Origin of the sequence: Geodermatophilus sp. YIM 151500 (assembly GCF_025716945.1) — a bacterium.
Taxonomy (GTDB): domain Bacteria; phylum Actinomycetota; class Actinomycetes; order Mycobacteriales; family Geodermatophilaceae; genus YIM-151500.
In genome coordinates, this window is the sequence record NZ_JAOVZT010000001.1 from 702,678 (window position 1) to 759,557 (window position 56,880).

General features: G+C 75.0%; 53 protein-coding genes and 1 pseudogene (1 of these 54 cut by a window edge). 27 read left to right on the forward strand and 27 right to left on the reverse strand.

The genetic code is table 11. From position 1 onward, the window contains the following. Positions 1–266: 266 nt before the first annotated feature. Positions 267–1,433, reverse strand: a complete 1,167-nt coding sequence (locus OF117_RS03190) for an ROK family protein (protein WP_263551338.1) — start codon at positions 1,431–1,433, stop codon at positions 267–269. Positions 1,434–1,686: 253 nt separating this feature from the next. Here OF117_RS03190 and OF117_RS03195 point away from each other — a divergent pair, with 253 nt between their 5' ends. From OF117_RS03195 to OF117_RS03205, 3 genes are all read left to right on the forward strand, one after another. Next, positions 1,687–3,102, forward strand: coding sequence for a xylulokinase (locus tag OF117_RS03195; protein WP_263551339.1), 1,416 nt, complete (start codon positions 1,687–1,689; stop codon positions 3,100–3,102). Positions 3,103–3,255: 153 nt separating this feature from the next. Beyond that, entirely contained in the window at positions 3,256–4,683 is a 1,428-nt protein-coding gene (locus OF117_RS03200) for an NAD(P)/FAD-dependent oxidoreductase (protein ID WP_263551340.1), read from the forward strand. 62 nt (positions 4,684–4,745) lie between these two features. Next, positions 4,746–5,597: a fibronectin type III domain-containing protein gene (locus tag OF117_RS03205; RefSeq protein WP_263551341.1), complete on the forward strand. Its 852-nt coding sequence runs from the start codon at positions 4,746–4,748 to the stop codon at positions 5,595–5,597. 99 nt (positions 5,598–5,696) lie between these two features. On the opposite strand, the gene OF117_RS03210 is transcribed toward OF117_RS03205, so the two are convergent. Both OF117_RS03210 and OF117_RS03215 read right to left on the reverse strand, forming a co-directional pair. Further along, a complete protein-coding gene (locus OF117_RS03210) occupies positions 5,697–6,887 on the reverse strand; it encodes a glutamate--cysteine ligase (RefSeq protein ID WP_263551342.1) in 1,191 nt (396 codons plus the stop codon). Positions 6,888–7,205: 318 nt separating this feature from the next. After that, on the reverse strand, positions 7,206–9,194 hold the full coding sequence (locus OF117_RS03215; RefSeq protein ID WP_263551439.1) for an alpha-amylase family protein: 1,989 nt from the start codon (positions 9,192–9,194) through the stop codon (positions 7,206–7,208). A 118-nt stretch (positions 9,195–9,312) separates the two neighbouring features. Between OF117_RS03215 and OF117_RS03220 the strand changes: the two genes are divergently transcribed. The 3 genes from OF117_RS03220 to OF117_RS03230 all read left to right on the forward strand — a co-directional run bounded on the left by OF117_RS03220 (position 9,313) and on the right by OF117_RS03230 (position 12,890). Beyond that, complete coding sequence (locus tag OF117_RS03220; protein WP_263551343.1) at positions 9,313–10,284, forward strand: S1C family serine protease; 972 nt, start codon at positions 9,313–9,315, stop codon at positions 10,282–10,284. Positions 10,285–10,420: 136 nt separating this feature from the next. Further along, entirely contained in the window at positions 10,421–11,413 is a 993-nt protein-coding gene (locus tag OF117_RS03225) for an adenosine deaminase (RefSeq protein WP_263551344.1), read from the forward strand. Between the two features lie 40 nt (positions 11,414–11,453). Then, complete coding sequence (locus OF117_RS03230) at positions 11,454–12,890, forward strand: NAD(P)/FAD-dependent oxidoreductase (RefSeq protein ID WP_411969409.1); 1,437 nt, start codon at positions 11,454–11,456, stop codon at positions 12,888–12,890. Positions 12,891–12,962: 72 nt separating this feature from the next. Here OF117_RS03230 and OF117_RS03235 read toward each other — a convergent pair whose 3' ends face one another. Continuing rightward, positions 12,963–13,763, reverse strand: coding sequence for an SDR family oxidoreductase (locus OF117_RS03235; RefSeq protein WP_263551346.1), 801 nt, complete (start codon positions 13,761–13,763; stop codon positions 12,963–12,965). Between the two features lie 93 nt (positions 13,764–13,856). Here OF117_RS03235 and OF117_RS03240 point away from each other — a divergent pair, with 93 nt between their 5' ends. Next, entirely contained in the window at positions 13,857–14,420 is a 564-nt protein-coding gene (locus tag OF117_RS03240) for a DinB family protein (RefSeq protein ID WP_263551347.1), read from the forward strand. Between the two features lie 13 nt (positions 14,421–14,433). Here the strand turns inward: OF117_RS03240 and OF117_RS03245 are convergent, their stop codons facing one another. From OF117_RS03245 to OF117_RS03255, 3 genes are all read right to left on the reverse strand, one after another. Next, positions 14,434–14,616, reverse strand: coding sequence for a hypothetical protein (locus tag OF117_RS03245; protein ID WP_263551348.1), 183 nt, complete (start codon positions 14,614–14,616; stop codon positions 14,434–14,436). Between the two features lie 133 nt (positions 14,617–14,749). After that, positions 14,750–15,703 carry a hypothetical protein gene (locus OF117_RS03250; protein ID WP_263551349.1) on the reverse strand — a complete coding sequence of 318 codons (954 nt, stop codon included), beginning with the start codon at positions 15,701–15,703 and terminating at the stop codon, positions 14,750–14,752. A 99-nt stretch (positions 15,704–15,802) separates the two neighbouring features. After that, a complete protein-coding gene (locus OF117_RS03255; RefSeq protein ID WP_263551350.1) occupies positions 15,803–16,273 on the reverse strand; it encodes an ArsI/CadI family heavy metal resistance metalloenzyme in 471 nt (156 codons plus the stop codon). A gap of 111 nt (positions 16,274–16,384) precedes the next feature. On the opposite strand from OF117_RS03255, the gene OF117_RS03260 reads away from it, so the two are divergent. The 4 genes from OF117_RS03260 to OF117_RS03275 all read left to right on the forward strand — a co-directional run bounded on the left by OF117_RS03260 (position 16,385) and on the right by OF117_RS03275 (position 18,476). Beyond that, complete coding sequence (locus OF117_RS03260; protein WP_263551351.1) at positions 16,385–16,741, forward strand: ArsR/SmtB family transcription factor; 357 nt, start codon at positions 16,385–16,387, stop codon at positions 16,739–16,741. Between the two features lie 69 nt (positions 16,742–16,810). Beyond that, positions 16,811–17,131, forward strand: a complete 321-nt coding sequence (locus tag OF117_RS03265; RefSeq protein ID WP_263551352.1) for an ArsR/SmtB family transcription factor — start codon at positions 16,811–16,813, stop codon at positions 17,129–17,131. Beyond that, the gene (locus OF117_RS03270) at positions 17,122–18,072 is read left to right on the forward strand and encodes an MIP/aquaporin family protein (RefSeq protein WP_263551353.1); all 951 of its coding nucleotides are present in this window, start codon (positions 17,122–17,124) and stop codon (positions 18,070–18,072) included. Before OF117_RS03265 ends, OF117_RS03270 begins: the two co-directional genes overlap by 10 nt. Then, on the forward strand, positions 18,069–18,476 hold the full coding sequence (locus tag OF117_RS03275) for an arsenate reductase ArsC (protein ID WP_263551354.1): 408 nt from the start codon (positions 18,069–18,071) through the stop codon (positions 18,474–18,476). The genes OF117_RS03270 and OF117_RS03275 overlap by 4 nt, the downstream gene beginning before the upstream one ends. A 25-nt stretch (positions 18,477–18,501) precedes the next feature. On the opposite strand, the gene OF117_RS03280 is transcribed toward OF117_RS03275, so the two are convergent. Further along, positions 18,502–18,711, reverse strand: a complete 210-nt coding sequence (locus OF117_RS03280; protein ID WP_263551355.1) for a DUF4177 domain-containing protein — start codon at positions 18,709–18,711, stop codon at positions 18,502–18,504. Positions 18,712–18,854: 143 nt separating this feature from the next. Here OF117_RS03280 and OF117_RS03285 point away from each other — a divergent pair, with 143 nt between their 5' ends. Next, positions 18,855–19,040: a PspC domain-containing protein gene (locus OF117_RS03285; protein WP_263551356.1), complete on the forward strand. Its 186-nt coding sequence runs from the start codon at positions 18,855–18,857 to the stop codon at positions 19,038–19,040. Between the two features lie 35 nt (positions 19,041–19,075). Here the strand turns inward: OF117_RS03285 and mgrA are convergent, their stop codons facing one another. The 3 genes from mgrA to OF117_RS03300 form a co-directional block, all read right to left on the reverse strand. After that, positions 19,076–20,110 (reverse strand): L-glyceraldehyde 3-phosphate reductase, encoded by a 1,035-nt coding sequence (mgrA, locus tag OF117_RS03290; RefSeq protein WP_263551357.1) that lies wholly within the window; start codon positions 20,108–20,110, stop codon positions 19,076–19,078. Between the two features lie 50 nt (positions 20,111–20,160). Further along, a complete protein-coding gene (locus tag OF117_RS03295; protein WP_263551358.1) occupies positions 20,161–21,564 on the reverse strand; it encodes a short-chain fatty acid transporter in 1,404 nt (467 codons plus the stop codon). Between the two features lie 162 nt (positions 21,565–21,726). Continuing rightward, positions 21,727–22,125 carry a DUF1801 domain-containing protein gene (locus OF117_RS03300; RefSeq protein WP_263551359.1) on the reverse strand — a complete coding sequence of 133 codons (399 nt, stop codon included), beginning with the start codon at positions 22,123–22,125 and terminating at the stop codon, positions 21,727–21,729. A gap of 102 nt (positions 22,126–22,227) precedes the next feature. Here OF117_RS03300 and OF117_RS22210 point away from each other — a divergent pair, with 102 nt between their 5' ends. The 3 genes and pseudogenes from OF117_RS22210 (at position 22,228) to OF117_RS03310 (ending at position 24,593) form a co-directional block, all read left to right on the forward strand. After that, positions 22,228–22,383 carry a hypothetical protein gene (locus tag OF117_RS22210; protein ID WP_411969407.1) on the forward strand — a complete coding sequence of 52 codons (156 nt, stop codon included), beginning with the start codon at positions 22,228–22,230 and terminating at the stop codon, positions 22,381–22,383. 114 nt (positions 22,384–22,497) lie between these two features. Next, positions 22,498–22,851 (forward strand): annotated as a pseudogene (locus OF117_RS22215) (AAA family ATPase); the annotation flags it as partial. 569 nt (positions 22,852–23,420) lie between these two features. After that, positions 23,421–24,593, forward strand: coding sequence for a helix-turn-helix domain-containing protein (locus tag OF117_RS03310; protein ID WP_263551361.1), 1,173 nt, complete (start codon positions 23,421–23,423; stop codon positions 24,591–24,593). A gap of 18 nt (positions 24,594–24,611) precedes the next feature. Here the strand turns inward: OF117_RS03310 and OF117_RS03315 are convergent, their stop codons facing one another. Then, positions 24,612–26,111, reverse strand: a complete 1,500-nt coding sequence (locus OF117_RS03315; RefSeq protein ID WP_263551362.1) for an FAD-dependent monooxygenase — start codon at positions 26,109–26,111, stop codon at positions 24,612–24,614. A gap of 204 nt (positions 26,112–26,315) precedes the next feature. Continuing rightward, positions 26,316–26,723 carry a hypothetical protein gene (locus OF117_RS03320; RefSeq protein WP_263551363.1) on the reverse strand — a complete coding sequence of 136 codons (408 nt, stop codon included), beginning with the start codon at positions 26,721–26,723 and terminating at the stop codon, positions 26,316–26,318. Here OF117_RS03320 and OF117_RS03325 point away from each other — a divergent pair. Further along, entirely contained in the window at positions 26,718–27,068 is a 351-nt protein-coding gene (locus OF117_RS03325) for a hypothetical protein (protein ID WP_263551364.1), read from the forward strand. The two genes, OF117_RS03320 and OF117_RS03325, sit on opposite strands and share 6 nt — an antisense overlap. Before the next feature lie 217 nt (positions 27,069–27,285). Then, positions 27,286–28,974: an alpha/beta hydrolase gene (locus OF117_RS03330; RefSeq protein ID WP_263551365.1), complete on the forward strand. Its 1,689-nt coding sequence runs from the start codon at positions 27,286–27,288 to the stop codon at positions 28,972–28,974. 11 nt (positions 28,975–28,985) lie between these two features. On the opposite strand, the gene OF117_RS03335 is transcribed toward OF117_RS03330, so the two are convergent. From OF117_RS03335 to OF117_RS03350, 4 genes are all read right to left on the reverse strand, one after another. Then, positions 28,986–30,743: an ABC-F family ATP-binding cassette domain-containing protein gene (locus tag OF117_RS03335; protein ID WP_263551366.1), complete on the reverse strand. Its 1,758-nt coding sequence runs from the start codon at positions 30,741–30,743 to the stop codon at positions 28,986–28,988. A 372-nt stretch (positions 30,744–31,115) separates the two neighbouring features. After that, the gene (locus OF117_RS03340; RefSeq protein WP_263551367.1) at positions 31,116–33,983 is read right to left on the reverse strand and encodes a vitamin B12-dependent ribonucleotide reductase; all 2,868 of its coding nucleotides are present in this window, start codon (positions 33,981–33,983) and stop codon (positions 31,116–31,118) included. 90 nt (positions 33,984–34,073) lie between these two features. After that, positions 34,074–34,640: a transcriptional regulator NrdR gene (gene nrdR, locus OF117_RS03345; protein WP_263551368.1), complete on the reverse strand. Its 567-nt coding sequence runs from the start codon at positions 34,638–34,640 to the stop codon at positions 34,074–34,076. Positions 34,641–36,279: 1,639 nt separating this feature from the next. Next, positions 36,280–36,525, reverse strand: coding sequence for a LysM peptidoglycan-binding domain-containing protein (locus OF117_RS03350; protein ID WP_263551369.1), 246 nt, complete (start codon positions 36,523–36,525; stop codon positions 36,280–36,282). Between the two features lie 448 nt (positions 36,526–36,973). On the opposite strand from OF117_RS03350, the gene lexA reads away from it, so the two are divergent. Further along, on the forward strand, positions 36,974–37,762 hold the full coding sequence (lexA, locus tag OF117_RS03355; protein WP_263551370.1) for a transcriptional repressor LexA: 789 nt from the start codon (positions 36,974–36,976) through the stop codon (positions 37,760–37,762). Positions 37,763–37,879: 117 nt separating this feature from the next. On the opposite strand, the gene OF117_RS03360 is transcribed toward lexA, so the two are convergent. The 3 genes from OF117_RS03360 to hflX form a co-directional block, all read right to left on the reverse strand. Next, positions 37,880–38,950 carry an esterase-like activity of phytase family protein gene (locus tag OF117_RS03360; protein ID WP_263551371.1) on the reverse strand — a complete coding sequence of 357 codons (1,071 nt, stop codon included), beginning with the start codon at positions 38,948–38,950 and terminating at the stop codon, positions 37,880–37,882. Next, positions 38,922–39,644: a phosphatase PAP2 family protein gene (locus OF117_RS03365; protein WP_263551372.1), complete on the reverse strand. Its 723-nt coding sequence runs from the start codon at positions 39,642–39,644 to the stop codon at positions 38,922–38,924. Before OF117_RS03365 ends, OF117_RS03360 begins: the two co-directional genes overlap by 29 nt. A 74-nt stretch (positions 39,645–39,718) precedes the next feature. Then, entirely contained in the window at positions 39,719–41,191 is a 1,473-nt protein-coding gene (gene hflX / locus OF117_RS03370) for a GTPase HflX (protein ID WP_263551373.1), read from the reverse strand. A 165-nt stretch (positions 41,192–41,356) separates the two neighbouring features. Between hflX and OF117_RS03375 the strand changes: the two genes are divergently transcribed. Then, positions 41,357–41,578: a hypothetical protein gene (locus tag OF117_RS03375; protein ID WP_263551374.1), complete on the forward strand. Its 222-nt coding sequence runs from the start codon at positions 41,357–41,359 to the stop codon at positions 41,576–41,578. 74 nt (positions 41,579–41,652) lie between these two features. On the opposite strand, the gene dapF is transcribed toward OF117_RS03375, so the two are convergent. From dapF to OF117_RS03390, 3 genes are read right to left on the reverse strand one after another with little or no spacing between them, the layout of a single operon-like run. Further along, the gene (dapF, locus tag OF117_RS03380) at positions 41,653–42,546 is read right to left on the reverse strand and encodes a diaminopimelate epimerase (RefSeq protein WP_263551375.1); all 894 of its coding nucleotides are present in this window, start codon (positions 42,544–42,546) and stop codon (positions 41,653–41,655) included. Beyond that, the gene (gene miaA, locus OF117_RS03385; RefSeq protein ID WP_263551376.1) at positions 42,543–43,466 is read right to left on the reverse strand and encodes a tRNA (adenosine(37)-N6)-dimethylallyltransferase MiaA; all 924 of its coding nucleotides are present in this window, start codon (positions 43,464–43,466) and stop codon (positions 42,543–42,545) included. Before miaA ends, dapF begins: the two co-directional genes overlap by 4 nt. Continuing rightward, on the reverse strand, positions 43,463–44,170 hold the full coding sequence (locus OF117_RS03390) for a hypothetical protein (RefSeq protein ID WP_263551377.1): 708 nt from the start codon (positions 44,168–44,170) through the stop codon (positions 43,463–43,465). The genes miaA and OF117_RS03390 overlap by 4 nt, the downstream gene beginning before the upstream one ends. A gap of 637 nt (positions 44,171–44,807) precedes the next feature. On the opposite strand from OF117_RS03390, the gene OF117_RS03395 reads away from it, so the two are divergent. Beyond that, positions 44,808–46,019: a DUF349 domain-containing protein gene (locus tag OF117_RS03395; RefSeq protein WP_263551378.1), complete on the forward strand. Its 1,212-nt coding sequence runs from the start codon at positions 44,808–44,810 to the stop codon at positions 46,017–46,019. A 137-nt stretch (positions 46,020–46,156) separates the two neighbouring features. Here the strand turns inward: OF117_RS03395 and miaB are convergent, their stop codons facing one another. After that, positions 46,157–47,620, reverse strand: coding sequence for a tRNA (N6-isopentenyl adenosine(37)-C2)-methylthiotransferase MiaB (miaB, locus tag OF117_RS03400; RefSeq protein WP_263551379.1), 1,464 nt, complete (start codon positions 47,618–47,620; stop codon positions 46,157–46,159). A gap of 139 nt (positions 47,621–47,759) precedes the next feature. Here miaB and OF117_RS03405 point away from each other — a divergent pair, with 139 nt between their 5' ends. The 7 genes from OF117_RS03405 (at position 47,760) to OF117_RS03435 (ending at position 54,577) form a co-directional block, all read left to right on the forward strand. Then, complete coding sequence (locus OF117_RS03405) at positions 47,760–48,515, forward strand: amino acid ABC transporter ATP-binding protein (protein WP_263551380.1); 756 nt, start codon at positions 47,760–47,762, stop codon at positions 48,513–48,515. Between the two features lie 26 nt (positions 48,516–48,541). Next, the gene (locus tag OF117_RS03410) at positions 48,542–49,435 is read left to right on the forward strand and encodes a glutamate ABC transporter substrate-binding protein (RefSeq protein WP_263551381.1); all 894 of its coding nucleotides are present in this window, start codon (positions 48,542–48,544) and stop codon (positions 49,433–49,435) included. 76 nt (positions 49,436–49,511) lie between these two features. Next, complete coding sequence (locus tag OF117_RS03415; RefSeq protein WP_263551382.1) at positions 49,512–50,159, forward strand: amino acid ABC transporter permease; 648 nt, start codon at positions 49,512–49,514, stop codon at positions 50,157–50,159. Continuing rightward, a complete protein-coding gene (locus OF117_RS03420; RefSeq protein ID WP_263551383.1) occupies positions 50,156–51,043 on the forward strand; it encodes an amino acid ABC transporter permease in 888 nt (295 codons plus the stop codon). Before OF117_RS03415 ends, OF117_RS03420 begins: the two co-directional genes overlap by 4 nt. A gap of 68 nt (positions 51,044–51,111) precedes the next feature. Beyond that, positions 51,112–52,089 carry a hypothetical protein gene (locus OF117_RS03425; protein ID WP_263551384.1) on the forward strand — a complete coding sequence of 326 codons (978 nt, stop codon included), beginning with the start codon at positions 51,112–51,114 and terminating at the stop codon, positions 52,087–52,089. Between the two features lie 135 nt (positions 52,090–52,224). After that, entirely contained in the window at positions 52,225–53,979 is a 1,755-nt protein-coding gene (ctaD, locus tag OF117_RS03430) for a cytochrome c oxidase subunit I (RefSeq protein WP_263551385.1), read from the forward strand. 40 nt (positions 53,980–54,019) lie between these two features. Next, positions 54,020–54,577, forward strand: coding sequence for a DUF3040 domain-containing protein (locus tag OF117_RS03435; RefSeq protein ID WP_263551386.1), 558 nt, complete (start codon positions 54,020–54,022; stop codon positions 54,575–54,577). A 196-nt stretch (positions 54,578–54,773) separates the two neighbouring features. Here OF117_RS03435 and OF117_RS03440 read toward each other — a convergent pair whose 3' ends face one another. From OF117_RS03440 to OF117_RS03450, 3 genes are all read right to left on the reverse strand, one after another. Continuing rightward, complete coding sequence (locus OF117_RS03440; protein ID WP_263551387.1) at positions 54,774–55,331, reverse strand: regulatory protein RecX; 558 nt, start codon at positions 55,329–55,331, stop codon at positions 54,774–54,776. A 125-nt stretch (positions 55,332–55,456) separates the two neighbouring features. Next, complete coding sequence (gene recA, locus OF117_RS03445; protein ID WP_263551388.1) at positions 55,457–56,494, reverse strand: recombinase RecA; 1,038 nt, start codon at positions 56,492–56,494, stop codon at positions 55,457–55,459. 230 nt (positions 56,495–56,724) lie between these two features. Beyond that, on the reverse strand, positions 56,725–56,880 hold the 3' portion of the coding sequence (locus OF117_RS03450) for a DUF3046 domain-containing protein (protein ID WP_263551389.1). The gene runs 39 nt beyond the window's last position; 156 of the gene's 195 nt are visible here — the last part of the coding sequence; its start codon lies beyond the right edge, outside the window; its stop codon occupies positions 56,725–56,727.

Genomic DNA, 56,880 nt, shown 5'->3' on the forward strand with positions numbered 1-56,880 from the left:
CCGGGTCCACGACCCCGCCGGGCGGCCCGCCGACCGACCGCGGCCGATCGCCGTCCCCGGCCGACGCTGAGCCCCACCCCGCGTCCCCGGCGGGGAGCCTCCGGCCCCCGCGCCGGGTCCACGACCCCGCCGGGCGGCCCGCCGACCGACCGCGGCCGATCGCCGTCCCCGGCAGACGCTGAGCCCCACCCCGCGTCCCCGGCGAGCGCTGAGCCCCACCTCGCGTCCCCGCGTCGCGGCCTCCTCGAGGTCCGCCGGGCCCGCGGCTACGGCGCCAGCGTCTGCTGGACGGCGTCGTCGTCCAGGTACTCCTCGATGGCCATCAGCGCGGCGCCCACCCGCCCCGACAGGTCGGGTGCGTCGCTCACCGTGATCTCCAGCGCCCGCGCGGCCAGCGGCATCGACCGGCGGTAGACCGCCTCGCGGATGCCGGCGAGCAGCGGGGCCCCGGCCTGCGCCACCCCGCCGGTCATGACGATGCGGTGCGGGTTGAAGAAGTTGACCAGCGCCGCGAGCACCGTGCCGATGGTCCGGCCGGCGTTGCGGACCAGCTCCAACGTGGGCCCGTCGCCCTGCGCCGCGAGCTCGACGACCTCGCGCGTCGTGGACACCGGCAACCCGGCCGCGACGGCGTCACGGAGCAGCGCCCCGCCGCCGGCGATCGCCTCCAGGCAGTTCTCGTTGCCGCAGCGGCACACGACGGTCCGGCCGTCGGGCTGGGCCACGTGGATGTGCCCGATGTCGCCGGCGCTGCCCTGCGCACCCCGGTACACCCGGCCGTCGACGATGATGCCGCACCCGATGCCCGTCCCGACCTTGACGACCAGCACGTCCTGCGGGGCCGCGGCGATGCCGACCTCGCCGAGGGCCATGACGTTCACGTCGTTGTCGACGTAGACGGGGCAACCGAACCGGCCGAAGGCGCTGGGGATCGGGTAGTCGTGCCAGCCGGGCATGATCGGCGGGTGCGACGGCCGCCCGGTCGAGAACTCCACCGGGCCCGGCACGCCGACCCCGACGGCGCACACGTCGACCGGGGCGAGGCCGGCCTCGGCCAGCACCTTCTGCGCCAGCCGGTCGACCTCCGCCAGCACCGGCGCCGGGCCGTCGGCGATGTCGATCGGGTGGCCGACGGTGGCCAGGATCTGCGCGGACAGGTCGGTGACCGCGACGTCGACGCTGGTGACGCCCAGGTCCACGGCGAGCACGCACCCGGCCCGGCTGTTGAACTGCAGCAGCGTGGGGGGCCGGCCGCCGGTGCTCCAGCCCCGGCCGCCCTCCGCGAGCAGGTTGGCCGCGATCAGCTGGTCGACCCGGGCGCTCACCGTGTTGCGCGACGCGCCGGTGAGCGCCACCAGGTCGGCCCGGCTGCGTGCCCGGCCGGTGCGCACGTGACGCAGCAACGCGCCGGCCGAAGCGGAGATCTGCGCCACGGCGCCATAGTGTCACGCACGCGCCGGGAGGCTGATCATCCCGAGTCGCCGGACCGGCAGGAGGCACCCGGACGCGGGACCGGACGGCGACCGGGCAGGATCGGGCGACCCACCGGCGCCCGCGACGGACGCCGACCGCAGACCGGCCGCGGGCCTTCCGCGCCCGCGGCCGCCGCCGAGCATCGGGAGGCCGCGTGCCCGCCGTCCCTCCGCCCGCCCACCGTGGGGCGGGCCCGTCCCCCGGGTGGCCGCGGTGACCCGCGTCGCCGGCGTGGACAGCTCCACCCAGGCGTGCAAGGTCGTCGTCCGCGACGCCGCGACCGGCGAGCTGGTGCGCGAGGGGCGCGCCCCGCACCCGGCCGGCACCGAAGTCGACCCCGCGGCCTGGGCGGAGGCCCTGACCGCCGCGGTCGACGCGGCCGGCGGGCTGTCCGACGTGGCCGCGCTCGCCGTCGGCGGGCAGCAGCACGGCATGGTCTGCCTCGACGAGCGCGGCGAGGTCGTGCGGCCGGCCCTGCTGTGGAACGACGTCCGCTCCGCCGGGGCGGCCGCCGACCTGGTCGCCGACCTCGGCGACGGCGATCCGGCGGCCGGCCGGCAGGCCTGGGCCGACGCAGTCGGGCTGGTGCCCGTCGCCTCGTTCACCGGGGCCAAGCTGCGCTGGCTGGCCGATGCCGAACCGGCGAACGCCGACCGGACGGCGGCCGTCTGCCTCCCCCACGACTGGCTCACCTGGCGGCTGTCGGGCGCCGGCGATCTCGGCACGCTGACCACCGACCGCGGCGACGCGAGCGGCACCGCCTACTGGTCGGCGCGCACCGGCGAGTACCGCCTCGACCTGCTGGAACTGGCGCTGCGCGGGCGCCGTCCGCGGGTCCCGCGGGTGGCCGGGCCCGCCGAGACGGTGGGCACCGCAACCGGGTCACCGACGGTGCTGGGCCCCGGGTCGGGGGACAACGCCGCCGCGGCGCTGGGCCTGGCGGCCCGGGAGGGGGACGTCGTCGTCTCGATCGGCACCTCCGGCGTCGTCTCCGCCGTGACCCGGACGGCGGTGAGCGACCCGAGCGGCATCGTCGCCGGCTTCGCCGACGCGACCGGACGCCACCTGCCGCTGGTGTGCACCCTCAACGCCGCCCGCGTGCTCGACGCCGCGGCCACGCTGCTCGGCGTCGGCCACGCCACCCTCTCCGAGCTGGCGCTGTCCGCCCCGCCCGGCGCCGACGGGCTGGTGCTGGTGCCCTACCTGGAGGGCGAGCGGACGCCGGATCTGCCCGCGGCGACCGGATCGGTGCACGGCCTGACGCTGCGCACGGCCACCCCGGCGCACCTGGCCCGGGCGGCGGTGGAGGGCCTGCTGTGCGGGCTCGCCGACGGCATCGACGCCGTGGTCGCCCACGGTGTGCCCGTCGAGCGCGTGCTGCTCGTCGGCGGCGGCGCCCGCTCGGCCGCCGTCCAACAGCTCGCGCCGGCCGTGTTCGGCCGGCCCGTGGTCGTGCCGCCACCCGGTGAATACGTCGCCGACGGCGCGGCGCGGCAGGCGGCGTGGGTGCTCTCCGGCGCACCGGAGCCGCCGGACTGGCCGCAGCCGGGGCTGCGCGTGGTCGAGACCGCGCCGACGCCGTCCGTCCGCGAGCGCTACGCCGAGGTCCGCGACCGCACCGACCGCTGAGCGGAGGAGATCCGTGGGGCTCACGCCCACGGATCTCCTCCGCACGCTGACGGGGCTGGGTCGCGACCGGGCCGGGTAGCCGGTTGGATCGTGGCCGAGATCGCCCCCGGGCCCCGAGCTCCGCCCGCCGCCCGACTGGAAGGATCAGTCGTCATGACGACATCACCTGCGCATGCCCCAGCCGGACCAGCCTCGACCGGCGGGCGCCCGCGCGTCGTCATCATCGGGTCGGGCTTCGGCGGGTTGTTCGCGGCCCAGGCGCTGCGCCGGGCGCCGGTCGACGTCACGCTGATCGGCAAGACCAGCCACCACCTGTTCCAGCCGCTGCTCTACCAGGTGGCCACCGGCATCCTCTCGGAGGGCGAGATCGCGCCGCCCACCCGGGAGGTGCTGCGGCGCCAGCGCAACGCCCGGGTCGTGCTGGGCGAGGTCACCGGCATCGACCTGACCGCCCGGACGGTCACCTCCACGGTGCTCGGCCGCACCACCGTGCACCCCTACGACGAGCTGGTCGTGGCCGCCGGCGCCGGGCAGTCCTACTTCGGCAACGACCGGTTCGCCGAGTTCGCGCCCGGCATGAAGTCCGTCGACGACGCCCTCGAGCTGCGCGGGCGCATCTTCGGCGCGTTCGAGCTCGCGGAGCTGGCCGACGACCCCGCCGAGATCGACCGGCTGCTCACGTTCGTCGTCGTCGGCGCCGGGCCCACCGGCGTGGAGATGGCCGGGCAGATCGCCGAGCTGGCGCACCGCACCCTCCGCCACGACTTCCGCCGGATCGACCCGACCACCGCCCGGGTGGTGCTGCTCGACGCCGCGCCGGTCGTGCTGCCCGCCTTCGGCGAGAAACTCGGCGACGGCGCCCGCCGCCACCTGAACAAGATCGGCGTCGAGGTGCAGCTGGGCGCGATGGTGACCGACGTCGACGCCGACGGCATCGAGATCAAGGACGGCGACGGGCAGGTCCGCCGGATCAACGCCGCCACGAAGGTGTGGGCGGCCGGGGTGCAGGCCAGCCCCCTCGGCCGGCTGCTGGGCGAGCAGACCGGCGCCGAGGTCGACCGCGCCGGCCGGATCGCCGTCCAGCCCGACCTCACCCTCCCCGGCCACCCGGAGGTCCACGTCGTCGGCGACATGGCGAAGCTGGACGAGCTCCCCGGCGTCGCGCAGGTGGCCATCCAGGGCGGGCGCTACGCCGCCGATCAGATCCGGCGGCGGATCGCCGGCCGCGAGCCCCGAGGCCCGTTCCACTACGACGACAAGGGCAACATGGCGACGATCTCGCGGTTCTCCGCCGTCGCCGACATCAAGGGCCTGCGCTTCCAGGGGTTCACCGCCTGGGTGCTGTGGCTGGTCGTGCACCTCTTCTACATCATCGGCTTCAAGAGCCGGATCACCACGGTGCTGCACTGGGCGGTCAGCTTCCTCGGCCGCGGCCGCTCGCAGCGGGTGGCCACGCAGCAGCAGGTGTACGGCCGGCTCGCCCTCGAGCACGTCGGTCCCGGCTTCTCCGCGTCGAAGACCGGCGGCCGGCGACCGGCGGTCACCGCCGGCGAGGACCGCACGGGCCGCGAGTCGGCCTGATCCCCGGGCCGGCGCGCCCGCGGGGGTGTCCGGGTCGGCGCGGCCGGGTCGACACTGGCGGCATGCGCGGGACGCGGGCGCGGGCGACCGCCGGGCGGTGCGTCGTGGGCGCGCTGACCGGCGTGCTCGCCCTCACCGGCTGCACGGCCGGGGACGGCGGCGGCGAGGCGGCCGGTACGGAGGACGCCGCCGGTGCCGGGCCGGCCGGTGGGAGCTCGTCGTGCCCCGTCGAGGGCGAGCCGTTCGAGGGCGACCTGCGGCTGTTCGTCGAGCACAACGCGACCGACCAGGACAGCGGTGTGCACGGGACGGTGGGGCACGACGGGCTGGTCGACGTGTGCGTGCGGCTGCCCGGTGGTGAGCAGTTGCTCGCCGTCGACCCGGCCGGCCGGCTCGACGCGCTGGGCATCAACGACTTCTTCTTCGAGTCCCGCGAGCCGCCCGCCGACGAGTACCCGCTGGAGGTGCTGCGCGAGGACTTCCCGGAGGGCGAGTACACGATCAGCGGCACCGACGTCGGCGGCACGGCGCGGGTCGGCACCGCCCGGTTCACGCACGACATCCCCGCCGCTCCGGTGATCACCGCGCCCGCGCTGGCCGAGGAGGAGAACGCCGGCGAGGCGGTGCTGTCGCCGTCCGGGCTGGTCGTGCGCTGGGAGCCGGTCACCGCCACGCTGGACGGGGAGCCGGTCACCGTCACCGGCTACGAGGTGATCGTGACGCAGGTCGAGCACGACGACCCCGACGGCCTGTCGCGCCCCGTGTTCGACGTGCACCTGCCGCCGGACCGGACCGAGCTCGCGGTGCCCGACGGCTTCCTCCGGCCGGGCACGCTCTACGAGCTGGAGGTGCTCGCGCTCGAGGAGAGCGGCAACCAGACCATCACGCTCGGGTTCTTCACGACGTCGTCCTGAGCCGGTCCGGCCGACCGTCCCCGACCGGCGGGACCGCGCGCCGGGCGGGCGGCCACCGCGGGTGCGTCGCCGGTGCGCCGCCGACCGGCTGGTCCCGTGTCAGCAGCCGCCGCACGCGGCCTGGCGCACGAGCTGCTCGGCCACCGCGCGGGCGTCGCCGGTCCGCTGCCACGTGCGCCGCTGCCGCGCCGCCGACGTCCCGCGCACCATCAACAGCCGCACGAGGTCGACGACCTCCGCGTACTCGTCGTGCGCGCGCAGGTCCGGCTCCAGTTCGGCCAGCAGCCGCCGGACGGCCACCCGGGCGTCGACCAGCGCGCCCAGCAGCGGGTCGAACAGCTGCCCGTCCAGGCCGGAGCGGGCCGCCCGCCACCGGGCCGCCCGCAGCAGCTCGGGACGCGGCTGGGGGCAGGGCAGGTCGCGGCGGGCGCGCTCGGCCAGCACCCGGACCAGCGACCGGCACAGCGCCGCGTGCAGGACGGCGGCGTCGAGGTCGGTGCAGACGTCGGCGAGGCGGAACTCCAGCGTGGGCAGGTGCGAGGAGGGCCGCACGTCCCAGTACAGGTTGGACGCGTCGGCGATCACCCCCGCCGCGACCATGCCGTCGACCACCTCGCGGTAGCGGTCGGCGCTGCCGAAGTGCTCCGGGATGCCGGTCATCGGCCAGCGCGACCACCACACGGTGCGGTAGGAGGCGTACCCGGTGTCGACGCCGTCGTGGAACGGCGAGCTGCCGGTCATCGCCAGCAGCACCGGCAGGTAGGGCCGGGCCCGGTCCATGACCGCGACCGCGGTGTCGAGGTCGGGCACGCCGACGTGCACGTGGCAGCCGCAGATGTCCTGCTGCAGGACCAGTCCCGCCCAGCGCTCGACCATCGCCTCGTAGCGCGGGGCGGCGGTGATCCGCTGCTCCCGCCAGGTGCTGAACGGGTGCGTGGACGCGGCCAGCAGCACCGCACCGGCGCGGGCGGCGGCCACCGCGGCCTCGGCGCGGGCGGCCCGCAGCTCCTCGCGCACGTCGGCCAGCGTGGTGCAGACGCGGGTGACGGTCTCCAGCTGGGTGGTGGCGATCTCGGCGTGCACGCGCCCGCCGGCCTCCCCGCGTGCCGCGGCCGCGGCCAGCTCCGGGCGCGAGGCCAGGGCGAACGTCCCGGGATCGACGAGGTGGAACTCCTCCTCGACGCCGACGGTGGCGCCGGCTGCCGGCAGCGTCGCGGACCCCCGCGTCGGCGTGCCCCCCGGGTGCAGCGGTGCGACCACGTTGCCGGCGACCACGTCGCCTCCGACCACGTCGCCTGCTACCACGTTGCCGTGGAACGTCGGCCCGAGCCGGTCGTGTGCAGTCGGGGAAGTCGCCACGCGCCCTCCGCTCGGCCGGGCGACGCTCCGCTGCGCCGCCGCCGCCCCGGACCGGGGACGGCTGGTGTCCAGCCGTGCGCACACGGTACGGCCTGCCGACCCCACCCGCATCCGGTCGCCGGGGACCGTCGCGGCATCGTCACGGGCCGCCGCTCGCCGACCTCGGCTCTGGGTGTTCCCCGCGCTCCTGCGCCGTTGCGGCACCGCAGAGGCGGGGACGACGCCCGGGAAGCGGGCGACGGGCTCCCGTCAGGGCTCGGCGTACCAGGCGAAGCCCAGGCCGGGGACGACGAGCCGGCCGTACCGGACGTCGGGGTCGCCGTCGCTGCCGAGCACGCGCTGGTAGCTGCCGAAGCCGGTGACCGCGTCGGCGTCGACGCCCTGTGGGTACGGCGAGAAGTTGGCGACGCCGACGAAGGTGCCCCCGATGGGCGACCGGCGCTGCCAGGCGAGGACGAACTCGTTGCCGACGTCCAGGGGGGTGGACTCCACTCCCCCGCGCAACGTGACCAGCGAGCGGCGGGCGTTCCCCAGCCGCTGCATCCAGCCGAACACCCGGCCCTCCAGGGTCCGCGGGTCGGTGCGCCGTTCCGCTGCCGCCCAGTCCATCAGCGGGCGGTGCATCCAGCGGTTGTCCGGCGCGCGCGCCGGGTCCCGGAGGTAGTCGGCGTCGTTGCACAGCGCCAGCTCGTCGCCCATGTAGACCAGCGGGATGCCGCCCCAGGCGAAGGCCACGGAGTACAGCAGCACCAGCCGGCGGACGGCGGCGTCGAGCGCCTCCGCGTCGCCGGCCTCCAGCGCCGACTCGACGCCGCACAGCGACGCGGCGGAGCCGGAGATCCGCGCGTCGCCGGTCACCTCGTTCTCCTGGAACAGCGCGCCCCGGGCGAAGGAGCCCGGGAAGCGGCCGCAGTAGAAGTCGTTGAGGAACCGGCGGTGGCCGAACCCGTCGCTGCCCACCGTGTGCGCGTCGATGTCGCTGACCGCCCAGCCGATGTCGTCGTGCCCGCGCACGTACGTGCACCACGACGTGGTCGGCGGGATCGTCCGCATCCGGCCGAGGGCGGCGCGGGCCAGCCGGGCGTCCTGGGTGGCCAGGCTCGACCAGAGCAGCACCATCAGCTGGTTGTGGTAGGCCAGCTCGCACTCGGGCCGGTACCGCTCGTGCCCACCCAGGTACTGCACCAGGTCGTCGGGCGCCACGATCGCCTCGGCCTTGAAGACGACGCCCGGCGCGGCCAGCCGGGTCAGCGCGTGCAGCAGCTGCAGCAGCGTGTGCGCCTCCGGCTGGTTCTGGCAGTTGGTGCCCAGCCGCTTCCACATGAACGGGGCGGCGTCCATGCGGAAGATGTCGACGCCGCGGTTGGCCAGCCAGGTGATCTCGCCGAGCATGGCCAGCGTGACGGCGGGGTTGGTGTAGTCGAGGTCCCACTGGTAGGGCCAGAACGTCGTCCACACCCAGCCGCCCTCGCCGCCGCGCGCCTCGGGCACCCAGCTGAACGACCCCGGCGCCCGGTCGGGGAAGACCTCCGGGATGGTGGCGTCGTAGGCGTCGGGCATCGTGCGGTCGGGGAAGGCGGTGTAGAAGCCGGCGTGGGCGGGGTCGCCGGCCAGCCAGGCCTGCGCCCAGGCGTGCTCCCGGGCGGTGTGGTTGAGCACCAGGTCGATGCACAGGCTCATGTCCCGCTCGTGCAGGGCGCCGGCCACCGCCTCGAGGTCGCGCATGGTGCCCAGCCGCGGATCGACCGCGCGGTAGTCGGCCACCGCGTAGCCGCCGTCGTTCTCCCCCTCCCGCGGCTCCAGCAGCGGCATCAGGTGCAGGTACGTGGTGCCCAGCTCGGCGAGGTAGTCCAGCTTCGCCGGCAGCTCGGCCAGGGTGCCGCAGAACCGGTCGACGTAGCAGACGTAGCCCTGCACCCGCGCGCGCTGGAACCAGCCCGGATCGATCTCCCGGCGGCGGTCGAGCCGCCGCAGCGGCTCGGGCCGCTCGACGGCGGCGGCCAGCGCCGTCCGCAGGGCCCGCTCGAACAGCTCGTCGACGTCGGCCCGCCCGCCGTAGAGCACCGCGAGCGGCTCGTGGACGTCGAACAGCGCCAGCTCCGCCCGGGTGAGGAAGGCGTCGGCCTCGCCCTCGCCCAGCGCCGCGACGGCGTCCTTCGCCAGGATCGGGCGCAGCTCGCGCCACGCGCGCCGGGCCGCGTGCCGCCGGGCCGCCGTCGAGACCGTCACCGCCACCATCCGCTCGTCACGGGCAGCAGTATCGCCGCCGCCGTGTTCGCCCACGGCATGAGTCCTGCCGTCGGCGCCGCGACAGGCGTTCACTTGCCGGTGAAACGACGTAATCACGGAGGTCGCGATGAGCGTCACCCCGGATCCCGGCATGGCGGCGCCGGCCGAGTCAGCCGCCCTGGACGCCTACTCGCGCGTGGTCACCGCGGTGGCGGCCGAGCTCACCCCGCACGTGGCCGCGCTGCAGGTGACCGACGCGGCGGGCCGGTCGGGGGCCGGGTCCGCGGTCGTCTTCACCGGTGACGGGCTGCTGCTCACCAACGCGCACGTGGTCGGGCGCACCCGCCGCGGGCGGGCGGTGTTCGCCGACGGCACCGAGGCCGACGTCGACGTCGTCGGCGCCGACCCCCTCTCGGACCTCGCCGTCGTGCGGGCCCGCACCGGCACTCCCCCGGCGGCATCGCTGGGGGATGCGGGCTCCCTGCGGGTCGGGCAGCTCGTGGTCGCCGTGGGCAACCCGCTGGGCCTGGCCGGCTCGGTCACCGCGGGGGTGGTGAGCGGTCTGGGCCGGTCGCTGCCGACCCGTGACGGGCGCACGGCGCGGGTGGTCGAGGACGTCATCCAGACCGACGCCGCGCTGAACCCCGGCAACTCCGGCGGCGCGCTGGCCGACGCGTCGTGCCGGGTGGTCGGCATCAACACCGCGGTCGCCGGCTGGGGGCTGGGGCTGGCCGTGCCGGTCAACGACACCACCCGCCGGATCATCGGCGCCCTCGTGCGCGACGGTCGTGTGCGCCGCGCGTACCTCGGCCTGGTCAGCACGCCGGCGCCGCTGCCCGGACCGCTGGCCGAGCGGGTCGGGCGGCCGCGGGGCCTGCGGATCGTCGACGTCGTCCCCGGGTCACCGGCCGACCGGTCGGGACTCAAGGCCGGCGACCTGGTCCTGGAGGCGGGCCGGGCGCCGGTGGCCGAGGCGCAGAGCCTGCAGCGGCTGCTCTTCGCCGAGGCGATCGGGCAGTCGCTACCGGTGACCGTCTACCGGCGCGGGGCGATGGTGGACGTGATCACCGTGCCGACGGAGCTGACCGGCCAGGCCTGAAGCCGGGCCGGCCCAGGTCGGAGCCGGACCCGGACCCCGGCGCGGACGGTCGCCCCGCACGGGAGATCGCCGCGCGGACACCGGTACCGGGCCCGGGGCGCTGGCCACGGCGCCGCAGTCGCGGCAGCATCCCGGCATGCTGCCGCTGGCCGAACTGCACGTGCACGTCGAGGGCACGCTGGAGGCCGACCTGCTGGTCCGCCTCGCCCGGCGCAACGGGGTTCCGCTGCCCTCCGACGACCCCGCCGAGCTGACCGCGCGGTACGCCGACTTCGCCGACCTGCAGGCCTTCCTCGACGTCTACTACGCCAACCTGGCGGTGCTGCGCACCGAGGAGGACTTCCACGACCTGGCCGCCGCGTACCTGTCCCGTGCGGCGGCGGCCGGCGTCCGCCGGGCCGAGGTCTTCTGCGACCCGCAGACCCACGTGCGCAACGGCGTCCCGCTCGAGGCGGTCTTCCGCGGCCTCGGCGCGGCCTTCGCCGAGGCGCGGGCGGCCGGGATGTCGGCCGACCTGGTGGTCTGCTTCCTGCGCGACCTCGGCGGGGACGCCGCGGTCGACCTGCTGCGCCGGGCGCTGCCGCACCGGGAGCACTTCATCGGGGTGGGGCTGGACTCGGCGGAGGTGGGCCACCCGCCCGCGCTGTTCCGGGAGGCGTACGAGATGGCCGCCGCCGAGGGCCTGCACCGGGTGGCGCACGCGGGCGAGGAGGGCGGCCCGGAGTACGTGCGCGAGGCCCTCGACGTCCTCGGCGTCGAGCGCGTCGACCACGGCAACCGGGCGTTGGAGGACCCGGACCTGGTCGCGCGGCTGCGCGACGAGCGGGTCCCGCTCACCGTCTGCCCGCTGTCGAACGTGGCGCTCAAGGGCGTGCCGCGGATCGAGGACCACCCGCTGCCGCGGATGCTGGAGCTCGGCCTCGTGGCCACGGTGAACAGCGACGACCCCGCCTACTTCGGCGGGTACGTCGACGACGTCGTCGCGGCCGTGCGGACGGCGCTGGGGGTGTCGGACGACGACCTCGCGGTGCTGGCCCGCAACTCCTTCGCCGCCGCGTTCGCCGACGACGCCGACCGGTCCCGGTGGCTCGGCGAGGTCGACGCGTGGCGGGCGGCGCCTCCCCGCTGACCGGCGCGGTGCGAAGGGCCCTGGTCGCCGGACCGCGGTTCTGCCACCGTCTGGTGCCGTTGCCGGCGGGAGGTACGCGATGGGCTCGGTCGTGGTGTGCGGCGGCGGTGTGGTGGGGCTGGCGGCGGCGATGATGCTGGCCCGCGACGGGCACGAGGTGACGGTGCTCGAGGCCGACGCCGACCGGGCACCGGCCGCCCCGGCCGAGGCGTGGGAGGACTGGCGGCGCGCCGGGATCACCCAGTTCCGGCAGCCGCACAACCTGTTCAGCCGGGTGCGCGAGGTCTGCGACGGCGAGCTGCCCGGGATGACCGGGCGGCTGCTCGACGCGGGCTGCGTGTGGGTCGACCCGCTCGCGACCCGCCCGCCGGCGCTGGCCGACTGGCAGCCGTCGCCCGACGACGAGCGCTTCCGCTTCGTCACCGGCCGCCGGCCGGTCGTCGAGGCGGTGTTCGCCGCCGCCGCCGAGGCCACGCCCGGGGTGACCGTGCGACGCGGTGTCCGGACGGCGGCGCTGCGGACCGGGCCCGCCGCGCTCGACGGCGTCCCGCACGTCACCGGCGTCCGGACCGACGACGGCGCGGAGCTGACCGCCGACCTCGTCGTCGACGCCACCGGCCGGCGGAGCCGGTCGGCGGACTGGCTGAGCGCGGCCGGCGCGCGGCCGCCCGCCCCGGAGTCGCAGGACAGCGGCTTCGCCTACTACACGCGGTACTACACCGGCCCGGAGCGGCCGCAGCGGCGGGCCCCCGGGCTCACGCCGATGGGCAGCATCTCGGTGCTCACCCTCGACGGCGACAACGACACCTGGTCGGTGACGCTCTTCGGCCGGACCCGGGACGCGCCGATCAAGGCGCTGCGCGGGTCGGTGGCGTTCGAGCGGGTGATGGCCGCCTGCCCGCGGCACGCCCACTGGCTCGACGGCCGGCCGATCACCGACGTCCTGGTCATGGCCGGGGTCGTCGACCGGTACCGCAGCCCGGTGGTCGACGGCACGCCGGTGGTCACCGGCCTGCTGACGGTCGGGGACGCGTGGGCGTGCACCAACCCTTCGGCGGGGCGCGGCATCTCGCTGGGCATGGTGCACGCGCAGGTCCTGCGTCGGGCCGTGGCGGCGCACCTCGACCGCCCGGCGGAGCTGGCGGCCTCCTTCGCCGCGGCGACCGAGGCCGAGGTCGAGCCCTTCTACCGCGGGCAGCTGGCCGCCGACCGGGTCCGCCTCGCGGAGATGGCCGCCGCCGGCGGTGACGGACCGCCGGTCGAGCTGCGGTCGCCCGTGGTGGCGCTGCTCGGCGCGGGCATGACCGACCAGGTCGCGTTCCGCGCCTTCGTGGAGCTGCTCACGTGCCTGGCCACACCGCAGGACGTGCTGTCCCGGCCCGAGGTGGTCGCGGCGCTGGACCGCCACGACGGCTCGCCGCCGCCGTCGGCACCCGGACCGGACCGGGCCCGGCTGCTCGAGCTGCTCGCCACCTGACCCGCGCTCCGGAGCGCCGGGGCGAGGTCCCCTTCGCGTCCTCTGCCCGGCTGCCGACCCGGGGGCGCTCCGTCACGGCCGGCGCCAGTCGTCGTCGCGCAGGTGGGAGCCCGCCATCGGGCCCATCTGCAGCATGCCGCCGTCGACGGTCCACGAGGCGCCGGTGACGTAGCCCGCCGAAGGGGAGGCGAGGAAGGCGATGACGGCGGCCACCTCCCGCGCGTCACCGGGACGGCGCAGCGGGACGCCGGGCCGCTCGTGCCCCGGTGCGGTCGGGTCCTCGTCCTCCTGGCCGGTCATCGCGGTGGCGATCTCGCCGGGCGCGACGGCGTTGACCGTGATGCCGTGCTCGGCGAGCTCCAGCGCCGCGACCTTCGTGAGCAGCCCCAGCCCGCCCTTGGCCGCGCAGTAGGCCGCGGCGCCGACCCGCGGCTGGTGCTCGTGCACGCTGGTGACGTTGACGATCCGGCCGCCCCGGCCGGCGTCGACCATGCGGCGGGCGGCCCGCTGCAGGCAGAGGAAGGCGCCGTCGAGGTCGGTGGCCAGCACCTCGCGCCAGGTGGCGAAGTCGGTGTCCAGGACGGTGCTCGCGTGCCCGGTTCCGGCGTCGTTGACCAGGACGTCGAGACCGCCGAGCGCCTCGGCGAGGTCGTCCACCAAGTCGGCCGCCCCGGGGAGCTCCGTGAGATCCACGCGGCGGACCTCGGCGCGGCGCCCGCGGTCGCGCACCTCCGCGGCGGTCCGCTCGGCCATGGACTCGTCGCGGTACCAGGTGACCCCGATGTCGCAGCCCTGATCGGCCAGGGCGACGGCGACGGCGCGGCCGATGCCGCTCTCGGACCCGGTGATGACGGCGACGCGGGGGGAGGTCATGCGGCTCCCGGTTCCCACGCCGGGTATGCACCGAACCGTCGGTGCCCGGCCCTAGCGTGCGCGGCGGAGATCCCACGACCGCGGAGGCCGCCGATGTCCAGTCCGGACCCCACCACGACCCACCCGACCGCGCCGACCCCGACCGACCCGCCCCTCACCGGCGAGCGGGCCGACCTGCTGGAGGCGCTGGCCGCGCACCGGCAGTTCCTCCGCGTCACCGTGCGGGGGCTGACCGACGAGCAGGCCCGGCGGCGGCCGACGGCCAGCGAGCTGACCCTCGGCGGGCTGGTCAAGCACGTCGCGCGCATCGAGGCGAAGTGGGTGGACTTCCTGCTCACCGGCCCGGACGTGCTGGCCGCGCCCATCAATCCGGCCGGCTACGAGCAGTGGGCCGACGACTTCCGCTTGCTGCCCGGGGAGACGCTCGCCGACGTCCTGGCCGAGTACGAGGCGGTGGCCCGGCGCACCGACGAGCTGCTGCGGACCCTGCCCGACCTGGACGCCGCGCAGCCGCTGCCGCAGGCGCCCTGGTTCGAGCCGGGCGCCCGCCGCTCCGCCCGCCGGGTGTTCGTGCACATCGTCGCCGAGACCGCCCAGCACGCCGGGCACGCCGACATCCTGCGGGAGACGATCGACGGGCAGCGGACGATGGGCTGACGGTGCCGAGGCGCTACTGCTGGGCGGCGAAGCGGGCGTCGAGCAGCCGGTCGACCGAGCCCTCCGCCTCGCCCACCCGCCGCTCGTTCTCGGCCGACGGGCACCGCTCGAACGCCGTGCGGGCCACCCCGAGCGCGATCCAGGCGACGGAGATGTCGAGGTCGAGCTGCTCAAAGCTGGTCACTGCCTGGCTCATGGCGACCTCCTGTCGTCGCTGGGATCCGACACCCCGGACGCTAGGCCCGGGGTGTGACAGAACGGGAACGCGCCTGTTGCCGCTGGACGCCCGTTCCTCCCAGCCGTCCCGTGCGGCCCCGGCGCCCCCGGCCTCAGGAGTCGCTCGCGTCGAGCTGCTCGACCCGCGCCCGGGCGCGGTCACGGGTCCTCGCGGCGTCGGTGCTGCGCCGCTCCGCGCTCTCGCGGCGCCGCTCTGCCCGGGAGCGCTCACCACCGACGCGCGTGCACTCCTCGCGGGTGCGGGCGAGCTCGGCGGTCAGCTCCTCGACCCGCCCGAGCAGGCCGTCGTGCCGGGCGGCGAGCTCCTCGGCGCGCTGCCGGGCGTCGTCGAGCGCCTCGGCGGCGTCCTCGGCGTCCCGCTCGGCGCCGGCCACGGCGAGCCGGGCCTCGGCGAGTTCGCGCCACCGGCGCTCCTCGGCCGCGCGGCGCGCCTCCTCCTGCCGTTCCGTCTCGGCCCGGCGACGGGCGTCGACGTCCCCGCCGCGCCGGGCCGGCCGCTCGCCGCGGGAGGGCCCACCGCGGGCGGGCCCGGGCCGGGCGGGGGGGCGCACGAGGTGCAGGTCCGGCCGGTCGACGGTGCCCAGCCCGCTGTAGGACAGCGGCCCGGTGAGCCGGCCGGCCAGCAGCGCCCCGCCGGCGTCCGGGTCGGCCAGGGCGGCCCGCAGGGTCTCCTCGACCTGGGCGGCGACGCCCGTGCTGACCGGGTGGCCGAGCTCGGCGGCGATGCCCCGCGCCTGCCGGGTCAACGCGCCGACCAGCTGGCGCCGCTGCACGTCGAGGGCCCGGAGCTGGTCGCCGGCGAGGCTGCTCTGCGCGTCCCGCAGCAGACCGCCGAGCTCCACCAGGTTCTCGATCTCCTCCCGCTGGTGGCGAACCAGGACGTTCGCCACCCACGCGGGGGTCGACGGCTTGCCCAGCGCCTTGATCGCGGCGGCGAGTGCCCGGTCGCCGCCCGCCCGCGCCTCCCGCTCGCGGGCGGTGCGCGCGGCCATGAACTCGTCGGGGTGCAGGCCGTAGAGCTCGTCGGCGACCTCGTCGTAGTCCACGCGCCTCCCCTTCGTGCCGTCGGGGCAACAGTGTGTGCGCTGCCGCCCGGCTCCGGTGCGCGGAACCCGGCGGCAGCGCACCCGCTGCCCTCCTGCGCGTCAGCAGCAGGCGGCCGTCGCGGACGTCGAGCCGGACCCGCAGCAGGTGCCGTCGCCGCGGACCGCGGACAGCTCGGCGCGCGTCTCGCCCTCCAGATCGGGGCGGGCGTCGGCGGTGACGGTGTAGACCTCCCACGGCTCCCCGCCGGGTCCGGTGACCCAGACCTTGTCCTGGACGGCGTAGCAGCAGGTCGTCCCCTCCTCCACGCGGGTGGCCAGCCCCTCGCCGGTCAGCCGGCCGGTGGCCGTGGTGACCTCCTCGCGGGTCGGCACCTCGACGCCGAGGTGGTCCAGCCGCGTCGGCTCACCCGGCCGGCCTTCGAGCAGGACCAGCTTGAGCGGGGGCTCGGTGATCGCGAAGTTGGCGTACCCGGGACGGCGCTTGGCCGGCGGAGCGGCGAACAGGCGGGAGTAGAAGTCGATCGCGGCGTCGAGGTCGGCGACGCGGAGTGCCAGCTGCACACGGGACACGTGAACCCTCCTGGGATCGCGGCGCACGGGGCGCCATGTATCGACGGTTGTCGATACAGGAGGATGTCGCTAGCATCGATGCCTGTCAATATGTTGCTGGAGGAGAGCCGGATGCCGGTGCCCGAGCTGACCGTTCTCGACGAGGCGGGCCCGCCCGCGTGCTGCGCGCCGCTGACCGCCGCGGCCCTCGACGAGGCCGATGCGCGCCTCCTGGCGCGGCAGTTCGCGGCCCTGGCCGATCCGGTGCGGCTGCGCCTGGTGTCGCTGCTGGCCACGGCCGACGGGGGCGCCGTCTGCGCCTGCGACCTGGTCGAACCGGCCGGTCGCAGCCAGCCGACGGTGTCGCACCACCTCAAGGTCCTGACCGACGCCGGCCTGGTGACCGGCGAGCGGCGCGGCCGCAACATCTGGTACGCCGTCGTCCCGGCCGCCCTGGAGGGACTGCGCGGCGCCCTGGCCACGGCCTGACCGGCCGGGCCGCGCCGTTCACCGAAGGTTCGCTTGCCACGGGCGGGCAGGCTGACGTCTCATCAGCGCGTGCTGATAGAACGCTCGCCGCTGGTGGACCACGGCGTGGCGCGCGCGCTCGCCGACCCGACGCGTCGCCGGATCCTCGAGCTGCTGGCCGGGGAGCAGCTGTGCACCTGCCACCTCGTCGAGGAGCTGGGGGCCACGCAGACCAACGTCTCCAACCACCTGCGGGTGCTGCGCGAGGCCGGGCTGGTCGTCAGCGAGCAAGCGGGGCGGTACGCCTACCACCGGTTGGTGCCCGACCGGCTCGAGCGGATGTCCGCCGGACTGGCGGCGCTCGCGTCCCGCTCGCGGCTTGCCCTGGCGGTGCGGCGGCCGTGCGGCTGACCGTCCTGGCCCGGCAGTCGCTGGCGGAGTTCCTCGGCTCGGCCGGGCTGGTCACCGTCGTCATCGGCTCGGGCATCGCCGCGCAGCGGCTCTCGCCGGACGACGTCGGCCTGCAGCTGCTGCAGAACGCCGTGGTCACCGGCGCCGGATTGGTGGCCCTGATCCTCGCCTTCGGACCGGTCTCCGGCGGGCACTTCAACCCGGTCGTCACCCTGGCCGCGCGGGCCTTCGGCGGCGTGGGCAACCGGCAGGTCGCCGCGTACCTCTCGGCGCAGGTGGTCGGCGGTGTCGCCGGCGCACTCCTGGCGAACCTGATGTTCGGCCTGCCTGCGGTCACCCTGTCGACGCGGGACAGGTCGGGCGGCGGGTTGTGGTTGTCAGAGGCCGTGGCGACGTTCGGGCTCGTGGTCCTGGTCTTCGGACTGGTCCGAGCGGGCCGGGCCGGGTTGGCGCCCTTCGCCGTGGGCTCCTACATCACGGCGGCGTACTGGTGGTCGTCGTCGACGAGCTTCGCCAACCCGATGATCGACGTCGCCCGCACGCTGTCGGACACCTTCGCCGGCATCGCGCCGGCCTCGGTGCCCATGTTCCTGGTCATGCAGCTCGTCGGCGGAGCGGTTGCGGTCGCCGTCGTCGCGCTGCTGTACCCGCAGGTGGCCGCGACCGCCGGGACGGCCGTCGTCCCGCACGACGGTGCCGGCCCGTCCGGCCCCCATCACGGATCCCGGATGGTCCCCGGGGGACCTGACGATCGGAGCGAGCCACATGACCCCGACCTCACCCTGGACGCTGCCGGACCGGCCGCCGCCCGACCTGCCCTCCGCGCGGACGGAGGCGTCATGAGCGGCCGGCCGGCCGCCACGGCGGGGCCGTGGCCCGCCGTGCCCCTACCCCAGCCGTCCGACTCGCCCCCCACCCACCCGTCCGAGGAGACGTCGTGAGCCGCCGACCCAGCGTCCTGTTCGTGTGCGTGCACAACGCCGGCCGGTCGCAGATGGCCGCCGGCTGGCTGCGGCACCTGGCCGGTGGATCCGTGGAGGTGCGTTCGGCCGGTTCGCTGCCCGGCGACCGGGTGAACCCGGCCGCCGTAGCGGCGATGGCCGAGGTCGGTATCGACATCTCGGCCCAGCAGCCGAAGGTGCTCACGACCGACGCCGTCGAGGCCTCCGACGTGGTCATCACCATGGGCTGCGGCGACGCCTGCCCGGTCTTCCCCGGCAAGCGCTACCTCGACTGGCAGCTCGACGACCCGGCCGGCAAGGGCGTCGAGGCCGTCCGCCCCATCCGCGACGAGATCGAGCGGCGGGTCCGCACCCTCGTCGCCGAGCTCGGCGCGGCGGGGTAGCCACCGCTCGCGGACGACGGACCCGTCAGGCGACCGGACGCTCGAAGGTGACCAGCACACCCTCGACGCCGCCCGGGCCGATCCGGCCCTTGACCTCGACCGAGGTGATGGCCTTCAGCTGCCACCCCTGCCGGGCGTGCTCGTTCAGCACCTTCTCCAGCTTGCCGCCGCTCATCTTGCCTCCGACGAGCCCCTCACGGAGCTCCTCGACCTTGTACTCGTAGCGCGCTGCCATCGCCGCCGTCCTTCCCGACGCACCGTCCCGGCCAGCCTGCCGGGCCGGGCGCGACGCGTCGAGGACGCGGACGCCGGCTCGCCGACTGCCGTGTGCCCGTACGGAGCCGTCGTGCCGGACCCGCCCACGGGGTAGCGTCCGGCATGGCTTCCACACTCGTCCGCCCCCGCTCCGGCAAGGTCATCGCCGGCGTCTGCGCGGCGCTGGCCGACCGGTTCGGCCTGTCCCGCGGGCTCGTGCGCCTCGGCTTCGTGCTGTTCGGCCTGTTCGGCGTGGGGGAGCTCGTCTACATCGCGCTCTGGATCCTCATCCCCAAAGAGCGGTACTGAGCCGGCTCCCCGGGCGGCGCACGGACCGAGCCGGCTCACCGGGCGGTGCGCGGCCCGGCCCACAGGTCGATGCCGGCGTCGACCGCGTGCTCGTCGATCGCCGTGAGCTCGTCGTCGGTGAAGTCGAGCCGCTCCAGCGCGGCGATGTTCTGCTCCAGCTGCCGGACGCTGCTGGCGCCGACGAGCACCGTGGTCACCCGCTCGTCGCGCAGCGCCCAGGCGAGGGCCATCTGCGCCAGGCTCTGACCGCGCTTGCCCGCGATCCCGTCCAGCGCCCGGATCCGCTCGACCGCCTCGTCGGTGAGCAGGTCGGTCGACAGCGACTTGCCCTGGCTGGCGCGCGAGCCCTCGGGCACGCCGTCCAGGTACTTGTCGGTGAGCATCCCCTGGGCCAGCGGCGAGAAGGCGATGCACCCGGCGCCGACCTCGGCGAGGGTGTCCAGCAGGCCCTCGGTCTCGATCCAGCGGTTGAGCATCGAGTACGAGGGCTGGTGGATCAGCAGCGGCGTCCCCAGGTCGGCCAGGATGCGCGCCGCCTCGGCCGTGTCCGCCGGCGAGTAGGAGGAGATGCCGGCGTAGAGCGCCTTCCCCGAGCGGACGGCGGTGTCCAGCGCCCCCATCGTCTCCTCGAGCGGCGTGGTCGGGTCGGGCCGGTGCGAGTAGAAGATGTCGACGTACTCCAGGCCCATCCGCCGCAGCGACTGGTCGAGGCTGGCCAGCACGTACTTGCGCGAGCCGCCGCCCTGGCCGTAGGGGCCGGGCCACATGTCGTAGCCGGCCTTGCTGGAGATCACCAGCTCGTCCCGGTACGGACGGAAGTCGTCGGCCAGGTGCCGGCCGAAGTTGGTCTCCGCGGAGCCGTACGGCGGTCCGTAGTTGTTGGCCAGGTCGAAGTGCGTGATTCCCAGGTCGAAGGCCCGCCGGAGGATCTGCCGCTGCCGGTCGAACGGGACGTCGTCGCCGAAGTTGTGCCACAGCCCGAGGCTGATCGCCGGCAGGTCCAGGCCGCTGCGCCCGGTGCGCCGGTAGGTCATGGAGGCGTAGCGGTCGTCGGCAGCGCGGTAGGCCATGGCGTCGATCGTGGAGCACCGCCACGGATGCCGCCCGCCGGGGCGGCCGGTCAGCCGGCGCCGACGACGAGCAGCGTCCCCGCGAAGATGATCCCGCTGACCACCAGCGTGATGATCGTGTAACCGAGGATGTCGCGGACGCCCAGGCGGGCCACCGCCAGCAGCGGCAGGGTCCAGAACGGCTGGATCATGTTGGTCCACTGGTCGCCGTACGAGATGGCCATGATGATCGGCGCCGCGTCGACCCCGAGGGACTCCGCGCTGCCCATGAAGATCGGCGCCTGGACGGCGAACTGGCCGCCGCCCGAGGGTACGAACATGTTGAGCAGCCCGGCGGCGAGGAACGCCCACAGGCCGAGCGTGCCCGGGGTTGCGATGCTGACGAAGAAGTCGCTGATGACCGCCGCGAGGCCGGTGGCGGTGGTCATGCCCAGGATGCCCGCGTAGAGCGGGTACTGGATGAGCACCTCGCCGACCGTGCGGCCGGCGTCGGCGACCAGCGTGCCCAGTTCCCGCGGCGACTTGACGACCAGCAGGATCGCGGCGAGGAAGGTCCAGTTGACGATGTCGAGGGTGAGGTTGAAGCCCTCCTGGACGAAGTACACGGCCAGGTAGACCAGCAGCGCCACGCCGATGGACAGCGTGACCGCCCGAGCGCCGTCGATGCGGTCGGCCAGCGTCGCCGCCGGCTTGGCCGTCGGCCCGACGTCGGCCGGCACGGGCGCGCCGCCCTGGCTCGGGTCGCCGGCCGGTCCCTCGTGTTCGTCCTCGTCGGCCTCGACCGCGTCGTCGGGCAGCTCGACGACCGGGTCTTCGCTCCGGGGCGCCATCAGCACCATGGCGCCGGCGACCGCGGCGAGGGTGAGCACCGTGGCGATCATGTTCCACGTCGAGAACGTGGTCTCGGTGACCGGGACGACGCCGAACTCCTCGGCGAAGAAGCTGCCCTCCGTGGCGGCGGCGAGCGGGCCGGACCCCGAGTAGCCCATGTGCCACACGACGAACCCGGAGTAGGCCGAGGCCACCAGCAGCGGGTAGTGCACCCGGACGCCGCGACGTCGCGCGCTGCGGCCGATCTCGATGGCGAGGATGCCGCCGACGATCAGTCCCAGCCCCCAGCTGATCAGCGAGGCGATGCCGGCGACCAGCGCGACGAAGGCGTAGGCGGCCTTCGGCGAGCGGGGCAGACCGGCGACGCGGACCAGGAAGCGGTGCACCGGCGGGGTGTGCGCCAGCGTGTAGCCGAAGAGCAGCACGAGCGCGATCTGCGTCATGAAGGCCAGCAGCCCCGCCAGCCCGTCACCCCAGGCGCGGACGACGTCGACCGGCCCGGCGTCGGTGAGGCCCAGCGCGAGGCCGGCCACGACGAAGGTCAGGATGACGGCGAAGACGAGCGAGTTGGGCATGTAGCGCTCGACCAGCGTCACCATGGGACGCGACAGCGCACGCAGCATCGGTCTCGGACCTCCCGGCAGGGCGTCGTCCCGGCTGCCCCTGCCGACGAGCCGGCCCGCCGGTGGCGCCCGGCCGGGGTCGCAGCGGCTGGACTCCGCGGTGGTCGCAACATCGCACCGCCCGGCGCGGCCTGCAACGCGACGCCGGCGGAACCGTGCAGGTCAGGTACGCCCGAGCGAGCGCAGCCGCTCCTCGCGCGCCGCCCGGAGCAGCTCGGCGACCCCCGGGTCGTCGAACGTCGCGGGCCCGCGCAGGGCCAGCTTGCGGAAGGACCTGCCGGTGCCGTCGAGCCGCCGGCCCTCGTCGGGCAGGACGGCGCCGTGGTTGAACCCGAGGTTCACCTTGTCGCCGTAGACGGCGAGGTAGCAGTAGTGCTCGCTGCCCTTCCGGCGGCCGACGCCGTAACCGACCGTGCGCTGGTGCGGCCAGACGACGCGCACCACCTGCGGGTCGACGGTGCGGATGAGCGCGTCGGCGGCGCGCACCAGCTCGGCGGCCCCGGCGGGCAGAGCCGCCACGAGGGCGTCGAGGTCGTCGATGTCGTCGCCGGCGTCCCCCACGGGTCTCCGATCGGTCGGTGGCGCGCGTCCTCGCGGCGCCGCACGGGTGGTCCGAGGGCATAGGGTCGCAAGCGGCCGCTCCACCGATCAGGGAGGGACCCCGTGCTGCGTCTGCTCGGGCTGCTGCTCGTCGTCTGGCTCGTGATCACCGTCGTCGGCGCCGTGCTCGAGGGCCTGTTCTGGCTGATGGTCGTCGGCGGGCTGCTGTTCCTGGCCACCGCCGCCTACGGCTGGACCCGGCGCGGAACCCACGTCTGAGCCCTCCTCGCCGGACTGCGGACCGGTGTCGGCACCGGGCGTTGCCGATACCCTGGCGCCGTGCTGCATGGCCGCGAGGCCGAGTGCGCCCTCCTGGACGACGTGGTGCGGGCCGTGCGCGCGGACACGAGCGCGGCGGTCGTCCTCGTGGGGGACGCCGGCATCGGCAAGACCGCGCTGCTGCACCGCGCGGCGCGGGCCGCACCCGACCTGCGGGTGCTCCGCGCGGCCGGCGTCGAGGCCGAGACGGAGCTGCCCTTCGCCACCCTCCACCAGTTGCTGGGGCCGGTGCTCCACCTGGTCCCCGCGCTCCCGCCCCCGCAGGCGGCCGCGCCGGGCGCCGCGGTTGGGCTCACCGACGCCGCTGGGCGCGACCGGTTCCTCGTCGCCGCCGGAGTGCTGTCGCTGCTGGGCGAGGCGGCCGGCGACCGAGGCCTGGTCTGCCTCGTGGACGACGCCCAGTGGGCCGATCCGGCGTCCGCGGACGCCCTGGTCTTCGCCGCGCGACGGCTGTCGGCGGAGGGGGTCGCCGTCCTGTTCGCCATCCGCAGCAGCACAACCCACCGGCTGGACGTCCCGGAGATCCGGCGGATCGAGCTCGGCGGCCTGCCGCGCGGGTCCGTGGCCGCCCTGATCGAGGACGTCAGCGGCACCACGCCTCCCGACGCGGTCGTCGACGGGCTCGTCGAGGTCACCGCCGGCAACCCGCTCGCCGTCCGCGAGCTCACCCGGCTGCTGACGCCCGAGCAGGTCGCCGGTCGCGCTCCGCTCCCCGACCTCCTGCCGCTCAGCGACGACCTCGAGCGAGCATTCCTCGGTCAGGTCCGCGGCCTCGCGTCGCACGCCCGTTCGGCCGTGCTGGTCGCGGCCCTCGACACGACCGGGCAGGTCGAGGTGGTCACCCGGGCCGGCGAACGGCTCGGAGCACCGGAGGACGCGCTGCACGAGGCCGAGGCGCGGTCGCTGCTGCGGATCGACGGGACCCCGCTCGCCGCGCCGCGCACGCCGTCGCGGCGAGTGGCCACGAGCGGGCGGCGGTGCTCACCTCGGACGGGAACCGGGCGGCCCGGCGGTTCGTCGAGGCCGCCCGGTCCGCGTGGCTGGCGGCGGTGCCGCAGAAGGCGTACGCCGCACTGGACGCCGCCGCTCCGCGGATGTCGAACCCGGTCGTCCGTGCGGAGGCGACGCACGTGCGGGGGCTGCTCGAGTGGCGCCGCGGGTCCTCGGCGGAGGCCCACCGCATCCTCCTCGCCGGGGCCGGGCCGGCGGCTCGGGTGGCACCCGGTACGGCGCTGGCCATGCTCGTGCTGGCCCAGGAGGCCGCCGGCTACGTCGGTGACGTCGAGGGGCTGGCCGCGGCCGGTGCCGTCGCCGACACCGTGGACCCCGGGGAGGACCGGGACGCCGTCCTGCACAAGCTGGTCGCGGTCGGCTTCGGCCACGTGGTGACCGGGCGGGTGGACTCGGGGGTGGCGCTGCTCCGCGCCGCCACGGAGCGGGCCGGGCAGGTCGAGGACCTGCAGCAGCTCACCGTGCTGTGCCACGCGGCCGCCTCGTACGGCGACCAGGTCACCGCGGCCCAGCTCGCCGAGCGTGCGGTGCGGGTGGCACGCAGCGGCCACCTCAGCATCTGGCTGCCGCACGCGTCGGAGTACTGCGTCTACGCCGACTGCGCACGCGGCCACCTGGCAGCGGCCGCCGCCCTGGCGACGGAGGGTCTCGACCTCGCCCCGCCGGACGCCGACGAGCTGTTCCACGAGGCCGGCGAGCTGCTGGAGGCGACCCCCCTGCCCCTGCAGACGGCCCGCACGCACCTGCTGCACGGCGAGTGGTTGCGACGGCAGCGCCGCCGGGTCGACGCCCGCGTGCACCTGAGGCTCGCCCTGGAGATCTTCGAGCGGCTCGGCGCCCGGCCCTGGGAGGCCCGGGCCCGAGCGGAGCTGCGGGCGACCGGGGAGACCGCCCGCAAGCGCGCCCCCAGCACCGCCGACCAGCTCACCCCGCAGGAGCTGCAGATCGTGCGGATCGTCCGCGACGGCGCGACGAACCGGGACGTCGCCGCCCAGCTGTTCCTCAGCCCGCGCACCGTCGACCACCGCCTGCGCAAGGTCTTCGTGAAGCTGGGCCTCACCTCCCGGGCGGAGCTGTTCCGGCTCGACGTCGGTGACGGCGCCCCGACGGGCACCCGCTCCGCCGTGGCCGCGGGATGACGACGGCCGCTCCGGCGCTCAGACGGGGGCGCCCCGGCCGGCGTCCGAGCCCGCGGCGCCCACGCGCCTCCCGCACCACCGCGCGGTGGCCGACACCGCGGCTGCGGCCACGTCCTCGCCGTCCTCCGCGGCCCAGGCGACGTACCCGTCGGGACGGACGAGGAGCACCGCGGGGAACCGCTGCGGTGCCGGGCCGCCGCAGCGGACGGTCCGCACCGCGGTCGAGGCGTCCGCGACCGACCGCGCGGCAGTGCCCGCGCCGGTCCGGTCGACCAGGAGGAACCGGCCGTCCCGGAGCAGCTCGTTGACGCGCCCGTCCGCACAGGCCAGGTCCGGCATGCGCCGTCCGGTCCAAGGGTGCTCGCCGCGCCGGCGCGGGTACGCCAGGCCGATTCCCGTGAGCCGCCCGACCAGCTCGCGTCGCGCGGGCCCCACGCGCAGCAGCGTGCGGATGGCCATCCGGCGCGCGGCGCGGCCCACCGCCGAGCGCCCGAGGACCAGGCGGTTGAAGCCGTCGGTCAGGGCGAGCACCTGGGCGCCCACCGGGTGCCGCTCCGCCTCGTAGCTGTCGAGCAGCCACGCCCCGGCGCCGTCCCGGACGACGGCGGCGAGCTTCCACCCGAGGTTCATCGCATCCTGGATGCCGGTGTTCATGCCCTGGCCGCCCAGCGGTGAGTGGACGTGCGCGGCGTCGCCGGCGAGGAAGGCCCGCCCGACGCGGTAGCGGCGGGCCTGCCGGCGCTCGCTGAGGAACCGGGAGCTCCACCGCTGCTCGCCCATCCCGAAGTCGGTCCCCGCGATCCTCGTGACGCTGTCGCGCATCTCCTCCGCCGGCAGGGGGACGTCGAGGGGTACGCGGTCGCGCCGCCGGTCCCACGCGATGGCCCGGAACCACCCGTCGCCGAACGGGATGACCAGGACGACGCCCTCCGGGCCGGCGGCGGCGAACAGGGTCTCCGACGGGGGCCGGTCGAGCCGGACGTCGGCGAGCATGATGTGCGTCTCGTACTGGCTGCCGACGAAGTCGACGCCGAGCAGCCGGCGGACCGTGCTGTGCGCGCCGTCGCAGCCGACGACGAAGGCCGCCTCCTCCGTGCGGCCCGAGGAGACGTCGACCAGCACCCGGTCGGTGTCCTGACGCAGGCCGATGACCCGCACGCCGCGGGCGAACTCGACGCCGAGCGCGCGGGCGCGGTCCTCCAGCACGTGCTCGGTCGCGCTCTGGGGCGCCATGAGGATCAGGGGGAAGCGGCTGTCGAGGGTGCGCAGGTCGACCACGGCACCCGGCGCGGGCTGGACCTCCTGCACCGGGTGCCCGCGGGCGAGCAGCTCGTCGGCGAGGCCGCGGGCGTCCAGCACCTCGAGCGTGCGGGCGTGCACGGCGAAGGCCCGGGTGATGTTCGGCTGCTCGCTGCGCTGCTCGGCCACCCGGCAGCGCACCCCGCGCAGCGCGAGCTCGCAGGCCAGCATGAGGCCGGTCGGGCCGGCACCCACGACGAGGACGTCGGTCTCGCTCATGTCGCTGTCCCTTCCTGGGCGGGCTGGCCGCCGGCGGACGACGCCGGACCGGACGGGACCGGCGGCACGCGCCGACCACTGTCGACCCGCACGGGCGACCGCGGGGGCGGATCGTGCGCGCGGTCCGCACCGTTGCCGTCGGGCAGCCCGCCGGCCGGCGGCTGCCCGCTGGTCACGCCGCCGCGCCGCTCGCAACCGGTCTGCTCAGGCCCGGGCGGGCGCTCGGAAGTGCTCGCCGATCCGGTGGCGTCCGCGGCTCGGAGCCACGAAGTCGTGCGTGAAGGCAGCGGTCCCGAACTGCACGAACTCCCCCACGTGGGGATTCACCGGGCGCAGCGCCCAGGCGGCGGCGAACAGCAGCGCCGGAGGCACGTGCACGATGCGGGCCTCCCGACCCACCGCCCGGAAGGCGAGCCGGACGATGTCCTCGCGGGAGAGGGTCTCCGGACCGCCCGCCTCGATGGATGTGCCGGAGGGTGCCCCGAGGGCCTCGGCGCACGCCGCGGCGGCGTCCGCGGGGTGGATGGGGTTGGTGAGTCGCTCGCCCGGTCGGGCTACGCCGACCTCCACCGGTTCGGCATCGAACGGCGGCGCGCCGACCACCTGATGCACGCCGCGCAGGCGGCTCGCCGACTCGCCGCGTCGGCCGACGGCGACGCCGACCGGGCGCTGCCGGCGCTCCGGTCGGTCCGGGGGGTGGGCCCGTGGACCGCCGGCTGCCTGGCCACCTACACCTGGGGTGACCGGGACGCTGTCGTCGTCGGGGACGACGGGCTGCCCTCGGTCGTCGGCTGGGTGCTGGCTCGGGAGCCGGGGTGCGACGACGGCCGGATGCTGGAGCTGCTCGAGCCGTACCGGCCGCACCGCGCGCGGGTGATCCGGTTGGCCCTGCGCAGCGGTCTGCGCCCACCCCGTCGTGCTCCGCGGGGCGGACGTCACGACATCCGGCGCCGCTGACGGCGGCCGGTCGCCCGCGGCCACGCGGATCGACACTTCCTTCCACGGACCCGAGGCGGTGCCGCGTCCATGGTGTTCATGAACGACGGCGTGTAGCTTCGGGCAGCGCTGTCGACGCCGCTGCGAGCGCTCCGGCTACCGAGGTGAACGTCGGCATCAGGCGCCGAGATCAGGCGAATGGGCGACTCACCTCCACCCGAAGACCGCGGGAGCCCGCATGATCCGTCCCGAGCTGCCGCGCGGCCGCGTCCGCGTCGGACTCGCCACCATCGCCACGGCAGCGCTGAGCGCGCCCCTCCTCGCGCTGCCCGCCCACGCCGCTCCGTCGGCGAGCCCCTCCGCCGCTTCCGCGACCGGCGTGACCTGGGTGGACTGCCGGGACGGCTTCGAATGCGCGCGGGTGCCGGCCCCGCTGGACCACGGCGACCCGGACGGCGACCAGATCGGCATCTCGGTGATCCGGCTCCCCGCGGGAGCGCCCGAGCAGCGCATCGGCTCGCTGATGCTCAACCCGGGTGGCCCGGGCGGATCCGGCGTCGACTTCGTCCGCGCCGTGGCCAAGGTCCTGCCGCTGGAGCTGCGGTCGCGTTTCGACATCGTCGGGTTCGACCCCCGCGGGATCAACCTCAGCACGCCGCTGCGCTGCTTCGACACCTTCGAGCAGGCGATCACGCTCCTGCCGCCGTTCCCGTACCCGGACACCCCGGCCGAGGAGCGGGACCTGCGGGTGTCCGACGACGAACTGGCTGCCGCGTGTGCCCGCAACGGCGGCGCCATCCTCGACCACATGTCCACCGCCGACGTGGCCCGCGACATGGACCTGCTGCGGGAGGCGTTCGGCGACGAGAAGGTGAACTACCTCGGCTTCTCCTACGGCTCGGTGCTCGGCCAGCACTACGCCAACTTGTTCCCGTCGCGGGTCGGGGCCCTCGTCATCGACGGCGTGATCGACCCGGTCGCGTGGACCACGGGCCAGGGCGAGGAAGCCGGGACCACCCCGATCGGCACCCGCATCGGCAGCGCCGACGGCGCCGCGCGCAGCCTCGAGGAGTTCTTCCGGCTGTGCGACGAGGCCGGTGCGGAGTGCGCCTTCTCCGGGGACGCGAGCGGGCGGTACGCGGCCCTGGGCGAGCGGCTGCGCGGACACCCGGTCACCATCACCGACCCGGTCACCGGCGGGACGTTCACGATCACCTACAACGACCTGATCGCCGTCACGGTGGGTGCGCTGTACGCCCCGTTCATCTGGCCCGACCTCGCGTTCCTGCTCGCCGACCTCGAGCAGCTGCTCTCCCCGGCCGAGCTGGGGCACCGCGTGGCCGCGCTCCGCTCAGGCCTGGGGTTGGACGGCGCGGCGCAGGAGGAGTACCCGAACGTCGTGGAGGGCCCGCCCGGCGTCGCCTGCTCCGACAGCCTGAACCCGGCGTCCTTCTCGGCGTGGCAGTCGGCCGCCGACAGCGCCGAGGCCCGGTTCGGCCGGTTCGGCCGGTTGTGGAACTGGGCCAACAGCACATGCCGGTCGTGGCCGACCTCCGCCGGGCAGGACCGTTACCCGGGTCCGTGGACGGCGGAGACCTCGTCGCCCGTGCTGGTCGTCGGCAACCACTTCGACCCGGCGACCCCCTACCACGGGGCGGTGGCGGCCTCGGAACTGCTGCCCAACTCGCGGTTGCTGTCCTATGCGGGCTGGGGGCACACCGCGACCTTCGCCGCCGGCAACTTCTGCGTGGACAGCCATGTCACCGCGTACCTGGTGACCGGTGCGCTGCCCGCCGAAGGCACCGTCTGCGAGCCCGAGGGGTCACCGTTCGGACCGACATCGGCGGCAGCGGCCGAGGTCACGGCCGCCGCCCTGCACGCGGTGGCACTTCCCCAGGCGGTACGTCGCGCACTGCACGCCCGCTGAGCCCCCCAGGCTCACACCGTCGCCGGCCCGGGGGCGGAGGGCCCCGGGCCGGCGGGCCCCGCGCCGGTGACGACCTCGGGGGTCAGCTCGCGGTCACGCGACGAGGTCCGGCAGGGTCCGGCACCGTCGGCGCGGGCGGGGCATGCGAGCAGGTCGAGGCGTGGCCAGGGGGCCAGGTCCCGCTGCATCTGCCGGTCGTGGGTGGCGACGACGACCGCCGCCTCCGTGGCGTGCAGCGCGTCGGTGAGCTCGTCGACCAGCGCGATCGACAGGTGGTTGGTCGGCTCGTCCAGCAGCAGCACGTGCGGCCTCGCGGCCAGCGCCGTCGCCAGGTCCAGCCGCCGTCGCTGGCCCATCGACAGCTCCCGCACCGGCCGATGCAGATCGGACGGCCGGAACAGGCCGAGCCCGGACAGCTCGACCGTCTCGCCCTCGGCCACGGCCCCGGCGCGCACCAGCGCCCGCACGTGCGCGGCGAAGGCCTCCGCCGCCGAGGCCGCGTCGGCCCGCGGCGACTCCTGGCGGAGCAGCCGCGCCCGGGTCGTGCGGCCGCGGCGGACCTGGCCCCGGTCGGGCGCCAGCTCGCCGATCAGCACGGACAGCAGGGTGGACTTGCCGGCCCCGTTCGGACCGGCGATCACCAGCCGGGACCCGGACTCGATCACCACCGACACCGGGTGCCGCATCCGCCCGGTGACCAGCACGTCGTCGGCGACGACCAGCGGCACTCCCGGCCGGGCCGGCAGGTCGGGCATCCGGAACCGCAGCGGCGGCTGCGGCGCGGTCACCGCGTGCCGCTGCAGCTCGTCCTGCCGGCGGTGCACCGCACGCACCAGCGCGGGCGCGCGGGTGGCCCGCTGGTGTTTGCCGGTGCCCTTGTCCGGCCGCCAGCCGGTCACCAGCCGGTCCTGCGCCCGGGACAGGTCCTGCGTGAGTCGGGCGACCTCGGCCTGCTGCTGCTCGTACTCCACCTCCCAGCGCGCCAGCTCCGCGCGGCGCCCGGCCCGGTAGCCGGCGAAGCCGTCGCCGTAGGCGCGGGGGCGGCCGTCCCGGCCGGGGTCGAGATCCAGGATCGACGTGGCCACCTCGGTCAGCAGGGCCCGGTCGTGGCTGACCACGACCACCCCGCCGGGATGCGACCGCAGCCGGGCGGTGAGGAACTCCAGCCCGGCAGCGTCCAGGTGGTTCGTCGGTTCGTCGAGCAGCAGGAAGTCGTGCCCCGCGCCGAGCAGGCACGCGAGCCGCACCCGGTACCGCTGCCCGACCGACAGCTCGCGCAGCGGGCGGGACCGGTCGGTTACCGCACCCAGGCTCTCCAGCGCCACGTCGACGCGACGGTCGGCGTCCCAGGCGTCGAGGGCCTCCGCCGCCTCGAGGGCGGCCGCGAACTGGCGCTCCGCGCCGGGCGCGCCGTCGGCCAGGGCCGCGGTGCTCGCCTCCAGCGCGTGGAGCGCCGCCCGTGCGCCGGCGAGTTCCTGCGCCACCGCGCCGCCGACGGTGGCGCCGACCTCGACCGGCATCTCCTGCTCGACCACGCCGAGCGTGCCGATGCGGTGCACCGCGCCGCTGTCGGGCGCCAGCGTTCCGGCCAGGATCTGCAGCAGGGTGGACTTGCCGCGGCCGTTCTCGCCGACGACGCCCCACCGGGACCCCGGCGACACCGCCAGCGACACGCCGTCGAGCACGGCGCGGCCGGACCGCACGATGCGGACGTCGGCGGCGGACAGCTGGGCCCGCGCACGCGCGGGTGGGGGGATGGTGGTGACCACGCTCGTCCTCCGGACGGAGGCACGCACCCGCTCCGGAATCCGGGCGGGGAGTGCCCTTCGCTGCTGACCGGGCAGTCGCCAGGCCGATCCGCGGCGCGAAAGCGCGGCGGACCGTCCGGAGGTCGGCTCAGAGGAAGAGCAGCGGGGTCACGGGACCGACCATAGCAGCGTGTCGAGCCCGGCTCGGGACGTCGCGGAACACTCGCCGGCGGCTACGTCTCGGACGTCGAGACCCCGTGGCAGGGTGGCGCGTTCAGCAGTGCCGCCGATCCGGGCCGTGCATGTCCTCGCACGGCGCGACGCGGTGCGATGTCGACGAGCCCGCCGGGACATCCCGCGAGGATCCGCAGGACGCCCCGGCGAGCCCCGACATCAGCTGCAGCCGCTGGTGGAGCCGCAGCCCTCGCAGACGTAGCAGCTGCCGGCCGGGCGCATCTTCGTGCCGCAGGTCATGCACAGCGGCGCGTCGGTGGCCGTGCCGGTGACCAGCTCGAGGAGCTCGGCCGAGGAGTGGGCCTCCTTGACCGGCTTGTCGGCCTTGGGCTCGGGCCTGGCCGGGGCCTCGGTCGGCGCCGACCCGCGCAGCGCCTCCAGGTCGACCTCCTCCTCCTCGACGACCGTGCCGGTCGACGCGGAGGTGCCGTAGCCGGCCACCTGGGCGGCCCGCTCCTCGGCGGTGAAGATGCCGAGCGTCGCCCGCTTCTCCACCGGCAGGTGGTCGAGCGCCAGGCGGCGGAAGATGTAGTCCATCACCGACTGGGCGATCCGGATGTCCGGGTCGTCGGTCATGCCGGCCGGCTCGAACCGCATGTTGGTGAACTTCTGGATGTAGGTCTCCAGCGGCACACCGTGCTGCAGCGCGATCGACAGCGAGATGGAGAAGGCGTCCATCACGCCGGCCAGGGTCGAGCCCTGCTTGCCGAGCTTGAGGAACACCTCGCCGAGGCTGCCGTCCTCGTACATGCCCGCGGTCATGTAGCCCTCGGCGCCGGCCACGCTGAACGACGTCGTCACGCTGGTCCGCTTCTTCGGCAGCCGCTTGCGCACCGGGTGCGACAGCGCGGTCGGCGCGGCGGACGCCCCACCGGCTGCCTTCGCGTCGGCCTTCTTGGCCTTCGCGTCGGACAGCGGCTGGCCGACCTTGCAGTTGTCGCGGTAGATCGCCAGCGCCTTGAGGCCGAGCTTCCAACCCTGGAAGTAGATGTTCTCGACGTCCTCGACGGTGGCCGACTCCGGCATGTTGACCGTCTTGCTGATCGCCCCGGAGATGAACGGCTGCACCGCGGCCATCATCCGCACGTGGCCCATCGGCGAGATGGCCCGCTCCCCCATCGCGCAGTCGAACACCTCGTAGTGCTCCGGGCGCAGGCTCGGCGCGTCGACGACGTGCCCGTGCTCGGCGATGTACTCGACGATCGCCTCGATCTGCTCGCCCTGGTAGCCCAGGCTCTTGAGCGCCCGCGGCACGGTCTGGTTGACGATCTGCATGGACCCGCCGCCGACCAGCTTCTTGTACTTGACCAGCGAGAAGTCCGGCTCGATGCCGGTCGTGTCGCAGTCCATCATGAAACCGATGGTCCCGGTGGGGGCCAGCACGGAGGCCTGCGCGTTGCGCCAGCCGTTCTCGGCGCCGATCTCGAGGCACTCCTGCCACTGCGCGGTCGCGGCCTTTAGCACGTCGGCATCGTCCGCGGCGACCGGCCGGATCGCGTCGTTGGCCGCAGCGTGCTTGCGCATCACCCGGGCGTGCGCGTCGGCGTTGCGGGCGAAGCCGTCGTACGGGCCGACGATGCCGGCCAGCTCGGCCGACCGGCGGTAGGCGGTGCCGGTCATCAGCGAGGTGATCGCCGCGGCCAGGGTCTGGCCGCCGCGCGAGTCGTAGGCGTGCCCGGTGGCCATGAGCAGCGCCCCGAGGTTGGCGTAGCCGATGCCCAGCTGGCGGTAGGCCCGGGTGGTCTCGCCGATGGGCTCGGTCGGGAAGTCGGCGAAGCAGATGGAGATGTCCATCGCCGTGATGACCAGCTCGACGGCCTTGACGAAGGTCTTCGCGTCGAACGTGCCGTCGTCCTTGAGGAACTTGAGCAGGTTCAGCGAGGCCAGGTTGCACGAGCTGTTGTCGAGGCTCATGTACTCCGAGCACGGGTTGGATGCGTTGATCCGGCCGGTCTCGGGGTTGGTGTGCCAGTCGTTGATCGTGTCGTCGTACTGGATGCCGGGGTCGGCGCACTCCCACGCGGCCTGGGTGACCTTGCGGAAGAGGCTCTTCGCGTCGACGGTCTCGATGACCGAGCCGTCGAGGCGGGCGCGCAGGCCGAACTCCGCGGCGTCCTCCACCGCGCGCATGAACTCGTCGGAGACACGGACCGAGTTGTTGGCGTTCTGGTACTGGACGCTGGTGATGTCCTTGCCGCCGAGGTCCATGTCGTAGCCGGCGTCGCGCAACGCGCGGATCTTGTCCTCCTCGCGCGCCTTGGTCTCGATGAACTCCTCGATGTCGGGGTGGTCGATGTCGAGGACGACCATCTTCGCCGCCCGCCGGGTGGCGCCGCCGGACTTGATCGTCCCGGCGGAGGCGTCGGCGCCGCGCATGAAGCTGACCGGGCCGGACGCGGTGCCTCCGGAGGAGAGCAGCTCCTTGGACGAGCGGATCCGGGAGAGGTTCAGGCCGGCGCCGGAGCCGCCCTTGAAGATCAGCCCCTCCTCCCGGTACCAGTTGAGGATCGAGTCCATGGTGTCGTCGACGGCGAGGATGAAGCAGGCGCTGACCTGCTGCGGCGCGCTCGTGCCGACGTTGAACCACACGGGGCTGTTGAAGCTGAAGTACTGGTGCAGCAGCATCCAGGCCAGCTCGTGCTCGAAGATCTCCGCGTCACCCTCGGTGGCGAAGTAGCCGTACTCGCGCCCGGCCTGCCCGTAGGCGAGCACCACCCGGTCGATCAGCTGGCGCAGGCTGTTCTCCCGCTGGGGCGTGCCGACGGCGCCGCGGAAGTACTTCGTGGTGACGATGTTGGTGGCGTTGATGCTCCACTCGGCGGGGAACTCCACGCCGCGTTGCTCGAAGTTGATCGAGCCGTCGCGCCAGTTCGTCATGACGACGTCCCGCCGCTCCCAGGCGACCTCGTCGTACGGGTGCACCCCGGCGGTCGTGAAGACCCGCTTGACCTTCAGGCCCTTCCCCCGGGTCGGCGCCTTGGTGGCCCGCCGCGTGCGGCCCGTCAGGCGATCCTCGGTCTCGGTCACGGAGCTCTCCCTCGTGTGGTGTCCGGCGGCTGGGGAAGAGCCGCAGTCCGGTGCTGCTCGGTCGTGTGTATCGGGTGGTGCTGACAGTTCTCAGGTGCCGGCCGCGCCGCCGGTGGAGGCGGGCTGGCCGCGCCCGCCGCCCCGGCGGCGGACGACCGGTGGGGTGTCCTGCATGCCCGGGAGCGGCGGGGTCCCTGCGGCCACGTGCCGGGCCCGCAGTTCGCCGATCTCCTTCTCGAAGTCCTCCAGCGAGGTGAAGGCGCGGTAGACGCTGGCGAAGCGGAGGTACGCGACCTCGTCCAGCTCCCGCAGCGGGCGCAGGATGGCCAGCCCCACCTCGTGGCTGGGGACCTCCGCCACTCCGGTGGCCCGGATGGCGTCCTCCACCTGTTGGGCCAGCTGCTGCAGCCGGTCCTCGTCCACCGGCCGGCCCTGGCAGGCGCGGCGGACGCCTGCGACGACCTTGGCGCGGTTGAACGGCTCGCTGACCCCGCTGCGCTTGACGACCGCGAGCACCGCCTCCTCCACCGTGGTGAACCGGCGGTTGCAGCGCGGGCACGAGCGCCGGCGACGGGTGGTGGCGCCCTCGTCGGCCTCCCGCGAGTCGATGACCCGGCTGTCGGCGTTGTGGCAGAACGGGCACCGCACCCGGATCACCTCCCTCCTGCGTCGTCCATCCGGCGTCGCGCTGTCGGATCTCCGTCGGGGTCGTTCTCTGTGGAGCTCCCTGGGGACATCCGGTGGACTCCCGGGGGACGGGTTGAGGACGGCCTGTGGACGGACTTACAGCGGTGGAACTACTAGATGTAGGGGGAGCCTAGGCACGCGAACACAACATGTGCAAGCCGATGGCGGCGTGTCCTGTTCCCGGGCGACACGGCGGTGACCAGGCGGAACGCTCCGTCACAACAGTCACGGCCGCGCCGCCCCGGCGCGCCGGACGACGGGGCCGGGCGTTGCACGACCAGGGCCCGGCTGCAGCGACCGCTCGACGGCCGCGGTGGCACGGCCCAGCCGTGGAGGGGACCGGACGGCGATCACTGTCGGACGGCGGCTGCCATCGAACGCGGAGGGGAGCCGTCCCAGGACCGCACCCGGGGACCACGCCGCCCGAGCGGTCAGACGCCGCTGAGCAGTTCCCGGCGGGGACGGCGGGAGGCGCCGAGGGCCTCCTCGAGGCGCATGGGGCGGGTCAGCCACTCCGGCTCCCCCTGTCCGCCGGCGGCCCGCTCGGCCGACGCTCGACTGCGGGGCTCTGCGGACGTTTCCCGCGCCGACGGCTCGGAGGACCGGCGGGACGGCGCGTCCGCGCCGGGACGTGCCTCCTCCGCCGCGGGGACTGCGGACAGCACGCCCGTGTCGGCCGCCCGGTGCCGGCCGGCCGCCGCGTCCGGCGCGCGGTGCCGGCCGGACGGGGCGGTCAGCCCGGCAAGGCGGTCGGCGCCCGGGAGGGACACGCGCCCGGCGGCGCGCCGCTCGGTCGACGCCGCCTCACCGCGCTCCGACCCGATGGGTTCGGGAGCCCGCCGGCGGCCTCCGGTGCGCGCCGTCGGCATTCCGCCCCGCGCCGACCTGTCGTCGCGGACCAGCGGGAGCTGCTGCGTGGCCACCGGGTCGACCGCCTCGACGGGAGCGACCGCCGCCACGGCGACCGCCCGGAGGGGCCGTCCGGCCGGTCCGCCCGCTGTGGCGTGCCGTCCGCGCGTCGACGCGGCCGAGGGTGGGGCGCCGGGCGGAGGGGCGCCCGCGGACCGGACCGCATGCGCCACCACGGTGGACGGGCCGACGGGACACGCGGCCGGCGGGGCTGCCGGCGCCGGCAGCGCCGGGGCGACGGCGGTCGGTGCCGGCTGCGCAGCGGTGCCGACTGCGCTCCGGGAACGCGCGGCCGGTGGCCGCGCCTCCGCGGGTCGCCGCTCGGGCAGGCGCAGAGTGGCCAGGTCGGTCCACGCGGTCTCCTCGACGCCGCCCAGCACGACGCGGACCCACACCTGGCAGGCACCGCTGTTGTCGTGCCGCCAGCCGAGAAGGGAGCCCGGCCACCAAGCGCCTTGCTGGTAGACCTCCACGTCCTGGGGCTCGCTGGTGAACACCGCTGCTCGACCTTCGCTGACGTCCGGCACGGGAAGGACGCTACGTCCGCGACCGTGCACAGAGGGTGAGGACTGCCGGACTGAGGGTTGACGAAGTCGGACGGGGACGTTGGGACGTCTTGCCCTGGCGGTGAGCCGCCCGGCGCGGAGCGGCGCGTACGCCGCCGCACCGCCGATCCGAGCGCGGCATACCCGTCGGCGCCTCAGGGCAGGTGCAGCACCTGGCCGGGGACCACGCGACCGCCATCGAGCCCGTTCAACAGCTGGATGGCGTCGACCACCGTCCGCACGTCGGACGAGCCGCCCGCCGAGCGGGCGATCGACCAGACCGTGTCACCCGGCTGCACCACCACGCTCTGCCCGCCGGCCAGGCGGAGCGCACCCCCGGAACCGGGCAGCGCCTCCAGCACCAGGGCGCCCGCACCGACGCAGGCCGCCGCCGCGAGCACGGCGACGAGCCGGCGCCCGCGTGCGGTCAGCCGCAGCGGCGGAGCGGGCTCCGGGTGGGCACGGACTCCCCGCGGGTGGCCGGCCGGCCGACTGCTCGGAGTGCGCCAGCCCGCGGCGGTCGGGCGTCGCTCCGCGCGGCCGGCCGTGCGACGTGTGGCGGACGGCGGACGGCGCGACCCGCCGGCGGCCTCCGCCGCGCCCCCTGGCCGACTTCCGCCCGTGCATCCGCCGACATCGTCTCCGACCCTCACGACCACCCTCCCTTGATCGAACACGCGTTCGATACGAACGCACGTTCGATGTCTACCGCACGGCGCCGACAACCACCACCAGGCGTGGCAGGACTTCGAACACGTGTTTGAAACGGCGGGTGGAAACGGCTACTGTCCGGTTCAGGCGGAGGCGCCGGTGCACGGCGCCGTCCGATGGCCGGGACGAGGAGGAGCCGTGGCGAGGACGAGCGGGACACCGGGCGGAGGGCGGTCCTCGGGCGACGACGGGACGGCCGACCGGGAGCCGGTCGAGGCCCCCGCAGCGAGCGGCTCGGTGCGCGCCTTCCCCGACCGGGAAGGTGGCGGAGACGGGCTGACCCAGCGGCAGCGGCGGGTGCTCGAGGTCATCCACGACTCGATCGAACGTCGGGGGTATCCGCCCTCGGTGCGGGAGATCGGCGAGGCGGTCGGCCTCTCCTCGGCATCCTCGGTCGCGCACCAGCTCTCCGTGCTGCAGCGGAAGGGATGGCTGCGGCGCGACCCCAACCGCCCGCGCGCGCTGGACGTCCGGCTGCCCGGCGACGCGGCACCGCGCACGGCCCCCGCGCCCGCCGAGGTCGCCGGTGTGCCCGATGCGGCGGGTGGACCCGCGCCGACCTACGTCCCGCTGGTCGGTCGGATCGCGGCCGGCGGCCCGGTCCTGGCCGAGCAGGCCGTGGAGGACGTCTTCCCGCTCCCCCGGGAGCTGGTCGGCGACGGCACTCTGTTCATGCTCCGGGTAGCGGGCGACTCGATGGTGGACGCGGCCATCTGTGACGGCGACTGGGTGGTCGTGCGACAGCAGCCCACGGCGGAGAACGGCGAGATCGTCGCCGCGATGATCGACGGCGAAGCGACCGTCAAGACCTACAAGCGCCGGGACGGCAAGGTGTGGCTGCTGCCGCACAACCCTGCCTTCGAGCCGATCCCCGGCGACGAGGCCACGATCCTCGGCCGGGTCGTCACGGTGCTGCGCCGGGTCTGATCGGGGAGCAGGACCGCCGGGTCGGCGGCCCGGCCCCGGCGGCACAGGTCCCGGCGGCACAGGTCCCGGCGGCACAGGTCCCGGCGGCCCAGGTCCCGGTGGCCCAGCCCCGTCAGCTCAGTCCCGGCGGCGCCGGAGGCCGGCGAGCCAGAGGACCACCGTCGCCACCAGGACCGCGATCGCACCCGAGAGCAGCGGTGACCGCCCGCCGTCGCCGAAGGTCCCGGCATCCGGTCCGGCCGCCGTCAGCGCCTCGGCGATCGGCTCCAGCGCCGCCTCGGTGGGCACCACCAGCACCTCGGCGGGCAGCCCCTCACCGGCGACGACCAGCTGCCGGTCGTCGGCCGCGAAGCTGACGGCCTCCCCCTGCGGCGAGGCCGGCAGCGGGACACGGACGGGCGTGCCGTCCAGCGCACCGGGCACGTCGGACCCGGAGAGCGGCCACACGTAGGCGTCGGTGTAGGTGCGCAGGGCCAGCAGGCGGCCGTCACCGGACACCGCTCCCCCGGTGACCATGAGCTGGCCAGAGGTTCCGACCGGCCCGCCGGGGGTGCCCGTCACGGTCAGGGTCACCGCGGCGACCCGGGTCAGGCCCACCGTGCCGCCGTCGACCAGGGCCGCCTCGGGCCGGTACACGCCCGATGCCCCCAGCGGGTCCTTGGTCACGAGGTAGGGCGTCCCGTCGGGCGCGAGCAGCAGCGCCTCGGCGTCGTGCGGGCCGTCCGGGTAGCTCAGCCGGTGGACAGCGGTGGATCCGTCCGGTCGCAGGGCCAGCAGCGCGACGGTGGCCCGCTCGCGCCGATTGTCGCCGACATCGGCGATCCAGACGGTGCCGTCCGCGGCGAGGGCCAGGTCCTCGGGGTCGTACGGGTCAACGGGCGACGACCGCTCCTCGACCACGCGACACCCCGTGTCGAGCACCTGCACCGCGAGCGAGTCGCCGCCGTCGTTGACCGCCAGCAGCCGGTCCCCGACGACGACCAGGCCGGACAGCTCGTGAAGCCGCGCGTCGGTGATCCGGCAGAGCTCCGTCGCGCCGGCCGCGGCGGAGCCGGCGGTCACCGGGGCGGCGGAGCCGGCGGACGCGGCGCTCGTGGGGAGCGCGGTGCAGGCGCCCACGAGAAGCACGCCGGCGGCCGCCAGGGGCAGCCGGACGCCGCTACGTGGGCTGCCGGACCGCTCGGTCACGCACCCAGCGTGACAGGAAGGCTGCGTCGAGTGTGTGAACCACGCCCAGCAGCAACACACCGACGGCCGCCCCCACAACCGCGTCGGTGACCCAGTGGAAGTCCAGCGACACCATCGCCAGCCCGGTGATCACCGGGCCGACGACGCTCAGCCACCAGAAGGTGCGCTGCACCCGGGGCGCCAGGCGGAACTCGACGGCTTGCCAGCGAGCCACGCCCCACATCAGCACCGCGTTGGCCACGTGCCCGGAGGGGTACGACGTCCCCTCGGCGGTGAACAGGAACGAGCCGGGGAACGCCGGTGCGGTGCGCCCGGTGCCGTGCTTGATGGCGTACACGGCGACCGTGAGCAGCGCGAGGGCGACCAGCACGCGCACCAGCGGCAGCCAGCTGCGCCGTCGCCAGGCGAGCCACCCGACGAGCACGGCCAGCACGACGAGGATGGTGACCCGGCCACCCACCTGGGTCACCGCCCAGACGGCGGGATAGGCCGGCGACTCCTGCAGCCCCCAGTCGCTGACGACCTCGGAGACGCGCAGGTCCGCCCGCTCCAGGGGCCCGCGGCCGAGCAGGTCGACGGTGACCAGGACCGCGGTCACCAGGGCAGCACCCAGCAGCCACCACGGCGGCCGGCCGGCCGACACCACGCGCTCGTGCTGCCGGTGGCCCGATTGCTCGACCACGGCACTGGACACGGGCTTCACCGTACCGGGCCGTGACCTGGCCGTGACCTGGGCGAGCCGGGTCCCACCCACTCGGGTGCCCGGCGTCAGGTGGCCGGGACGGCGAAGTCGGCCAGCGCGGTGGCCAGCGCGCCGTCCACACGCGCGCTCAACCGAGTGCCCGCGGGCTCGTGCCGCTCGTCGAGGACCTCACCGTCGCGGTGCACCCGCGCGACCAGGTCGCCACGCTCGTAGGGCACGAGCACGTCGACGTCGACGTCGGGGCGCGGCAGGCGGGTGGCGATCTGGCGGCGCAGCTCGTCGATGCCCTCCCCGGTGCGCGCCGAGACCCACACCGCGCCGGGCAACGCCCGGCGCAGGGCGAAAACGTCGGCGTCGGTCATCGCGTCGACCTTGTTGACGACGATGAGCTCGGGCACCGCCGCGGCGTCGATCTCGCCCAGCACCACCCGGACGGCGTCGATCTGCCCGAGCGGGTCGGCGTCCGACCCGTCGACCACGTGCACCAGCAGGTCGGCGCAGGCGACCTCCTCGAGGGTCGAGCGGAACGCGTCGACCAGCTGGTGCGGCAGGTGCCGGACGAAGCCGACCGTGTCGGTCAGCGTGTACTCCCGGCCCTCCGGCGACAGGGCGCGGCGCACCGTCGGGTCCAGCGTGGCGAACAGGGCGTCCTGCACCAGCACGCCCGCCCCGGTGAGCTGGTTGAGCAGGCTGGACTTGCCGGCGTTCGTGTAGCCGGCGATCGCCACGCTCGGCACGGCGTTGCGGCTGCGTCCGGCGCGCTGGGTCGCCCGCGCGGTGGCCATCCCGGCGATGTCGCGTCGCAGCCGGCTGACCCGCGCGCGGATCCGCCGCCGGTCGGTCTCGATCTTCGTCTCACCCGGTCCGCGGGTGCCGATGCCGCCACCGCCGGCGACGCGGCCACCCGCCTGGCGGGACAGCGACTCACCCCAGCCGCGCAGCCGCGGGAGCATGTACTGCATCTGGGCCAGCTCGACCTGCGCCTTGCCCTCCCGGCTGCTGGCGTGCTGCGCGAAGATGTCGAGGATCAACGCGACCCGGTCGACGACCTTGACCTTGAGGATCCTCTCCAGCGCGTTGAGCTGGCCCGGGGTGAGCTCACCGTCGCAGATGACGGTGTCGGCGCCGGTCGCGGCGACGATGTCGCGGATCTCCGCGGCCTTGCCCGACCCCACGTAGGTGCCGGCGTCCGGCTTGTCCCGCCGCTGATTGACCGCCTCGAGCACGACCGACCCGGCGGTCTCGGCCAGGGCGGCCAGCTCGGCCAGCGAGCGGTCGGCGTCGGCCGCGGTGCCCTCGGTCCAGACGCCGACGAGCACGACCCGCTCCAGCCGCAGCCGCCGGTACTCGACCTCGGTGACGTCGGTGAGCTCGGTGGACAGGCCGGCGACGCGGCGCAGAGCGCCGCGCTCCTCCAGCGCGTACGAGCCGGTGGTGTCGCCGGACTCCTCCCACGGCGCGACGCCTGCGCTCCGGGCAGCGGCGTCGGCGCGGGCCTGTGCGTCGTCGAGGACGGCGCGGTTCTGTGCGGTGGTCATCGTCTCCCAGCGTGGCACGCCCCGTCCGTGCGGGGCACCGATTATCCGACCTGCACAACACCGACGGGGCCCGGAGCCATCCCGCACTTCTCCGGAAGGGTGACGCAGGGGGCGGTCCGGGTACGGGCGGACGACGTGCCGACGTCCACCCTGAAGGAGGACCGGATGACCGAGAGCAGCGGAGCGATGCGCCCGGACCGGGACGACGAGCTCGACGACCCGGGCCGCGACCCGGTGGGCCTGCACCCGCCGCGCGACGTCCTCAGCGCCCCCGGCGGCGTGACCGGCGAGGGCGGCTACACGCCGGGCCGCCCGTCGGAGGACGAGCAGCAGGCCGGCAGCGAGCCCGACGAGCCGGCGACCGGCACCCGCGACGGTGGGCCCTGAGGGTCGGCCGCCCGAGCCCGGCGGGGCCGCCCCCGGCGGGCGGCCGCCGGCCCGGGTGAGGAGACCCGGTCGGGTCAGCCGGCGAGCCACTCGGCGGTCAGCACCCCGGTGGCGGTCAGGACGGCGGGACCGGTGAGCACCGTCGTCCCGTCCCCGACCCGCACCGACAACCGGCCTCCGGGGACGTCGACGACGACCGTCCCCGATCCGGCGCCGCGGGCCTCGAGCGCGGCGAACGCGGCCGCGCAGGCGCCGGTGCCGCAGGAGCGGGTCTCCCCCACGCCCCGCTCGACGACGCGCAGCCGCACGTGCGCGTCGGCGCCCTCGCCGCCGGCCCGCAGCAGGGTGACCAGCTCGAGGTTGACCCCCTCGGGGAACAGCTGGGGGTCGACGGCGGGCACACCGGTCAGGTCGAGCGCGTCCAGGTCGACGTCGGTGAGGCAGGCCAGGTGGGGATTGCCCATCGACACGGCCAGCCCGGCGAATGTCCGCCCGGCGATGCGGGCCTCACCCCGGCCGAACGGGCGCGCCGGGCCCATGTCCACCCAGTAGCCGCCGCCGGGCACCGCACCGACCCGCCGGGGGCCGCCGCGCGTGCCCACGAGCACGCCCTTCTCGCACGCGGCCCGGTCGACCAGCCCCTCGGCGAGCAGGACGTGCAGGAACAGCCGGATGCCGTTGCCGCACATCTCGGCGTGCGAGCCGTCGGCGTTGCGGTGGTCCATGAACCACTCGCAGCGGTCGAGGTCGGCGCCGAGGGCCGCGGCCGCATCGGGCACGTGCCGGCTGCGGACCACGCGGAGCACGCCGTCGCCGCCCGGGCCCGAGCGCCGCTCGCACAGCCGGCGGACCAGGGCGGCGTCGAGCCGCTGCTCGGGCCACCCCGTGCCGTCGGGGTCGGGCAGGACGACGAAATCGTTCTCCGTGCCGTGCCCGAGCAGGACCCGGGGAGCCGGCGGCTGCGTCACGGGTCGATCGTACGGTCGGCGATCTCCCGGGTGACGGCGTCGAGCAGGTCACCGCGGGCGGCATCGAACCAGCGGACGGCGGGATCGCGGCGGAACCACGACCGCTGGCGCCGGACGAAACGCCGGGTGGCGCCGACCGTCCGCTCGCGGGCCTCGTCCGGGTCGAGCTCGCCGGCCAGCTGGGCCAGCACCTGCGCGTAGCCCAGCGCGCGGGAGGCCGTGGGGCCCTCCCGCAGTCCCTCGGCGACCAGCACCTCGACCTCGGCGACCAGGCCGCCGGCCCACATCCGCTCGACGCGCCGGGCGATGCGCTCGTCCAGCTCGGCGGCGGCGCGGTCGAGCCCGACGACGACGGCGGGGTAGTGCGGCCGCGGTTCGGGCAGGGTCGCGCGGAACGGCCCGCCGGTCAGCTCGACCACCTCCAGCGCCCGCACGATCCGCCGTCCGTTGCTGGGCAGCACGGCCGCCGCCGCGGCCGGGTCGACGGCGGCGAGCCGGGCGTGCAGCGCGGCCGGCCCGACCGCGGCGAGCTCGCCCTCCAGCCGGGCCCGCACCGCGGGGTCGGTGCCGGGCAGGTCCAGGTCGTCGAGCACGGCCCGCACGTACAGCCCCGAACCGCCGACCAGCAGCGGCACGACGCCCGCGGCCCGCAGCCGGTCGATGACGGCACGCGCGGTGCCCCGGTACTCGGCGACCGACGCCGCCTGCCTTACGTGCCACAGGTCGAGCAGGTGGTGCGGGATGCCGCCGCGCTCGTCAGGGCCGGGCTTGGCGGTGCCGACGTCCATGCCGCGGTAGAGCTGCATCGAGTCCGCGTTGACCACCTCGCCGCCGAGCCGGCGAGCGAGCGCGACGGCCAGGGCCGTCTTGCCCGTCGCCGTCGGGCCGACGACGGCCACCACGGGCGGTGCACCGGTCACGGCGCCAGCCAGTCGGCCACCAGGTAGCCGACGCCGAACGGCGCGTCGTCGTGGCGCAGCCGCGCCACGACCGTGCGCCCGCGGAGGGCCGCACCGACCGCCCGCCAGGTGTCGACCCCGTCGGCCAGCAGCCGCCGTCCCTCGGCCGGGTCCAGCGCGGCCAGGGCGGCGGCGTCCCCCGCGGCGAGCGCGGCGGCGACCCCGGCGTCGAACGGCGCGGCCGCCGCGTCCAGGTAGCCGGGCGCCTTGACCGTGCGCCGCGCGGAGCCATCGCCCATCGCGAGCACCCCCACCGGGCCCGGCAGCCCGGCCAGCACCTCGAGCAGGTCGGGCGGGGCGACCCCGAGCCTCGTGCCGGCGTAGCCCGCCTCGTCCAGCAGCCAGGCACCCAGCGCGTGGGCGAGCGGCAGCCGCCGCCCGCCGGGCCGGGGCCGGCCGGCGAACGGGAGGTCGAGGTCGACGCCGAAGCCCCGCAGGCTGCCGACGTCCCCGGGCCCGTACCGGAGACCGGCCTCCGTCCTGGTGCCGACGACGACCACGACGTCGGCCGCGGACGCGAGCATCGCCGACACCGCCTCGGTGCACGCGGCCAGCAGCTTCGCCGTCTCCGCGGCCGCCCCGCGGGCAACGGCGGGGTGCAGCAGCGGCGGTGCCGGGCAGAAGGCGACCGCCACCGGACCGGCGGCGGCGGGATCGGCGGTCACGGCAGCAGTCTCGCCGATGACGCGTGGGAGACTGCCGGACGTGTCGAGCACGGAGCTTCCCGGCAACGGGACGGAGCAGGTTCTTCCGCCGGACGCCGACCGTCGGGGTACGCCACCCGGCGAGCGCGCGCCCGCAGCGACCTCCCCCGCGGACACGGCCACCGGGAACGGTGCCCCGGTCGGCGCGCCGGCGGACGACGCCGGCGGCCCGTCCCGCGGCTCCGCCGCGGTGCCCCCGGACGCCGGCACGCCGGCCGCCGACCCCGCAACCGCCGACCCCGCAACCGCCGACCCCGCAGCCGCCGATTCCGCGGAGGCCGGCGTCGCGGATCCCGCAGAAGCCGGCGTTGCGGATCCCACAGAAGCCGGCGTCGCGGATCCCACAGAGGCCGGCGTCGCGGATCCCGCGGAAGCCGGCGTCGCGGATCCCGCGGAGGCCGGTGCCGCGGATCCCGCGGAGGCCGGTGCCGCGGATCCTGCGGAGGCCGGTGTCGCGGATCCGACCGCCGACGTCCCGCCGACCACCGCCGCCGGTGACCTGCCGCCGTCCGTCACGCCGAGCGGCCCGCCGCCGGAGCAGCCGGTGCACGTCCCCGGGCCGCACCGGCCGGAACCCGCCGAGAGTGCCGCGCCGGCCGTGGACCCGGCCGCCTGGGGCCGGGTCGACGACGACGGGACGGTCTACGTGCGCACCGCGGACGGCGAGCGCGCCGTCGGGTCGTGGCAGGCCGGTGACCCGGCGACCGGGCTGGCGCACTACGCCCGGCGCTACGCCGACCTGGCCACCGAGGTGTCGCTGCTCGAGGCCCGGCTGCGGGCCCACACCGGCAACCCGGGTGAGCTGAAGAAGAAGGCGCAGGCGCTGGCCGACTCCATCCCGGAGGCCGCGGCCGTCGGCGACCTCGACGGGCTGGCGGCGCGGGCCCGGGCCATGGTCGGCACGGCCGACGAGGCGGCCGCCGAGTCGCGGGCGGAGAAGGCCGCCGCGCGCGCCGCGCAGGTCGCCCGCAAGGAGGCGCTGGCCGCCGAGGCCGAGCAGATCGCAGCCGAGTCGACCGCGTGGAAGGCCGCCGGCGACCGGCTCAAGGCCATCGTCGAGGAGTGGAAGACCATCCGCGGCATCGACCGCAAGACCGACGAGGCGCTGTGGTCGCGCTTCGCCGCGGCCCGGGACGCCTTCGGCCGGCGGCGCGGGGCGCACTTCGCCGCGCTGGACGCGCAGCGCAGCGAGTCCCGGGCGGCGAAGCAGGAGCTGATCGCGGAGGCACAGCGGCTGTCGACGTCCACCGAGTGGGGACCGACCAGCGCCGCGATGCGCACCCTCATGGACCGGTGGAAGGGAGTGCCCCGCACCGGCCGGGACGGCGACGACGACCTGTGGAAGCAGTTCCGGGCCGCCCAGGACGCCTTCTTCGCCGCGCGCGCCGAATCGGACAAGGAGCGCAACCGCGAGCAGCTGGAGAACCAGCGGCAGAAGGAGGAGCTGCTCGCCGAGGCCGAGCGGATCGACCCGTCGACCGACCCGCGCGGGGCGCAGAACAGGCTGCGCCGCATCCAGGAGCGCTACGACGCCATCGGGCACGTCCCCCGGGGCGCGATGCGCACGCTGGAGGACCGGATGCAGGCCGTCGAGCAGCGCGTCCGCGGCGCGGCGGACTCCTCGCGAGCGCGGTCGGCGCCCGAGAACCCGATGGTGACGTCGATGCGCGCGGCGGTCACCAAGGCCGAGGAGCAGCTGGTCAAGGCGGAGGCGGCCGGCGACGCCCAGCGCGTCGCCGAGGCCCGGGCCAACCTGACGACCCGGCGGGAGTGGCTCGCCGAGGCGGAGAGGTCGGCGTCCCGCCGCTGACGCCGGCGCCCGCCCCTTAGAGCCCCGGCCCCGGGCATAGGAAGCTTTGCCTCGGTCTCGAGCCGCGATACCGGGGGCATTGCTTCCTATGCCCCCTGGTCGCGAGCCCTACGGTCGCGAGCCCCCGGTCGGGGCGGTCAGGCGGGGGCGCCGACCCTCGGCATGCCGAGCAGGACGCCGGGCGTGGTCGGCCGGGTGCCGGCCTCGCTCGCGTCGCCGGCCCGGGTCCGCCGGTGCGAGCGCAGCGGGCCGTCGGCGACGAGGTGGTGCGGCGCGGCCCGCGTGACCACGGTCTCGACCACGTCACCGGGCCGGACACCGCCGTCGGCACCGCCGTCCGGGGCGGTGAAGTGCACCAGCCGCCCGTCGCGGGCGCGGCCGGTCGACCGGCCGGTGCGGGCGTCCTTGCTGCCCTCCCCTGCCGCGACGAGCAGCTCCACCGTCCGCCCGACCTGCGCCTGGTTCTCCGCCCAGCTGATGTCGTCCTGCAGGGCGACGAGCCGCTCGTACCGCTCCTGGACGACGGCCTTCGGCAGCTGCCCGTCCATGTCCGCCGCGGGCGTGCCGGGCCGCTTCGAGTACTGGAAGGTGAAGGCGGACGCGAACCGGGCGGCGCGGACGACGTCGAGCGTGGCGTCGAAGTCGGCCTCGGTCTCCCCGGGGAAACCGACGATGATGTCGGTGGTGATCGCCGCGTCGGGCATCGCCGCGCGGACCCGGTCGAGGATGCCGAGGTAGCGCTCCTGCCGGTAGGAGCGGCGCATCCTGCGGAGCACGTCGTCCGACCCGCTCTGCAGCGGCATGTGCAGCTGGTGGCACACGGCCGGCGTCTCCGCCATCGCGGCGATCACGTCGTCGGTGAAGTCGCGCGGGTGCGGGCTGGTGAACCGGATCCGCTCCAGCCCCTCGATCCGGCCGGCGGCGCGCAGCAGGTCGGCGAACGCGCCGCGGTCGCCGAAGCCGGCGCCGTAGCTGTTGACGTTCTGCCCGAGGAAGGTCACCTCGAGCACGCCCTGGTCGACGAGCGCCCGCACCTCGGCGAGCACGTCGCCGGGACGGCGGTCCTCCTCGCGGCCGCGCAGCGAGGGCACGATGCAGAACGTGCAGGTGTTGTTGCAGCCGACGCTGATCGACACCCAGGCCGAGTAGGCCGAGTCGCGGCGGGCCGGCAGCGTCGACGGGAAGACCTCCAGCGCCTCCTTGATCTCGACCTGCGCCCGTGCGTTGTGCCGGGCCCGCTCGAGCAGGGCGGGCAGCGCGCCGACGTTGTGCGTACCGAAGACGACGTCCACCCACGGCGCGCGCCGGACGATCTCGCCGCGGTCCTTCTGCGCCAGGCAGCCGCCGACGGCGATCTGCATGCCGGGCCGGGCGGCCTTCACCGGCCGCAGGTGCCCCAGGTTGCCGTACAGCCGGTTGTCGGCGTTCTCGCGCACCGCGCAGGTGTTGAGGACGACGACGTCGGCCTCGTCCCCCTCGGCCGCGGGCGCGTAGCCGGCCGCCTCGAGCAGGCCGGCCAGGCGCTCGGAGTCGTGCACGTTCATCTGGCAGCCATAGGTGCGCACCCGGTAGGTGCGGGGGGCGGCGGGCGGGGTCGTCATGGCAGATCGAGCGTACGGCGGCGCGCCGGACCACCCGTGGCACCCGGTCGGGCGAACGGCCCGGTCCGCGGGCGGCTTCGTTACGGCTTCGTGATCGCGGAGGTCACCCGCCGGAACCGGTGCGCCCTACAGTCGCCGGGTGACCAGCGGTTCGAACGGACAACCTCTCGTCCGGCTCTCGCACGTCGACAAGTGGTTCGGTGACCTGCACGTCCTGCAGGACATCGACCTGTCGATCGACCGCGGGGAGGTGGTCGTCGTCATCGGCCCCTCCGGCTCCGGCAAGTCGACGCTGTGCCGGACGATCAACCGGCTGGAGTCCATCCAGCAGGGGGAGATCTTCATCGACGGGGAGCGGCTGCCCGAGGAGGGCAAGGCGCTGGCCCGGCTGCGCAGCGACGTCGGCATGGTGTTCCAGAGCTTCAACCTGTTCGCGCACAAGACCGTGCTGGAGAACGTGACGCTCGGCCCGGTCAAGGTGCGCAAGCAGCCCCGGGCGCGGGCGGAGGAGCGGGCCCGGGAGCTGCTCGACCGGGTCGGCGTCGGCACGCAGGCGGGCAAGTACCCCGCACAGCTGTCCGGCGGGCAGCAGCAGCGGGTCGCGATCGCCCGGGCCCTGGCCATGGACCCGAAGGTGATGCTGTTCGACGAGCCGACGTCGGCCCTCGACCCGGAGATGATCAACGAGGTCCTCGACGTCATGATCTCGCTGGCGCGCGAGGGCATGACCATGGTCGTCATCACGCACGAGATGGGGTTCGCCCGGCGGGCGGCCAACCGGGTCGTGTTCATGGACGGCGGCCGGATCGTCGAGTCGGCCGATCCCGAGACCTTCTTCACGGCGCCGACGACCGACCGCGCCAAGGACTTCCTGTCCAAGATCCTGCACCACTGAGCCCCACCCCAAGGAGGAGTGCACCCATGCGCATGACCCGGTACGCCGCCTCGCTGGCGGTCCTCGGCCTGGCGCTCGCCGGCTGCGCCAGCGAGGCCGGCAACCAGGCCGCGGAGCAGACCGACGCCGGCGTCGAGGTCGAGCAGAGCACCGACTTCGAGCCCGGCACCACGATGGCCGAGCTCAGCGAGGCGGGGTCGATCACCGTCGGCACGAAGTTCGACCAGCCCGGCTTCGGGCTGCTCAACCCCACGACCGACGCGCCCGACGGCTTCGACGTCGAGATCGCCAAGATCATCGCCGCCGAGCTCGGCATCGCTCCCGAGGGCATCGAGTGGGTCGAGACCGTGTCGGCCAACCGGGAGCCGTTCCTCCAGAACGGCCAGGTCGACATGGTCGTCGCCACGTACACGATCAACGACCAGCGCAAGGAGCTCATCGACTTCGCGGGCCCGTACTACACCGCCGGTCAGGACATCATGGTCCCGACCGGGAACCCGCAGGGCATCCAGGGTCCCGAGGACCTCGCCGGCAAGCGGGTCTGCTCGGTGGAGGGCTCGACGCCGGCGCAGAACATCCGCGACAACTACCCCGAGGCCCAGCTGACGCTGTTCGACGTCTACTCCAAGTGCGCCGACGCGCTGGCCAACGGCCAGGTCGACGCGGTGACCACGGACAACGTCATCCTCACCGGCCTGGTGGCGGGCAGCGACGGGGGCTTCGAGCTGGTCGGCAACCCGTTCACCGAGGAGCCCTACGGCATCGGCGTGCCGAAGGGGGACGACGAGTTCCGCACGTTCATCAACGACACGCTGGAGCAGGCGTACGAGAGCGGCGCGTGGGCCGACGCCTGGGACCGCACCGCCGGCGCGATCACCGGCGAGCCGGCGCCCGAGCCGCCGTCGGTCGACCGGTACTGAGCTGAGCCGGACGCCGCCGGGCGGGTGGAGGCCCGCCCGGCGGCGTCCGCCGTCGTGACTCCGGGGAGGCGCCGCGGTGCAGTTCCTGATCGACAACTTCAACCTGCTGTGGGACGCGTTCCTCACCACGTTGAGCATCTCCGCGCTGGCGGGGTTGGTGGCACTGGTGCTGGGCACGCTGCTGGCCGCGGCCCGGGTCAGCCCGATCCCGCCGCTGCGCGGGCTGGCGACGTTCTACGTCGAGACCTTCCGGAACACCCCGCTGACGGTCGTCTTCTTCTTCCTCATCTTCGGTCTGCCGCAGATCGACTTCGTGCTCGGCTTCTTCCCCGGCGCGGTGCTCTCCCTCGGCCTGTACACCGCGGCCTTCGTCTGCGAGGCGGTCCGCTCGGGGATCAACGCCATCTCGACCGGGCAGGCCGAGGCGTCCCGCGCGATCGGGCTCACCTTCGGCCAGTCGCTGCGCGAGGTGGTGCTGCCCCAGGCCTTCCGCACCGTGGTGCCGCCGCTGGGCAACGTCTTCATCGCGATGGTCAAGAACAGCTCCATCGCCGCCGGGTTCGCCGTCAGCGAGCTCAGCTCCCTGCTCCCCCGGCTCGTCAACGCCAACGCCGCGCAGCTCAGCGCCGTCCTCGTGGGGGTCGTCGTCGCCTACATGCTGATCACCCTGCCGCTGGCCTTCCTGGTCCACCACGTCGAGCGGCGGGTGGCGATCCTGCGATGACCGCACCCGTCCTGTTCGACATCCCCGGGCCGAAGGCCCGCGCGCGCATCCGCATCGGCACCGGCTTCGGGACGCTGCTGATCCTTGCCCTGCTCGCGCTGGTGCTGGTCCGGCTGGCCGGCAACCAGCAGCTCGAGCCGCAGCGCTGGGCGGTGCTGTTCGACCCGCGGACCGGTGTCCCGCAGACGCTGGGCGAGACGCTCGTACGCACCCTGACCGTGGCCGCGGTGGGCATGGTGCTCGCCACGCTCGTGGGCCTGCTGCTGGCCGTCGGGCGGCTCTCGGACCACGGCCCCGTCCGGTGGCTGGCCGCCACCTACATCGAGTTCTTCCGCGCGGTTCCGCTGCTGGTCGTGATCTTCGCGCTGTTCTTCGTGCTGCCGAAGTACGGCGTCGAGCCCTCCGCCTTCGTGGCGCTGACCGGTGGGCTCGTCCTCTACAACTCCGCGGTGCTGGCGGAGATCTTCCGCGCCGGCATCCTGTCGATCGACAAGGGTCAGCGGGAGGCGGCCTTCGGCATCGGCATGCGCAAGACGCAGGTCATGACGCTGGTGCTGCTGCCGCAGGCGACCCGGCGCATGCTGCCGGTGCTCGTGGCGCAGCTGGTGGTCCTGCTCAAGGACAGCTCGCTCGGTTTCATCATCGGGTACTTCGAGCTGCTCCGCGGCGCGCGCAGCCTGGTCGAGTTCTTCGGGCCGCGCTTCGGCAACGACTACACCTTCCAGATCTACGTCGCGGCCGGCTTGATCTACATCGTCGTGAACGTCCTGCTCTCGACGCTGGCCCGCTACGTCGAGCGCCGCACGCGCCGCACGCCGCGGGCGGCGGGCAGGAAGCCGGAGCTCGACGCCGCCGAGCAGATGGGGGGCGGCGGTCTCACCTGACACTCGGGTCACAGGCCCGGCGCGCCTCGCGCGGGGCATACCGTCACAGCGGCAAGACTGACGCCGCCATGGAGACGATGCACGCCGCCGGCCGCCGCAGCCTGCCGCCGGTCCCCCGCGCCGCCGCCGAGGTCGCCGACCAGTCGACCGAGCGGCTGCACCTGCCGGACCTGGAGCCGGCCGAGGCGCCGCGGGTCGCCGCGCGCCCGCCGGGAGCGCCCGTCGCCGCCCAGCCGATGGCCCAGGACGCCGCCGTCGACCACGACGCCCACGACCGCCACGACGGCCACGACGAGGACGAGGCGGCGGCGTCCGCCCCGGACGACGCCCTCGTCCCCCGGAGGACGGTCGTCCCGGAGGACGTCGTCGACGACGGGGACGCCGTCCGGGAGCCCGCGGACGAGGGGCCGACCGCCGGTGAGCCGGCGGTCGGGGCCGCCTCCGCCGACCCGCCTGCCGTCGAGCCGCCTCTCGCCGTGGCAGGCCCGGCCGAGCCGGGGGACCCGGCCGAGCCGGCGGACCCGGCCCAGCCGGCGGACCCGGCCGAGCCGGCGGACCCCGCGGACCCCGTGGAACTCGCGGAACCGGCGGCTGGCCCCGCGGGCGGGTACGGCCGGGACGCCGGGCCGCAGCCGGTGACCCCCGCCGCCGTCGCGGCGTCGGCCGGATCCGTGGACGAGGCGGAACGGACCATCGACCCGGACGACCCCGCCCAGTACTTCGTCGCCCGCCTGCGGGCGGCCGCGACCGACTTCGCCGAGGCGGCCGGCGCGGCGAGCGCCGTGGTGCGCGAGGCGATCCCCCCGGCCCGGCACCGCCGTTCCCGGTGCCGCATGGTGCTCCGCTACGCGGACGGCGGTGAGGCCGACCTGACCTTCGTCGGTGCCGTCGGTCGGCCCGGGACGCCTGCGTGGGAGGGGTTCGACGAGCAGATCCAGCGCTGGCTGGGGAACGGGCAGCGGCGCGAGCCGGCCTGGCTCGTCGAGGACGACGAGGCCGTCAACGGCGTCGCCGTCGACGTGCCCGCCTGGCTCGCCGCAGTCTGACTGATCGGCTGCGCTCCCGCTCCGAGCACGGACGCACGGGACCACGGCCCCTTCCGTCGCGGGTGCGGCAGAGCGATCATGGGGAGGCCGCTCGCGGCCGCGTGAGCGGACCGTCTCGCCGCCGGGAGGCCGGCCGTGACCGTGCTCGCACCCCAGCCCATCGTCAGCCACCCCGGCCCGGAGCGTCCGCCTGTCCGGGGCGCCCGCCTGCTCTCGCTGCTGCGGACGACCGACCACAAGACGATCGGGCTGATGTACCTGGTCACCAGTTTCGTGTTCTTCGTGGCCGGTGGGCTCATGGCGATGCTGATGCGGGCCGAGCTGGCCCGACCGGCGCTGCAGTTCCTGTCCCCGGAGCAGTACAACCAGCTGTTCACCATGCACGGCACGGTGATGCTGCTGCTGTTCGCGACTCCCCTGGTGTTCGCGTTCGCGAACCTGGTGCTGCCGCTGCAGATCGGCTCGCCCGACGTCGCCTTCCCCCGGCTGAACGCCTTCTCGTACTGGTTGTTCCTGTTCGGCGGGACCATCGCGATGGCCGGGTTTCTCACCCCCGGCGGCGCCGCGGACTTCGGCTGGTACGCCTACGTGCCGCTCTCGACGGGTACGCACAGCCCTGGCCTCGGGGGCAACCTGTGGATCACCGGGCTGATCGTCAGCGGCCTGGGCACGATCCTCGGCGCGGTCAACATGATCACCACGGTGGTGTGCCTACGCGCGCCCGGGATGACGCTGTTCCGGATGCCCATCTTCGTCTGGAACATCACGATCACCAGCCTGCTCGTGATCATCGCCTTCCCGATCCTGACCGCCGCGCTGTTCGCCCTGCTGGCCGAGCGGAACCTGGATGCCGCCGTCTACATCGACGAGAACGGCGGCGCGATGCTGTGGCAGCACCTGTTCTGGTACTTCGGGCATCCCGAGGTCTACATCGTGGCGCTGCCGTTCTTCGGCATCGTCACCGAGGTCATCCCGGTGTTCAGCCGTAAGCCGCTGTTCGGCTACAAGGGCATGGTCGCCGCGACGATCGCGATCGGCTTCCTGTCGATCGCGGTGTGGGCGCACCACATGTTCGCCACCGGAGCGGTGCTGCTGCCGTTCTTCGCGTTCGCCACGTACCTCATCGCGGTGCCCACCGGGATCAAGTTCTTCAACTGGATCGGCACCATGTGGCGCGGTCAGCTGACCTTCGAGACACCGATGCTGTGGTCGGTCGGCTTCCTGGTCACCTTCATGCTGGGCGGGCTGACCGGCGTGATGCTGGCCTCGCCACCGCTGGACTGGCACCTCAACGACAGCTACTTCGTCGTGGCCCACTTCCACTACGTGCTCTTCGGGACCATCGTCTTCGCGGCCTTCGCCGGCATCTACTTCTGGTTCCCGAAGATGAGCGGCCGGATGATGGACGAACGGCTGGGCAAGCTGCACTTCTGGATGACGTTCGTGGGCTTCCACCTGACCTTCCTCGTGCAGCACTGGCTGGGTGCCGAGGGGATGCCGCGCCGGTACGTCACCTACCTGGGCACCGACGGTTTCACCCTGCTGAACACCCTGTCGACGATCGGCGCGTTCATCCTGGGCGCGGCCACGCTGCCGTTCCTCTACAACGCCCGGCGGTCGTGGAAGTACGGCCAGCTGGCGTTGCGCGACGACCCCTGGGGCCACGGGAACTCGCTGGAGTGGGCGACCTCCTCGCCGCCGCCTCGGCACAACTTCGTCGAGATCCCGCGGATCCGGTCGAACCGGCCCGCCTTCGAGGCGCACTACCCGCACCTGCGCAAGCGGCTGGACGAAGAGGCACATCTGGGCCGGCGGCACGAGCCCTTCGCCGGTCGCCTCCTGTCCGGTACGGGCACCCGCGAGGGCCCGCACGATCCCGACGCCACCTGAAGCCGGCCGCAGGGACGCTCGCGAGCCACCGGAGGACGCCATGCCACTGGACCCCGAGGAACGGGAAGCACTGGCCGGTATCCGGAGCGGCCTCGAACGCGAGGACCGCGCCCTCGCCGACTCCTTCGCGGTCCTTTCCGCTCCCCCGACCCGCCGTTGGGCGCTGCTGGCGTGCGCCGCCGTGGTCGCAGCCGCCCTGCTGTTCGCGGCGCTGGGCGTGCGCGCCGTGGCCGTCATCGGCATGGTGCTCGTGCTGGCCGCGCCCTGGGTGGCCTTCCGCGCCGCGAACCTCGCCGCCGACGACGCGCCGCCCGGGGGCATGCCGCCGACCGGGACGGGCCCCGCGGGACCCGCACGGCCGGTCCGGGACCGCCCGTCGACCGAGGACCGCCCATCGACCGCAGATCTCCGGCCAGCCGCGGGTGACCCGCTGACCGGAGCCTCTCCCCCGATCGCGCACGGCCGGCGCAGCGGTCAGAGCCCGCCGGTCGCGAGCCACGGGCGGACGGGCGCCGCTCCGGCGCCCGTCGGGAAGCTCGGCCGTCGGCGGGGCCGCCCCCGACGCCGCGCCGCCGCGACGGGCACGCGGCCCGGCTGAGTTCCGCGACACCGCTGTTCGCCGTGGTTGTGTCAGCGGGCGGGCGGCACCGTGGCACGGGCGGCGCCGCGGGGGCAGGCACCGCCCGCGGGGGTAGGCACGCCCGCACGGGCGGCGCCGCGGGGGCAGGCACCGCCCGCACGGGCGGCGCCGCGCGGGGAGGGCACGCCCGCGGCGCCGCCCACGGGCGTCGGCCTCACCCCCAAGCCACCCCGTCGTCTCCACCGACGTCGTCGACACCGGCTCCATCCGTCCCGTCGGCGTCGAGCGCTTCCCGGACGACGGCCGCGGCCAGCCCCCCGCCGTAGCCCTTGCGCGCGAGCATGCCGACCAGCCTGCGCGTGGCGGTGGGCCGGTCGACGCGGTGCAGCGACGGCAGCTTGCGCTCGACCAACCGCCGGGCGGCCTCTCGCTCGTCGTGGTCGTCGACCTGCCCGACCGCCTGCGCCGCCGTCTCGGCGTCGATGCCCTTGGCCTGCAATTCGGCCCGCAGCGCGCGGCGGGCCAGGCCGCGACCGGCCTGCCGTGAACTGACCCAGGCCTGGGCGAAGGCCGCATCGTCGACCAACCCCACGTCGGTGAAGCGGTCGAGCACCGCAACCGCCGCCGCCTCGGGCACGCCGCGGCGGGCGAGCAGATCGGCCAGCTGCTGCCGGGTTCTCGGCGCTCCGGTCAGCGCCCGCAGGCAGATGGCGCGGGCCACCGCCTCCGGATCGCCGGGCGCGTCCTGCGGCGACCCGGGTGGCTCGTCCACCGCGGATGCTTCTCGGGTGCGGCTCCGGCCGCCGGGGAGCCCGTCGCCCTCGGCGGGACGCCGCCCGCCGCGACGAGCAGGCGGGCGGCGCCCCGAGCCTCCGGCCGCTCCGGTCACCAGGCCGGTCAGAAGTCGACCGGGTCGGCCGGGGCCGGCGGCGCGTCGAGCGTGGCCCCGATGCCCAGCTTCTCCTTGACCTTCTTCTCGATCTCGTCGGCGAGGTCGGGGTTGTCGCGCAGGAAGGCGCGGACGTTCTCCTTGCCCTGTCCCAGCTGGTCGCCCTCGTACGTGTACCAGGCGCCGGACTTGCGGATGAAGCCCTGCTCGACCCCGGCGTCGATGAGCCCGCCCTCGCGGCTGAAGCCCTGGCCCCAGAGCAGGTCGAGCTCGGCCTGCTTGAACGGCGCGGCCACCTTGTTCTTGACGATCTTGACGCGGACGCGGCTGCCGACGGCGTCGGTGCCCTGCTTCAGGGTCTCGATGCGGCGGACGTCGAGCCGGACCGACGAGTAGAACTTCAGCGCCCGCCCACCGGTGGTGACCTCCGGGGAGCCGTAGACGATGCCGACCTTCTCGCGGAGCTGGTTGATGAAGATGGCGGTCGTGCCGGAGTTGTTCAGCGCACCGGTGATCTTGCGCAGCGCCTGGCTCATCAGGCGGGCCTGCAGGCCGACGTGGCTGTCACCCATCTCGCCCTCGATCTCGGCGCGGGGGACCAGGGCGGCGACCGAGTCGATGACGATGACGTCGAGGGCGCCCGAGCGGATCAGCATGTCGGCGATCTCGAGCGCCTGCTCACCGGTGTCGGGCTGGCTGACCAGCAGGGCGTCGGTGTCGACGCCGATGGCCCGGGCGTATTCCGGGTCGAGCGCGTGCTCGGCGTCGATGAACGCCGCGATACCGCCGGCGGCCTGGGCGTTGGCCACCGCGTGCAGGGCGACCGTGGTCTTGCCGGAGGACTCCGGGCCGTAGACCTCGATGATCCGGCCGCGCGGCAGGCCGCCGATGCCCAGGGCGATGTCGAGGGCGATGGAGCCCGTCGGGATCACCTTGATCGGCTGGGCGGCGTTGTCGCCCAGCCGCATCACGGAGCCCTTGCCGAACTGCTTGTCGATCTGGGCGAGGGCCATGTCGAGGGCCTTGTCGCGGTCGAGCGTTGCCATCGTGCTCACCTTCGGGACGTTGCGAGGAGCGGTCGGTACCGACGCTAGGGCGGGGATCCGACAATTCCGGGCGGCGGGAGGATCTGTGGAGAGGGATGCGTCCTGTGGACGCCACAGTAGGCCGAACACACGTTCGACTGCCAGGCCGACACGCCGCCCGCGTCGTCGGCCGCGATCCTCCGCGGGGGCTCCGGGTGCCGGGATCCCCGCCGGTGCGCGCCGGACCGGGTTCAGCGCTCCTTGGCCGGCACGTCGTACTCCTCGCACACGGCCAGCCACACCCGCCGGACGGGCAGGCCGGCCTCGATCGCCTCCACCGCCGTCCGCCCGCCCAGCACGGCGAAGACGTGGTCGCGCGCGACGCTCTCCGCGCGCACGGACCCGAA

Bases quoted from the DNA above. Each gene is read 5' to 3' on its own strand.
- OF117_RS03420 (WP_263551383.1), top strand. From the start codon at position 50,156: ATGACCGCACCCGTCCTGTTCGACATCCCCGGGCCGAAGGCCCGCGCG.
- OF117_RS03315 (WP_263551362.1), bottom strand. From the start codon at position 26,111: ATGAGCGAGACCGACGTCCTCGTCGTGGGTGCCGGCCCGACCGGCCTC.
- OF117_RS03235 (WP_263551346.1), bottom strand. From the start codon at position 13,763: ATGACCTCCCCCCGCGTCGCCGTCATCACCGGGTCCGAGAGCGGCATC.
- OF117_RS03220 (WP_263551343.1), top strand. From the start codon at position 9,313: ATGAGCGTCACCCCGGATCCCGGCATGGCGGCGCCGGCCGAGTCAGCC.
- OF117_RS03425 (WP_263551384.1), top strand. From the start codon at position 51,112: ATGGAGACGATGCACGCCGCCGGCCGCCGCAGCCTGCCGCCGGTCCCC.
- mgrA (WP_263551357.1), bottom strand. From the start codon at position 20,110: ATGGCCTACCGCGCTGCCGACGACCGCTACGCCTCCATGACCTACCGG.
- OF117_RS03205 (WP_263551341.1), top strand. From the start codon at position 4,746: ATGCGCGGGACGCGGGCGCGGGCGACCGCCGGGCGGTGCGTCGTGGGC.
- OF117_RS03240 (WP_263551347.1), top strand. From the start codon at position 13,857: ATGTCCAGTCCGGACCCCACCACGACCCACCCGACCGCGCCGACCCCG.
- OF117_RS03435 (WP_263551386.1), top strand. From the start codon at position 54,020: ATGCCACTGGACCCCGAGGAACGGGAAGCACTGGCCGGTATCCGGAGC.
- OF117_RS03410 (WP_263551381.1), top strand. From the start codon at position 48,542: ATGCGCATGACCCGGTACGCCGCCTCGCTGGCGGTCCTCGGCCTGGCG.
- OF117_RS03245 (WP_263551348.1), bottom strand. From the start codon at position 14,616: ATGAGCCAGGCAGTGACCAGCTTTGAGCAGCTCGACCTCGACATCTCC.
- OF117_RS03200 (WP_263551340.1), top strand. From the start codon at position 3,256: ATGACGACATCACCTGCGCATGCCCCAGCCGGACCAGCCTCGACCGGC.
- OF117_RS03215 (WP_263551439.1), bottom strand. From the start codon at position 9,194: ATGGTGGCGGTGACGGTCTCGACGGCGGCCCGGCGGCACGCGGCCCGG.
- OF117_RS03285 (WP_263551356.1), top strand. From the start codon at position 18,855: ATGGCTTCCACACTCGTCCGCCCCCGCTCCGGCAAGGTCATCGCCGGC.
- hflX (WP_263551373.1), bottom strand. From the start codon at position 41,191: ATGACCACCGCACAGAACCGCGCCGTCCTCGACGACGCACAGGCCCGC.
- OF117_RS03225 (WP_263551344.1), top strand. From the start codon at position 10,421: ATGCTGCCGCTGGCCGAACTGCACGTGCACGTCGAGGGCACGCTGGAG.
- OF117_RS03325 (WP_263551364.1), top strand. From the start codon at position 26,718: ATGCACGCCGCGCAGGCGGCTCGCCGACTCGCCGCGTCGGCCGACGGC.
- recA (WP_263551388.1), bottom strand. From the start codon at position 56,494: ATGGCAACGCTCGACCGCGACAAGGCCCTCGACATGGCCCTCGCCCAG.
- OF117_RS03280 (WP_263551355.1), bottom strand. From the start codon at position 18,711: ATGGCAGCGCGCTACGAGTACAAGGTCGAGGAGCTCCGTGAGGGGCTC.
- OF117_RS03330 (WP_263551365.1), top strand. From the start codon at position 27,286: ATGATCCGTCCCGAGCTGCCGCGCGGCCGCGTCCGCGTCGGACTCGCC.
- OF117_RS03260 (WP_263551351.1), top strand. From the start codon at position 16,385: ATGCCGGTGCCCGAGCTGACCGTTCTCGACGAGGCGGGCCCGCCCGCG.
- miaB (WP_263551379.1), bottom strand. From the start codon at position 47,620: ATGACGACCCCGCCCGCCGCCCCCCGCACCTACCGGGTGCGCACCTAT.
- OF117_RS03375 (WP_263551374.1), top strand. From the start codon at position 41,357: ATGACCGAGAGCAGCGGAGCGATGCGCCCGGACCGGGACGACGAGCTC.
- OF117_RS03295 (WP_263551358.1), bottom strand. From the start codon at position 21,564: ATGCTGCGTGCGCTGTCGCGTCCCATGGTGACGCTGGTCGAGCGCTAC.